Source organism: Streptomyces sp. NPDC059009, assembly GCF_042740175.1.
Taxonomy (GTDB): domain Bacteria; phylum Actinomycetota; class Actinomycetes; order Streptomycetales; family Streptomycetaceae; genus Streptomyces.
On record NZ_JBHYJB010000050.1, the window covers coordinates 1 to 54,053 of the forward strand.

Below are 54,053 nucleotides of genomic sequence, written 5' to 3' on the forward strand. Positions count from 1 at the left end.
TCGTGAACTCGTCCGGCGCCCCCGGCTTTTCGAGGACGGACATACCGCCGCGTCCCCACCCCGCCCCCACCACCGGCCCCGCCCCGCCCCGCCCCACTAGCGCCCGTCGGGCCCCAGCAGCACCTCGGCCCGCCACACCCCACCCAACTCCGCCCCCACCCAACTCCCGGCCCGCGCACGGAAGTCGGCGGCACCCAGCGCCCCCGCACCCTCAGGCACGGCACCCAGGAGCGGCGCCCCCGCGGCCACCGGCAGGTCAGCCACGTTGCAGCGGGACGCCAGGTCCGGCTCCGCGGGCCAGCTGCCCACGACCACGCCCAGCTGGCGCAGACCACGGCTACGCAGGGCCTCCCCGGTGAGAGCCGTCGTGTTCAGCGTGCCGAGCCCCGCCGAGGCCACCACCAGGACCGGGGCACCGAGAAGAGAAGCGACGTCGGCCAGCGTCGAGCCGCACTCGTCGAAGCGGACCAGGAGCCCACCCGCGCCCTCGACCAGGACCAGGTCGTGCTCCGCGGCCAGCTTCTCCGCGGCCTCGGCGATCTGCGGCGGCCGTACACAAGCCGCCCCGGCCCGCGCGGCCGCCCGCTCAGGGGCCAACGGCTCCGGGAACCGGGCGAGTTCCGCCGTCGTGAGGCCACCACCCACCAGCCGTACGACCTCGGCGGTGTCGCCCGGCTCACCCGGCGCGACACCGGTCTGCGCGGGCTTCAGCACCGCCACACTGCGCCCCGCGCCGAGCGCCACCGCGGCCACCGCCGCAGTGGTCACCGTCTTGCCCACCTCGGTGCCCGTCCCGGACACGATCACGATCGCCATGTCACGCCTCCCGCGCCACGGCGCACACCGCGCGCCCGATCCGCGCCACGTCGTCGTCGGAGGTGACGAACGGCGGCATCGTGTAGATCAGGTCCCGGAACGGCCGCAGCCACACGCCCTCGCGCACCGCCGTCCGGGTCGCCGCGGCCATCGCCGCCGCGTCCAGGGGCTGGTGGAGCTGGACCACGCCGATGGCCCCGAGCACCCGTACGTCACGGACGCGCGGCAACTCGGCGGCCTCGGCGAGGGTTTCGCCCAGCCCCGTCTCGATGCGCTTGACCTCGGCCTGCCAGTCCTGCCCGAGCAGCAGATCAAGAGAGGCGCCCGCGACGGCGGTGGCGAGGGGGTTGCCCATGAAGGTGGGCCCGTGGGCGAGGACGGGCACCTCGCCCCGCGAGATGCCGTCCGCGACCCGCGCCGTGCACAGCGTCGCCGCCAGGGTGAGATATCCGCCGGTCAGCGCCTTGCCCACGCACATCACATCGGGCGTGACCGCCGCGTGCTCGGCGGCGAACAGCGCCCCGGTGCGGCCGAAGCCCGTCGCGATCTCGTCGAAGACGAGCAGCACGTCATGGGCGTCGCACGCTTCCCGCAGCACCCGCAGATACGCGGGGGAGTGGAATCGCATCCCGCCCGCGCCCTGCACCACCGGCTCGACGATCACGGCGGCCAGCTCCTCGGCGTGCCGGGCGATCAGCTCACGCAGATGGTCCGCGTACGCCGCGTCGAAGTCGGCGTCGAAGCCGGCCGGCGGGGCGTCGGCGAAGATCTGCCGCGGCAGCACGCCCTGCCACAGCTCGTGCATCCCGCCGTCGGGGTCGCACACGGCCATCGGCTGCCAGGTGTCGCCGTGGTAGCCGCCCCGCCAGGTGAGCAGGCGCCGCTTCGCCGGGCGGCCGAGGGAACGCCAGTGCTGCAGGCACATCTTGACGGCGACCTCGACGGAGACCGAGCCGGAGTCCGCGAGGAACACATGCTCAAGTCCGTCCGGGGACATGTCGACAAGGCGCTTCGCCAGCCGGACGGCGGGCTCATGGGTGAGCCCGCCGAACATGACGTGGCTCATCCGGTCCAGCTGGCCGCGCGCCGCCTCGTTGAGCACCGGGTGGTTGTAGCCGTGGATCGCCGACCACCAGGACGACATGCCGTCGATCAGCTCGTACGTGCCGCCGCTGCCGTCCGCGACCCGCAGCCGCACCCCGCTCGCCGCCTCGACGACCAGCGGATCCTGCCGCCCGGGCATGGGCCCGTACGGATGCCACACATGACGGCGGTCAAGGTCAAGGATCTCGGTGACGGAGCCAGGAATCAGATCAGGCATTGGGAGCCAGATCCGTCCCCGCACCGCGCCGCCGCACCGCCACCAGGTCCGTGCGCGCCTCGGGCACCTCGGCCGGATCGGTGGCCTCCGCCGACGAGCCGCAGGGGCCGCACCCCCCGCCGTCGTGCGAACCACACCCCGCCCCGGCCGCATCCGCACGGTGCTTCGGCAGCGTCACCTGATCCGCGCCCTCGACCTCGAACCCGGCGTCCGCGATCATCTCCAGGTCCGCCTTGCCCGCCTGGCCCTCGCTGGTCAGGTAGTCGCCCAGGAAGATCGAGTTGGCGAGGTGCAGGGCCAGCGGCTGCATCGTGCGCAGATGCACCTCGCGGCCGCCCGCGATGCGCACCTCGACGTCCGGGCAGACGAAGCGGACCATCGCGAGGATCCGCAGACAGCGCTGCGGGGTGAGGTTCCACTCCTTGGCGAGCGGCGTGCCCTCGAAGGGGATCAGGAAGTTGACCGGCACCGAGTCCGGGTCGAGTTCGCGGAGCGAGTAGACGACGTCGACCAGGTCCTCGTCGCTCTCGCCCATGCCCGCGATCAGGCCCGAGCAGGCGGAGAGCCCGGCCGCGTGTGCCTTCTGCACGGTGTCGACCCGGTCCGCGTACGTGTGCGTCTTGGTGATCTGGCCGTACGTGGCCTCGGACGTGTTGAGGTTGTGGTTGTAGGCGTCCGCGCCCGCGCCGCGCAGCCGCTCGGCCTGGCCGTCGGAGAGCAGGCCGAGGCAGGCGCAGACCTCCACGCCCTCGTTCTGGTCCTTGATCGCCTTGATGGTCTCGGAGACCCGGTCCACGTCCCGGTCCGTGGGGCCGCGCCCGCTCGCCACCAGACAGACCCGCTTGGCGCCGCCCGCGAGCCCGGCGGCCGCGGCCTCGGACGCCTCGTCGGGCTTCAGCCAGGTGTACTTGAGGATCTCGGCCTTGGACCCGAGCCGCTGCGAGCAGTACGAGCAGTCCTCCGGGCACAGGCCGGACTTGAGGTTGACGAGGTAGTTGAGTTTCACCCGCCGCCCGAACCAGTGCCGCCGCACCTTGCCCGCGGCGGTGACCACGTCGAGCAGATCGTCGTCGGAGGTGGCCAGTACGGCCAGCGCCTCGTCGCGGGTCGGCAGTTCGCGCCGCAGACCCTTGTCCACCAGTGTGTTCAGGAGATCCATGGCGCTGATCCTTACGCACCCGCGGGCCCCTTGGCCATGGAGACTTCACACAAGAGCAGCGCTCTGGCGTGTGGCTCTTGCCACACCCTGGCCAGGGGAAATCGCGGCTATGGTCTGTGCACTGTCTACAAACACGGTTGCCTGTAAACATGCACGGCGCCCGTGTACACACGGCTCCGCCCCGGCCCGGCGGGCGACGACCCGGAGGCACCGGTGACGAGACCGATGAACGTGCAGGCCCCCTCGCACGCACCCTTCGACTGGATCGACACCCAGGCCCGCCGGCGCGAACAGGCCGGACTGGTCCGCACCCTGCGCCCGCGCCCCGCCCGGTCGCCGCTCCTCGACCTCGCGAGCAACGACTACCTGGGCCTGGCCCGCCACCCCGAGGTGACCGAGGGCGCGGCCGCGGCGGCCCGGCGCTGGGGCGGCGGCGCGACCGGTTCCCGCCTGGTGACGGGCTCGACCGAGCTGCATGCCCAACTGGAGCGGGAACTCGCCGAGTTCTGCGGCTTCGAGTCGGCCCTGGTGCTCTCCTCCGGGTACGCGGCGAACCTCGCTGCCGTCACGGCGCTCGCCCCGCACGGCTCCCTGATCGTGTCGGACGCGGACAACCACGCCTCGCTCATCGACGGCTGCCGGCTCGCCCGGGGCGCCACCCAGGTCGTGCCGCACGCGGACCCGGACGCGGCCCGCAAGGCGCTCGGCACCCACGCGGGCCCGGCCGTCGTCGTCTCCGACTCGGTGTTCTCCGTGGACGGCGACGCGGCACCGCTCGCTCAACTGGCCGCCGCCTGCCGGGAGTTCGGCGCCGGACTGATCGTCGACGACGCGCATGGCCTCGGGGTGCTCGGCGCGGGCGGGCGCGGCGCGGTGCAGGCGGCGGGGCTCGCCGGGGCGGCCGACACGGTCGCCACCGTCACCCTGTCGAAGTCCTTCGGCAGCCAGGGCGGCGCGGTCCTCGGCCCCGCGAAGGTCATCGACCACCTGGTCAACGCGGCCCGCACGTTCATCTTCGACACGGGTCTCGCCCCGGCGGCGGCGGGCGCCGCGCTCGCCGCGCTGCGCCTCCTGCGCCGGGAGCCCGAACGTGCCGCGCGGGCCCGCGCCGTCGCCGCCGAGCTGCATCAACGGCTCACGGCTGAAGGGCTGTCGGCGGTGCGACCGGACGCCGCCGTCGTCTCCGTACGGGCGCCGTCGCCGGAGGCGGCCGTGCGCTGGGCGGCTCAGTGCCGGGCCGAGGGGCTCGCCGTGGGGTGCTTCAGGCCCCCGTCGGTGCCGGACGGGATCTCGCGACTGCGGCTGACCGCCCGCGCCGACCTCGGCGAGACTCAGATCGCCGAGGCCGTACGGGTGATCAGCCGCAGTGCACCCTGAAGTACCTGTTCAACAGGTACCTGTCCCACAAGTATCTGATCAACCACCCCCCTACCCAAGGGAGTTGACGAACTCCTCCCAGCCGGCGGAGGTGAACAGCAGGGCGGGCCCCGCCGTGTCCTTCGAGTCGCGCACGGCGACCTGGCCCGTCAGCGCACCGGTGGTGAGCTGGGTGGTCTCGACACAGTTGTTCATGCCATTGCTGTGGCTGCTGCGCCGCCACAGCGCACCCCGGAGCGCCGTGCTGGAACGTACGTGCCGAGGCAGTGCGGTCATGGTGCCTCCTTACGCGCCGTCGCCTATCCCGGCGATGAAATCCGTTGATTCCTCGGGCGAAAGTGCTTGAGCGGTCACCGAGTTGAAGGCATCGGTGTATGCCTGGAGGTCTTCTTTCCGCTCGAGATAGAGGCTACTCGTCAAATGGTCGAGAACAACCACATCCAGATCAGCAATGTTCGGAAATGAGAAAATAACGAAAGGCCCGATGAGCCCACCGTGCTCTCCGGCGGCGAACGGAAGGACCTGAATCCGTACATGCGGCATTTCGGCCGCTTCCAGTAACCGCCTCAACTGCCCGTTCCGCACCCGCTCCCCGCCCACCGTGCGGCGCAGCACCGCCTCGTCCAGAACCACGCTCAGGCGCAGCGGCGCCGGCGCGCTCAGCACGTCCTGGCGCGCCATGCGCACCTCCACCAGCGCATCCACCTGCGCGTCCGGCAGCCCGTCGAGCGCCGCACGGGTCACCGCGCGGGCGTAGTCCTCGGTCTGCAGCAGGCCCGGCACCACCGAGGTCTCCAGCGTCCGCACCCAACTGGCCTGTGACTCAAGGCTGATGAAGTCCCGGTACGCGGGTGGCAGCAGCCCCCGGTAGGCGTGCCACCAGTGGTGGCGCCCGCCCTCGTCACCGGTGCCCGCGAGCGCCACGAGCAGCTCGCGCAGGTTCGGGTCCTTCACCTCGTACGCCTCGAGGAGCAGGCGCATGTCGTCCGGCTTCACGCCGCTGCGCCCGGTCTCGATGCGGCTCACCTTCGACTGGTGCCAGCCGACGCGGGTGGCGGCCTCGCCGCTGGTGAGCCCCGCTTCCTGGCGCAGTGCGCGCAGCTCGGCACCGAGCTTGCGGCGGCGCACCGCGGGTCCGTACTGCATGGCCGTCTCCTTCCGGCTCCATCCGGCTCATCATGGCTCCATTTCGGCCCGGACCGGCGGTACGGTCGAGTGTTCCCGGCGACCGTGGGGGAAGCGCCAGTCTGGTGCCCAAATACGGTCGGCCGTAGCAGAGTTCACCGCTTTGAGCGACAGATATATGCACATCTCGGTGGATCGCCACGCGTGAACGGCACGAGAGTGGCAGGCTGGCCGAAGCACCAGTCCGGGGCCGTCCTCGAAGCCATCCGTCATGCGTCGGCGTCCGGGCCCGGTTTGAAAGGGACAGCGACGCCATGGCAGACCATCAAGAAGCAACCGTCACTCTGCCGAGCGATCCTGCCTCGGTCTCCGCGGCCCGCAAACATGTCGCAAACGTTCTGACCGACTGGGGACTGCCGAGCGACGGCGAGACCGCGGACACGGTCCGCCTCATCGTCTCCGAACTCGCGACCAACGCCGTGCAGCACACCTTCGGCCAGTCACCCACCTTCACCGTCGACCTCGAGCTCGACCGGGACGAGCGCCTGCGCATCGGCGTCACCGACAGCCACCCCCGCTATCCCAAGCGGCTGCCCGCCGCCGTCCAGCAGGACAACGGCCGCGGCATGGTCATCATCCGCTGGCTCACCGCCGAGTGCGGCGGCAAGCTCACCGTCCAGCCCACCTCCGAGGGTGGCAAGACGGTCTGGATCAGCCTCCCTTGGACCCCGGCCCCGGTCCAGAGCTGAGCGCGCAGTCGACCACCGCCCTCTTCACCGGTCCCTCCACCCCCCTTCAGGGGCGCCCGAACGCACTCCGCAGCAGCGCCCGGAAGGTGTCCGCCGCGGGGCTCGGCTCGTCGGCGCGGTACACCACCGAGATGGTGCGCCGCAGATCGCCCGGCTCGAGGGCCCGCACCCCGACCGGCGCGGGCGCCGTCCGCGCCACCATCTCCGGTACGACGGCGACGCCGAGCCCCGCACTCACCAGGGCGCACACCAGCGCGTAGCCGGGAGTCTCGACGAGGACGGAGGGTGTGGCGCCCGCGCGGGCGAGGGCCGACTCCACCACCGTCCGGTACGGGTGCGAGGGCGCCATGCTGATCAGGGGCTGCCCGGCGAGCTCGGCCAGCGGCAGTCGCGCGGACCCGCTCGACAGCACCTGCCCCGGCGCGGTCACCAGGACCAACTCCTCGACCAGCACGGTCTCTTGGCCCACCGAAGCGGGCAACTGCGGTGGCTCCGCGGGCTGGTAGTAGTGGGTGAGGGCGAGGTCCACCTCGCCCTCCGCCACCGCCGCGATGCCGAGCGGCGGTTCATAGCCCGTGACGGTCAGCTCCACGTCCGGGTGGGCGCGCCGGAACGCGGTCAGGGCGGGCGGCAGCAGATGGATGCCCGCGGTCGTGAACGTGCCGAGCCGGAGCCGCCCGCCGGAGAGCCCCGCCACCTGCGCCAGCTCGTGCCGCGCCCGCTCCATCTCGTCGAGCACCCGCCGGGCCCGCGCGAGAAGGAGCTCGCCCGCACCCGTCAGCCGCGCCCCGCGGTGGTGGCGCACCAACAGGGCGGCGCCCGCCTCCCGCTCGAGCTTGGCGAGCTGCTGGGAGAGCGCGGGCACGGTGTAGCCGAGGCGCTCGGCGGCCCGGGTGATCGAACCGGCCTCGGAGACGGCGACGAGGGCGGCGAGGCGCGTCGGGTCGTACATGGGGAATTTCCTCGGCCGGGCTGAGCCTAAACGACTGCTTAAGTCAGACCCAGGATATTCCACATACCTGCTGAAGGCCCGGTCCAGGCACTCTGGGCCCCATGGACGCACAACTGCTCGCCTTCACCGGCCTCGCCGCCGCGCTCGTCGCCATGCCCGGCGCCGACTTCGCCGTCGTGGTGCGGCACGCCCTCGTCTCCCGCCGCTCCGGCGCCGTCTGCGCGCTCGGCATCGCGGCCGGGCTGCTCGTGCACACGGCGCTCGCGGTCGCGGGGGTCGCGGCGGTCCTCGCGTCCGTACCGGCGCTGTTCCGCGCGCTCCAACTGGTGGGCGGCGCCTATGTGCTGTACCTGGGGGTGCGGGCGCTCGAAGGGTGGGTGCGGACGCGCGGGACGGCGCGGGCACAGGCTCCGGACGCCGTGGCGGTGACGGATGTGCGGGGCGGGCTGCGCGAGGGCTTCCTCACCAACGCCCTGAACCCGAAGGCGTCGCTCACCTTCCTCAGCGTGCTGCCGCAGTTCGTGCCCGACGGCAGCCCGGCGATGCCCCGCACCCTGCTGCTCGCGGCGATCGTGGTGGCGCTCGCCGTGCTGTGGTTCCAGGCGGTGGCCCTCCTGGTGGACCGGCTCGGGGCCTGGCTGCGGCGGCCGCGCACCGCCCGCGCCATCGAGGGCCTCACCGGCACCGCGCTCGTCGCCCTCGGTCTGGCCCTGCTGTGCGAACCGCTCCTCGGCTGAGGCGCACCGATCCCCGGCGGACCGGCCGCGACGAGCGGCCCGCGCGCCGCACCAGCCGCGGCAGCACGCCCCACAGCGCGCCGCACATCAGGAGCGTCCCGGCGCCCGCGCCCACCCCGGCCGCCCGGCCCGCCGTCACGTCGACGACGAGCAGCACCGCCCCGCCGAGGGCGAGCACGAGCACGCCCATGCCGACCCCGGCGAGCCGGGAGGAGACCCGTACCACCAGCGGCTTGGCACCCTGGCGGAACAGCGCGCGGTGCAGGGCGGCGGGCGCCGTGAAGAGGGCGGCGGCCAGCACCGCGAGCAGCAGCGTGACGACGTACGTGCCGCGCTGCACGGTGTCGAGCGACGGGAAGCGCGGGGTGAACGCGAGCGACAGCAGGAACGCGAAGAGGATCTGGACGCCGGTCTGGGTGACCCTCAACTCCTGGAGCAGCTCGGAGAAATTGCGGTCGGCCCGCTGAAGTGGCGTCTCGTCGCGGGCCGTACAGAGGTGGCGGGCGGGCATGGCACACGAGTAGCCGCGCCCGCCCGCCTCAACCGTCCACGGGGACACGGGCTCCGCGGACGGGGGGGAGAACAGGGAGATCAGCGCACCCTGCCGTACCAGACGCTCTTGGTCCAGATCTTCTGCTTGCGCACCACGTCACCCGTCTTCGGCGAGTGCCAGATCTTGCCGCCGCCGGCGTAGATCCCGACGTGGTAGACGCTCCGGCCCGAGTGGAAGAACACGAGGTCGCCGGGGGCCCGCCGGGACTTCGAGATGTGGCGGGTCTTGTTGTACTGCTGCGCGGCGGTGCGCGGCAGCTTCTTGCCGGCCTTCTTGAACGAGTACAGCGTCAGGCCCGAGCAGTCGAACCGGTTCGGCCCGACCGCCCCATAGCGGTACGGAGAGCCCTTCTTGGAGGCCGCTACCTTGAGCGCTTTCGATGCGTGCGTGGCCGCTTGTGCGTCGCTTGCGAGGCCGGGAGCCACGATGGTCCCGCCCACCGCCGCGAGCGTCAGTGCCGACGCGGCGCCGGCCCTGGTGAGCAACGGAACACGATTCAGCGCAGTCATGCGCAACCCTTCGTCAACCGCCTGTGAAGGATGACCTGTCGGATTCGGGCTGGCGAAGTTGCCCGGCCGCGGTGTGCGGCTTCACCCCAAGGGCCGTCCGGATCAAGCCCGGTGGCCCGTCGTGCCTGGGTCCTCCACTCCTGCCGATGCATTCTTCGTCGACCGGTCATCCGGGCAGCGGCAGGACTCGGCGTCCGCCCGGACCGCCCCGCCGCGGTGGCGGGGGCTTGTCGTCGAAAGGGATCTTGACCCGTCAACCCCGAGAATTCCGAGCCGAATCGGCAGTTTGTGAGGCTCCTCACGACTGACCTGTTCGGGTGGACAGCGGTGAATGGGGGAAATCGGCGCGACGGCGGAGCATCGCTCGACCAGCACCGGAATCACGTATTCCGGTGTGCGCGTACAAACCTTGCGCAACTCTGGACCGCGTCCGGGCCGACGCCCGCCTACGCTGATCAGGGGACCACGTCTGGTCCGTTTCACGCCGCGACCGGACGGCGCGGCGCGGGGCGCGCGGCGCTCAATGGGCCGCGCGCCGACCGTCGACGGGCCCTCAACCCCCGTTCGGTGGCGGCACGGTGACGCGCTGTGACCGCCGTTCGCCGTCCAGCACCCGCAGGGCCTGGGCGAGCGTCGAGGCGTGCACCTCGCTCTCGCCGCGCTGGTGCATCAGGGCCAGCGCGTCCCGCAGTTGGGTCGCCTTGCCGACCAGCGCCTGGGCGGCGCGCAGTCCGCCGTACGTGGTGGTGGAGCGGGCCGGGTTGATGCGGCCGAGGAGGTCCACGGCCTCCAGGTAGCGGTCGATCAACTCGCCCTCGGCGCGCGTCAGCGCGGGCAGCGGCGGCAGTTCGGGCAGCATGCGCGGCTCACCTCGCGCCCGGCGTGGCGCCCTGCGCACCCCGGCGGCCCGGGACGACCCGGTCCACGAGTCCGTACGCGACGGCCTCGTGCGCGTCCAGGATCTTGTCCCGCTCGATGTCGGCGGCGACCCGCTCGGGGCTCTGCCCGGTGTGCCGGACGAGCAGCTCCTCCAAGAGGGCGCGGGTGCGCAGCAGTTCGTCGGCCTGGATCACCAGGTCCGAGGTCTGCCCCTGGATCGGCTCGGTGACCGTGGGCTGGTGGATCAGGACCCGGGAGCCGGGCAGCAGGGACCGCTTGCCCGGCGTGCCCGCGGCCAGCAGGACCGCGGCGGTGCCGGCGGCCTGGCCCAGGCAGACCGTCTCCACGTCGCAGGAGACGTACTGGAGCGTGTCGTAGATCGCGGTCATCGCGCTGAACGAGCCGCCGGGGGAGTTGATGTAGAGCGAGATGTCCCGGTCCGGCGTCTGGTGCTCCAGGTACATGAACTGCGCCATCACGTCGTTGGCCGAGGTGTCGTCGACGGGTGTCCCGAGGAAGACGATCCGCTCCTCGAGCAGCTTGGAGTACGGGTCCTGCGTGCGCACGCCCGAGCTGGTGCGCTCGGTGAACTCGGGCAGGACGTAGCGGGCGGTGGGGCGGTGTGCGGCGGTCATGAGTCCTCGTCTCCTCGGCGGCTGTCTGTACAAAATGTACAGGACGTACGTGACGTTATGATGGGGGTATGGCCTACGAGATTCCGGTGACGCAAGCCCGAGCAGAGTTCGCCGACCTGATCAACCGCGTCGTCTACGGCGGGGAGCGGGTCGTCGTCACCCGGCACGGCAAGCCGCTCGTCGCCCTGGTCTCAGCCGCCGACCTGCGGCGACTAGAAGAGCTCGGCGAGGCCGCGGAGCCGGCCGAGGAGCCGGTGATCAGCTCCGTGTCGACGGTGGGCACCTCGACGTCGGCCCGCCGCGAACAACAGCGCTTCGGCATCGCCGCCGAGCACCGGGGGCCGAACGCGTCCTAGCGAGAACGGAAGAGGCGGGGACGGAAGAGGCGAGAACGAAAAGGGGCCGTACGCCCCCGTCCGCTACAGCGGGGACGCACGGCCGTATCGAGGAGCCGGTGCCGCATCGAAGGGCCGGGCGATCAGCCGACCGGAGCCGCCTCCCGTGCCCCGGCGACGGCGGACTCCGCGCCCGCCGGACCGCCCCGCCCGCGCAACGCACCCAACAGCACGGCCAGCAGGCCGACCCCGGCCCACACCGCGAGGGTGAGCGCCGGGGTCATGGCCCGCGCGCCGTCGAAGTAGGAGACCGAGCGCAGCAGCGAGCCGCCCGCGCCCGGAGGCAGCAACTGGCCCAGGAAGCCCACGGGTTGAGGCAGCAGCTCGGGGGCGGAGGTCGCCCCCGAGAAGGGGTTGCCGAGCAGCACCATCAGGAAGGCGCCGACACCGATCCCGCGCGGCCCGAGCAGCGCCGCGCACCCGGCGACGGCGGCACCCACCGCGAGCGTGGAGAGGCCCAACACCCCTGCTTCCGCCCACCAGTTGCCGGTCAGCACGCCGAGCCAGCTGTGCGTGAGAGCCGCGCCGACCGCGCCGACTCCGGCGGCCGCCAGGACGAGGGCGAGGGCGGCCCGCGGGCCGCGCAGCTTCAGCAGCGTCACCAGGACCCCGGCCGCGACCCCCGCGATCGCCAGCGGCAGCACGCTCGCACCGAGCACGGAGCCGCGCGGGTCGGCCGCCGGCGCGGGCACCACATCCGTCACGGGTACCTCGGTCCCCTTCGGCGCCTGCCCGGCCACCGCGTGCTGGAGCAGCTGGGCGGCGACGGGACTCGCGGCGGACGCGGTGAGGAGCTTCGGCCCCTCGGCGGTGACGACGACCGCCCCGTACACGGTCCGGTCCTCGACGGCGGCGCGGGCCGCGGCCTCGTCGGCGTACCGGTGGACCTCGAACGCCCCGTCCTGCGCCTGGAGTTGGCGCTGCACGGGGGCGGTCGCGGCGGCGGGTCCCGCGAGCCCGAGCGGCAGGTCGCGCGGGGCGATCCGGGCGCCGGGCCAGGCGAAGGCCCAGAGGGCGAGGGCGGCCAGAACCGGGGCGAGGAGGGCCACCGCCACGATGCGGCGGGCCGGTGGGGGCGCGGCGGCGGGGGGCGTGGACATGGGTGTCTCCGGGAGGGAGTAGGAGGCGGCGGGCGAGGAGGGCCGGTCCCAACAGGCTCGGGAATCCTGGGAGTTGGCCCCGGAATTTAAAGAGAAGGATCGTTCGTTTTAGGTGGCCCACTGTGCTGGCGGTGGGCGCCGCTTGTCAAGAAGGAATGTTCGTTTTACGTTGGCGGCATGGCCCGCGTATCCCAGGAACACCTCGACGCGCGCCGCCGCCAGATCCTGGACGGCGCCGCCCGCTGCTTCGCCCACAACGGCTTCCATGCCACGTCGATGCAGGACGTCCTGAAGGAGGTCGGGCTCTCGGCGGGCGCCGTCTACCGCTACTTCGCGGGCAAGGACGAGCTGATCGAAGCCGTCGTGGCCGAGGTGCTCGAGGTCATACGGGGCATCTTCGAGGAGGCTGCCGGGCAGACCCCGCCTCCGCCGCCCGACGTCCTGGTGGGGGCGGGGTTCCGGGACGTGCTCGGCGGCGCTGCCTACTCCGTGGCGGGTGAACCGTCGTTCCTGCCGCGGCTGATGGTGCAGGTGTGGACGGAGACGCTGCGCAACGACGGGCTCTCGGCGCTCCTGCGCGAGGGGTATGCGCGCGTGTCCACGGCCTGGATCAAGATCGTCGAGGGCTACCAGGCGGCGGGCATGATGCGCGCCGACATCCCGGCCGAGCACGTCGCGCGGACCATGATCGCGACGGCGCAGGGGTTCGCCGCCCAATTGGCGCTTTTTGGCGAAGAAGTCACTGTTGAGGCACTGCAGGACGGACTGCGCGGGTTGATGAGCATGACGGAGCCCCGCTGACGGTCACGAGCCGCCGAGGATCATGGGCCGGTGACGATCGGCGGTGAGTATGGCGGAGACCTACTGCTGGTCATCGGCCGGTCAAGGGATGGTTAACCTCCCTGAAACTCCTTCCAACTACCCTCCCATCCCACGCCACCTGGGGTTTTTGTAGCCGGGGTGCGCATGATCGCACCCAATTCTTGTGTGTTACATCTATACCTGTCGCGGTGGCGCGGCGACCGGACCCCGCACGGTTCGGAGTGAGAGCTGTGAGGTGGGATACGTGCAACTGACCCCGCACGAACAGGAGAGGCTGCTCATCCATGTGGCCGCCGACGTGGCCGAGAAACGAAGGGCGCGGGGACTGCTGCTCAACCATCCCGAGGCCATCGCCCTGATCACCTCCCACATCCTCGAAGGCGCCCGAGACGGCCGGACGGTGGCCGAACTGATGTCGTCGGGACGGAAGCTGCTCACCCGTGACGACGTCATGGAGGGCATCCCCGAGATGATCCACGACGTCCAGGTCGAGGCCACCTTCCCGGACGGGACCAAGCTCGTCACCGTCCACGACCCCATCGTCTGACGGGAGTTCCTGCCATGCATCCCGTCACGCCCGCCACCCTGCACGGCCTCGTGCCCGGTGAGATCCTCTTCGCCGACGATCCCGTCGCCTTCAACGAGGGCCGCGAGGTCACCCGCCTCACCGTCCTCAACGCCGCCGACCGCCCCGTCCAGGTCGGCTCCCACTACCACTTCGCCGAGGCCAACCCGGGCCTCGACTTCGACCGCGGGGCCGCGCACGGCAAGCGGCTCAACATCGCCGCGGGCACCGCCGTGCGCTTCGAGCCCGGCATCCCCGTCGACGTCGAACTCGTCCCGCTGGGCGGGGCGCGCATCGTCCCGGGTCTGCGCGGCGAGACGGCCGGAGCCCTCGACGGGACCGCAGGGGCCCGCAAGCAGACCGGAGCCGCCCTCCACGAGACCGGAGGAGCCTCCGATGCCTGAGCTGTCCCGCGCCGCGTACGCCGATCTGTTCGGCCCCACCACCGGCGACCGGATCCGGCTCGCCGACACCGATCTGCTGATCGAGATCGAGGAGGACCGCTCCGGCGGCCCCGGGCGCTCCGGCGACGAGTCCGTCTTCGGCGGCGGCAAGGTCATCCGCGAGTCGATGGGCCAGTCCCGCACGACCCGCGCCGAGGGCGCCCCCGACACGGTCATCACCGGCGCCGTGATCGTCGACCACTGGGGGATCGTCAAGGCCGACATCGGCATCCGCGACGGCCGCATCACCGGCATCGGCAAGTCCGGCAACCCCGACACGATGGACGGCGTCCACCCGGACCTGGTCATCGGCCCGGAGACCGAAGTCATCGCGGGCAACGGCAAGATCGTGACCGCGGGCGGCATCGACACCCACATCCACTTCATCTCGCCGACCATCGTCGACGAGGCGCTCGCCTCCGGCGTCACCACCCTCATCGGCGGCGGCACCGGCCCGGCCGAGGGCAGCAAGGCGACCACGATCACGCCCGGTTCATGGCACCTGGCCCGCATGTTCGCGGCCCTGGAGAACAGCCCCGTCAACATCGGCTTCCTCGGCAAGGGCAACACGATGTCGAAGGACTCCATGCGCGACCAGCTGCGCGCCGGCGTCCTCGGCTTCAAGATCCACGAGGACTGGGGCGCCACCCCCGCCGTCATCTCCGCCTGCCTGGACATCTGCGAGGAGTCCGGCGGTCAACTCGCCGTCCACACCGACACGTTGAACGAGGCGGGCTTCGTCCAGGACACCTTCGACGCCGTCGCCGGACGCACCCTGCACGCCTTCCACGTGGAGGGCGCGGGCGGCGGCCACGCCCCCGACATGATCACGGCGGTGTCCCTGCCGAACATGCTCCCGGCGTCCACCAACCCGACGCGGCCGCACACCGTCAACACCGTCGAGGAGCACCTCGACATGCTGATGGTCTGTCACCACCTCAACCCGGCGGTGCCCGAGGACCTGGCCTTCGCCGAGTCCCGCATCCGCCCCACCACGATCGCGGCCGAGGACATCCTCCACGACCTCGGTGCCATCTCGATCATGTCGTCCGACTCCCAGGCGATGGGCCGCATCGGCGAGGTCGTGATGCGCACCTGGCAGACCGCACACGTCATGAAGCGCCGCCGCGGCCACCTGCCCGGAGACACCCGCGCCGACAACCACCGGGCCCGCCGCTACGTCGCCAAGTACACGATCAACGCGGCGATCGCCCAGGGCGTGGAACACGAGATCGGCTCGGTGGAACACGGCAAACTGGCCGACCTGGTCCTGTGGGACCCGAAATTCTTCGGCGTGAAACCCCAAGTGGTCCTGAAGGGCGGCCAGATCGCCTACGCGCAGATGGGCGACGCCAACGCGTCCATCCCCACCCCCCAGCCCATCCTCCCGCGCCCCATGTTCGGCGGCCACGGCAAGGCCCCGGCCCGGAACTCGTACGCCTTCGTGACCGAGACGGCACTGGCCGACGGCCTGCCCGAACGCCTCGGCCTGGAGCGGGAGTTGCTCCCCATCCGCTCGACCCGCGGCCGCACCAAGTCGGACATGCGCGAGAACGACGCACTGCCGCGCGTGGAGGTGGCCCCCGACAGCTTCGCGGTCACGATCGACGGCGAGCTGGTCGAGCCGTCACCGGCGTCGGAACTCCCGTTGGCGCAACGCTACTTCCTCTTCTGACGGTCAGTAGGGACGGCGAATCAACCATGTCCAGAGCCGCACTCCTGGTCCTGGCCGACGGCCGCTTCCCCGCCGGTGGGCACGCCCACTCCGGCGGGGCGGAGGCCGCGGTCAAGGCGGGCCGCATCACCGGGGCGGCGGACCTCGAGGAGTTCTGTCGGGGCCGGCTCCACACGACGGGCCTGGTGTCCGCGGCACTGGCCGCGGCCGCCGCGAGCGGCGCCGACCCCTTGGACCTCGACGAGGCCGCCGACGCCCGCACCCCGTCACCGGCCCTGCGCACTGCGGCACGCCGCCTGGGCCGCCAGCTGCTGCGCGCCGCCCGCTCGACCTGGCCGACCCCCGAACTCGACGCCCTGGCCCGCCAGTTCCCCAAGGGCACCCACCAACCGATCGTCCTCGGCCGCACCGCGAGAGCGGCGGGCCTCACCCCCGAGGACGCCGCGTACTGCTCCGCGTACGAGAACATCAGCGGCCCCGCGACGGCGACGGTGCGGCTGCTGAGCCTGGACCCGTTCGAGGCGACGGGGGTGCTGGCGCGGCTGGCACCGGAGGTGGACGCGGTGGCGGCGCGGGCGGGGGAGGCGGGGTGCCGCGCGGCGGCGTTCGGCGCGGACGAACTCCCGGCCGGGTCGGCGCCGTTGCTGGAGATCGGGGCGGAGGCGCATGCGGGCTGGCCGGTCCGCTTGTTCGCGTCGTAGGGGCCTCAAGGGGCGACGGGGGACACGACGCAGGCCCCCACCCCTCACCCTCCCCCCCCCACACACACAAACACGCCTACACATAGACATACACATACGGAGCACCCATCATGCACCTCGACCACACCCACAACCCCGCCAACGAGATCAGCGCGGACGCACACCGTGCGAACGGCACCCGCCGCGCCCTCCGCATAGGGCTGGGCGGCCCCGTGGGCTCCGGCAAGACGGCCACCGTCGCGGCGCTCTGCCACGCCCTCCGCGCAGAACTCTCGCTCGCTGTCGTCACGAACGACATCTACACCCGCGAGGACGCCGAGTTCCTGCTCCGCGAGGCGGTCCTGCCCCCCGAGCGGATCACCGCCGTCGAGACGGGCGCCTGCCCGCACACGGCGATCCGCGACGACATCTCCGCCAACCTCGAGGCGGTCGAGGACCTGGAGGACGAGGTCGGTCCGCTCGACCTGATCCTCGTGGAGTCCGGCGGCGACAACCTCACGGCCACCTTCTCCAAGGGCCTGATCGACGCGCAGATCTTCGTGATCGATGTGGCGGGCGGCGATGACATCCCGCGCAAGGGCGGCCCCGGCGTCACGACCGCCGACCTGCTGGTGGTCAACAAGACCGACCTCGCCCCGTACGTCGGCTCGGACCTGGCCAGGATGGCGGCAGACGCCAAGGCGGCACGCGCCGAACTGCCGGTCATCTTCCAGTCCTTGAGGTCGGACGAGGGCGTGACCCCGGTGGCGGAGTGGGTCCGCGCGCAGTACAGGTCCTGGACCACGGAACACAGGCACGCGTCGGCATGAGCACGAGCACAGTACAGAGCCCGCAGAGCCCACAGAGCCCGCTGAGTCCGCTGAGCCCACCCGGTCCGGCCGGTCCGGCCGGACCGCCGGGAAACGCGACGACGATCCCGCACGCCCACACCCCCTCGACTCCCCCCGCCGGGGTACAGGCAAGGGCCCGCATCATCGCCCGCCCCGACGCCCACGGCGGCACCGCACTCCCCGTACTGGAGGGACAGGCCCCACTGGCCCTGCGCCGCACCCGCTCGCACGGCCCGGGCGCGAGGGTCACGCTGGTGGGCGCGATGAGCGGCCCACTGGGCGGCGACCACCTCACGGTGGAGACGGAAGTGGCGGACGGCGCCAGCCTCTCGGTCGACTCGGCGGCGGCGACGATAGCCCTGCCGGGCCAGGGGACCGACAGCCAACCGGCCCGCTACGACGTACGCCTTCGGGTCGGCGAAGGAGCGGAACTCCGCTGGCTCCCCGAGCAGTTGATCTCCGTACGGGACAGCGACTTGCGGGTGACGACGCGCGCCGACCTGGCACCCGGCGCCCGACTGGTACTGCGAGAGGAACAGGTACTCGGCAGAACATCGGAGGACGCGGGCCGCCTCACCAGCCGCCTGACGGTACGCCGCGCCGGCCGCCTCCTGCTCGACCAGGAACTCTCCTGCGGCCCCGGCGCCCCGGGCGGCTGGGACGGCCCCGCGGTACTGTCCGGCCACCGCGCGGTGGGCCAACTCATCGTCGTATCCCCGGACTTCGAGACGACCCCACCACTCCCCGAACTCCTGGGCGAGTGGGCCGCGGCAACACCCCTGTCCGGCCCCGCGGTACTGGTCACGGCGGTGGCCCCGGACGCCCAGCAGGTACGCCGTGTCCTGGACGAGGCGCTCAGGAAGTGGGCCTGAACGCCTCAACCGCCGTCCATGGTTCGGGGGGGGGCAGCGCTGATCGCTGCGACCGTCACTGCCGCCGGCTGGATGGCCAATCACGTGCTGTCCGCCCGAAGCGATCGGAGGCGGAGGCAGGCTGAAGCGAGGCTCGCCCACGTAGAGAACCAACTGGAGCAGCTCTACGGACCACTCCTGTTCTTGGTCGAGGAGGGGCGGTCGGCCTTCCACGAATTCTGCGACACCCTCGGGCGCAACCACGTGTTTGCAACTGACACTCCGATCAGCCCGGAGGAACGAGACCTTTGGTTGTTCTGGGTTGATCACGAGTTCATGCCGCGCAACGAAGCGATCCAGAAGCTCCTTTCCCTAAACGCGCACCTCATCGTGGGTGACCGGATGCCCGGTTCCTTCATGGCGTTCATCGAGCACTACAACTCGTGGCGCGTGACCCATCTGCGGTGGAAGGAAGAGGGAGCGCCGTACTCGTGGCATTCCAAGGCCAACTGGCCGCGGTCGTTCGAGACTGAAGTGATCGAATCGTACGGACGGCTCAAGAGACTGCAGATCCAGATGGCCGGCCTGGTGAGGGGCATGGAAGCTTGATTGTGTCTTCGCCGGTGGAATGCGCGACATGAGGTGAGGAAGCGCGGTGATGGGCCGGGCTGTTGGCGAGTCCCGGCCGTGAGATCTTGTGGAGCGCGGCTTGTTCAGGGCCCTCAGCTTGGGCAGCTCGGGTGTCCTAACAGCTACTCGACCGCTGACCTGTGGTGAGGGGACTTGGCGATCTTCGGCCACGGCGATCGGCTATCCGGCGTTCCGGTGGCTCCCCGTTCTACTTGGTGGAGACACCCGTAAGGGGCGTGCTCGCGGCGGGCGCTGAGATCGCGCACGACGCGCGCCTCCACTCCGGCTGATCAACACCTTGTGACCCAGTCGACCTGCTGATGCCATATCAGCGGCAGCAGCGGGGACAGCTTCGACATGGGGGTGGACGTGAGCGATCTGAAGGTCGTCGCATGGAAGCGGTACGGACAAGATCGGCTCTACGTGAACCTGCCGGACGGCACGTCCGTCGCATGGGCCGACCGGCGCACGGGCAAGGTCACGTTCCTTGTGGAGCAGTACCGACATGAGGCTCTCGACCTGCTCCGCCCCCAGCTCACCCAAGACGTGAGCCCCACGCCCGTGGCAACTCCGGCACGACCCCCTCGCAAGCAAGAGGCCGTCATGCCAACGCAGTTACCCCCGCTGACCCCACAAGACGATCTCGCGTCGAACCGCCCAGGAACCGCGTTACGAGAGCTCCTCGACACAGAAGGCCCCACCCCCGGTCAGCGCATCCTCAACTGGCTGCTGCGACGGCAGACGAAGTGGGACTCCTACCGCAAAGGACTGGCCGGTGAACTCCGCGTCGGTGCCGAGCTGGAGCGGCTCACACGCCGAGGATGGCGCGTCCTGCATTCCATAGAGCTGCCCCGGAAAGTGGACATCGACCACCTGGTCATCGGCCCCGGCGGAGTCTTCTGCATCAACACCAAACACCACCTGGGCAAAGCCGTCTGGGTCGGCGACGAGATGGTGCGCATCAACCACGGCAAGCCACAGCCGTACGGCCGTAAGAGCAAGGCGGAGGCTCGCCGCGTACAGGATGTGCTTGAGCACCACCTCGGTATTCCGGTCCCAGTGGAGCCCGTGCTCGTGTTCGTCGGCGTCACACGCCTCGAAAAGGTCGCGACTCAGCTCGCCGTGCGCGTGTACCGCGAACGGGAGGTGTCCGCGCTCGGCCCGCTCTCAGGGGTACTCGATCCCGAGCAGATCGATGCCATCTACGCCGTGGCCCGGCATCGACGCGCATGGCTGATGGCCTGACCTCGGCGATACGCAGTTGCACCTCACGACTGGTCGGTCAATCCAGCAGAGCCCCGCGAGACGGAGCCCGAGGCCCGAGTCCATGGAGGACGGGGCCTCTGACTTGGGTGATCCGCTGACCGGTTGGAGCGACTCCGTTTATCGGATTGGCAAAGAACCCACGTCGCGTCTGTTCCCAGAGGGTCGACAGACGGAAAGATCCCCGTACTGCGTACTGATCGAAACGATGTGCGGGAGGCCCCACTTGAGACGGACCCAGAGGACACTTCGGAACCGGCGGACGGTGACGCTCGGTTCTGCCGGGGCGCTCGTCACGGCGACGCTGATAGCAGGTGCGATGGCGGCGCCCTCGGCCAGCGCCGACGCCCACGCGCGGGCCGGCAAGGACCGGGAGGCGCGCGGTGCCTCGATCGCCGCCGCGCGTGCGGCGAAGGCCGGGATCGACTGGAAGGACTGTCCCGCCGACTGGGGCATCGCCAAGCCCATCCAGTGCGGCTACGTCAGCGTGCCGCTCGATTACGCCAAGCCGTACGGCAAGCAGATCAAGCTCGCCGTCGACCGCATCGGCAGCACGGGGACCAAGAAGGAGCGGCAGGGCGCCCTCGTCTACAACCCCGGTGGCCCCGGCGGCTCCGGCATGCGCTTCCCCACCCGCGTCACCACCAAGAACCCGCTCTGGACGAAGGCTTCGAAGGCGTACGACTTCGTGGGCTTCGACCCGCGCGGTGTCGGGCACTCGACGCCGATCTCCTGCGTCGACCCGCAGGAGTACGTCAAGGCTCCCAAGGCTGATCCTGTGCCGGACTCCGTCGCCGACAAGAGCGCGCAGCGCAAGCTCGCCAAGGAGTACGCGGACGGCTGTGCCGAGCGCAGCGGCGAGATGCTTCCGCACATGACCACGCCGAACACCGCGCGCGACCTCGACGTCATCCGCGCCGCCCTCGGTGAGAAGAAGCTCAATTACTTGGGTGTGTCCTACGGGACCTATCTCGGTGCCGTGTACGGCACCCTCTTCCCGGGGCACGTCCGGCGCATGATCGTCGACAGCGTCGTCAACCCCTCGCGCGAGAAGGTCTGGTACCAGGCCAACCTCGACCAGGACGTCGCCTTCGAGGGGCGCTGGAAGGACTGGACGGCGTGGGTCGCGAAGAATGACGCGACGTTCCACCTCGGTGACAGCCAGGCCAAGGTGCAGCAGCAGTGGGAGAAGCTGCGGGCGAGTGCGAAGAAGAGCCCGATCGGCGGCCTTGTCGGGCCCGCCGAGCTGACCTCCTTCTTCCAGAACGCCCCGTACTACGACTCCTCGTGGGTGCCGACCGCCCAGACGTGGAGCAAGTACGTCGCCGGTGACACCAAGGCCCTGGTGGACGCGGCAGCCCCGGACATGTCCGACACCAAGGGCAACATCGCGTCCGAGAACGGCAACGCCGTCTACACCGCGGTCGAGTGCGCCGACGCCAAGTGGCCCACCAGCTGGAAGAAGTGGGACCGGGACAACACCCGGCTGCACAAGGACTATCCGTTCATGACCTGGGCCAACGCCTGGATGAACCTGCCCTGTGCCACCTGGCCCACCAAGCAGCAGACCCCGGTGAACGTGAAGACCGGCAAGGGGCTGCCGTCCGTGCTCATCGTGCAGTCCGAGCGCGACGCGGCCACGCCCTACGAAGGCGCCGTCGAGCTGCACAAGCGCTTCAAGGGCTCCCGTCTGATCACCGAGAAGGACGCGGGCTCGCACGGCGTCACCGGGCTCACCAACCCGTGCGTCAACGACCGCGTGGACACCTACCTGCTCACCGGCAAGACCGGCGCCAAGGACGTGACGTGCACCCCGCACGCCACGCCCAAGCCGTAGAAGTAGAAGTAGAAGTAGGAGTAGCAGTAGTCGTAGCAACAGCCGTTGACGGTGGTGCTATTGGGAGATCGCCTCGGTCCTTGGACCTGCGATCTCCCGGTAGTCCGCCGTGCGCAGCGCCAGCGAGCGGTCCAGGCGCGCCGCGTTGAAGAAGATCTCCTCCTGCCCCAACAGGGCCGGATCCACGACCAGTTCGAGCTCCGGGTCGAAGGAGAACGGCAGGATCGTGCCGCTCACGCTCCCCGCGAGTCGCTCCGCGACCTCCTGCGTCGCGAACCCGACGTACGTGCCCGCGTGCAGCGCCTTCACCGCGTTCAGGTCGACCCGCCGGTCGCCGGGCACCACCGCGAGGACGTACCGCTTCGACTTCTTGCCCGTCTTCACCATCACCACGATGCACTTGGCGGCCTGCGCGAGCGTGTTGCCGCGCAGCGCGCTCACCTCTTCCGTGGCGCCCTGCGGCGCGTGCTCGATGACCCGGTACGTGGCGCCGTGCTCATCGAGCAGCCCGATCAGCTTGGTGTAGTGACCGTGGTCGTGGTCGTGGTCGGGGTTGTGCTCCTCGGTCATTTTCTCTCCCGGTCCTCTCCCGCGGCGGCAGTTGGTCCTGGCCGGGATCGTACGCCGGGCTCGTACACCCGGCTCAACTCAGGGGCATCCGCGGGAACTTGCGCGGGGCCGCGGCCTTCTCGCCCTCCTGCGCGGCTTCCTCCGCCTTCACGACAGCCGCGTACTTGTCCACGTACTCCTGTCCGGACAGGCCCAGGATCGCGTACATGATCTCGTCCGTGACGGCCCGCAGGACGGCCTTCTCGTGGTCCATGCCCACGTAGCGGGAGAAGTCGAGCGGGGCGCCGAAGCGGATCGTGACGCGCCGGAAGTTCGGCACCACCTGGCCCGGCGGCTGGGCCTCGAACGTGCCGATCATCGCGCACGGGATCACCGGCACCTGCGCCCGCAGCGCCATCGCCGCGACCCCCACCTTGCCCTTGTAGAGCCGCCCGTCGTGCGAGCGCGTCCCCTCCGGGTAGATGCCGAGCAGTTCGCCCCTGCTCAGCACCCCGAGTCCCTTCCGGATGGCAGCCTGCCCCGCCTCCTTGCCGGAGCGGTCCACCGGGATCTGCCCGGCGCTGCGGAAGAACCCCGCGGTCAGGCGGCCCTTGATGCCGGGGCCCGTGAAGTACTCGGCCTTCGCGAGGAACGTGATGCGGCGCTTGATGATGGCGGGCATCAAGAAGTGGTCCGAGAACGACAGATGGTTGCCCGCGATGATCGCCGCGCCGGACTCCGGAATGTGTTCGAGCCCTTCGATGCGGGGCCGGAACATGAGGCGCAGCAGCGGTCCCAGGATCACGTACTTGAGCACGTAGTAGAACAAGGGGGCGCTCCTCCCTCGGGGCGGATGGCTCCACCGCAGCGTTCTAGCAGGTCAACCGGCCTGATGTGGGGGGCCAGTGTAAGTGCCCGCGCGGCTGCCCGGAACCGTGTCCGATCGGATTGGTGCGGTCCTTTCCGCGTCGCCGTTGGTCCCTGCCGCGTCGCCCTTGGCCCTTCCGCGTCGCCGCTGGTCCTTTCCACGTCGCCGCTCCCGGGCGCGGTACCACTGGTGCGCCACCACCAGCGCCAGCGCGATCTCCACCATGTCCCCGGCGTAGTACATGACGCGCCCGGCCAGGTGCAGGTCGGTCGTCGTGTACGCGGTTCCGGGCGGACCCTCCGCGTACAGCTGCTTGGCGAGGACCGTGTGGGCCGTTGCGGCGCCGAGCAGCGCGGCGGTGCGCAGGGGGAGGGCCGCCCGGTGCCGGAGCGGGTCCAGGGCGAGCACGGAGAACGTGAACAGGGTTCCGGCCGCGAAGAGATGGACGTGGAGGAGCGGGGTGTGGTGGATGCCCGGCGGCAGGGGAGCGCGGTAGAGCAGCCACAGCCCGCCGATGTCGACCGCCGCCGCGACCGGTGGGAACAGGAGGACGGTGAGCGGCCACGATCGCGTCACCGCCATGAGCCGGCGCCGCGCTCCCACGGGCAGGGCCCGCAGGGTCAGCGTCACCGGGCGGGCGAGCGCGAACAGCAGCGGTGCCACCATGCCCGCTGCCACGTGCGCCGCCATGTGGGCGGTGAACGGCGGCAGTTGGGAGCCCCATGGCACGGCCGCCGCACCGATCTGCTCCGTACCGGTCTGCTCCGCACCGGTCCGCTCCACACCCGTCGGTCCCGTATTCATCGGCATCGCGATCGGCATCGCGCCGCCGATCAGTACCGCCCCGATCAGCGCCGCCCCGATCAGCGCCGCCCCGGCCAGGACCGCCGCCGCCTCCCGCCGCCGCGGCCAGCGGTCGCCGCGCCGCCGCAGCCGCCGGGCGGCCAACGCGTACAGCCCGCAGCAGGCGAGGACCGCGACAACCGTCATACGCGGGGTATGCGGGGTACGCGGCGTGCACGGGGTATGCGGGGTACGCCTCGCGCGGCCAGGCGGCCGGCGCGTCGGCGGCGGACGCGTAGTCGGGGGTCACGCCGACGGCTGCTCCGGCGGACCCGCAGCCAGAGCAGCAGCCCGTACGCGAGGAAGCACCCGGCGATCAGGTTCCAGACCCAGTCGTACGGGGCCGGATCGACGCCGTAGCGGATCTGGTGGACGCGGAGCACCTTGTGCTGGAACGTCCCGTCGTACAGCTGGAAGCCGCCGAGACCCAGGAACGTCCCCGACCACCACGCGGCCCGCACCGGACCGCCCCGGCGCCGGAGTTCCGCGTACAGGACAAGGCCCGCCACGATCGCCAGCCAGCCCCCGGCGTGGAAGAGCCCGTCCGAGACGAGCCCGATACCCGGTGTCGACCTGTCGTAGAAGTGGTGCCAGTGCAGCAGCTGATGGAAGACGGTCTCGTCGACGAAGGCCGCGAAGCCGACCCCCACGAGCAGACCGCTGATCAGTGAGCGCCTCTCCATGCGCTCCGAGTGCCCCGGGCGGGCGCGCCGAAGCACACGCATGGGCGACCTGTCGGCGAGTCCCCTTGGGGAACGGGGGCCAGAAGGGTGGCCTGGCCCGCATGACACTCCGCACCCCGCGCGCCGGACTCCGCACGCCGCCCAGCACACTCCGTTCGCGCACCGCACTCCGTGGCTCACGTCGCACCGCACGTCGCACCGCACTCCGCGCCTCGCGCACCACGCTCCGCCCGGCCGTCGCCGTCGCACTCCTCGCCCTGACCGCCGTCACCGCCACCACGGCGGCCGTCTCGCCCGCCGCCGCGTCCGTCCCCACCCCGCCCCGCGGCGTCTTCCTCACTGTCTCCGGCGACGAGAACACCTGGATCCGCGGGGTCCTGCTCCGCTGCGCGCCCGAGCCCTCGGGCCATCACCCGCGCGCCGCCGCTGCCTGTGCCGCGCTCGACGAGGTGCACGGTGACTTCGACGCGCTGCGGGGCGAGCCGCGGATGTGCACCAAGGAGTTCGACCCGGTCACGGTCAGCGCCACCGGGACCCACCGCGGGCGGATGACGGGCTGGCACAAGACGTACCCCAACGCCTGCGTGCTGCTCGCGGAGACGGGCCCCGTCTTCGACTTCTGAGACCCCCTGAAACCCCCTGAACCCCCCTGACCTGAGACCTGCTGAGACTCCTGGGACTTCTCCGACTCACGGGTTGCCGCGCGACACCACCATCCCCAGCGTCAGCATCAGCAGCACGACCCAGCCGAACCACAGCCACCCACTGCTGCCGAGCGCGGTGGAGTAGGCCGTCACCACCACCAGACCCCCGATGGTGAGCACGCCCATCGTCTTCGTAGATCCAGGCACAGCAATGCCTCCTCCCAGGAGCCCGAGCGCATGGAGTGCGCCAGGGCCGAGGTCCGAAGAACATCGTGGACCGGGAGGAGGCATTGCCGCTAGAGCCTGATCGCCGGTTGACCGGTCACCGGTGGGTGCCGGGCCGGGCTAGCGGCCGCGTGACGCCAGCGAGGCCAGATACGCGTTGTACGCCTCCAGCTCCTTGTCGCCGTCCCGGTCCGCGGCGCGGTCCTTGCGCCGGGCCTCGCGGTCCTCGGACTTGCGCCACTGGAAGAGCAGAGCGACCAGGACCACCACGGACGGGATCTCGCTGAACGCCCAGGCGATGCCGCCCGCGGCCTCCTGGTCGGAGAGCGGGTCGATGCCGAGCGAGGCGGGCGGGTGCATATAGGTGCCGATCATCGGCTGGGTCGCCATCATCAGCGCGATGCCGAAGAACGCGTGGAACGGCATGCCCGCGAACAGCTCCAGCATCCGCATCACATAGCCGGGCCGGTGCGGGCCCGGGTCGACGCCCATGATCGGCCAGAAGAAGACCAGGCCGACCGCGAGGAAGTGCACCATCATCCCGATGTGGCCCGCCTTGGACTCCATCAGGGTGTCGAAGAGCGGTGTGAAGTAGAGCGCGTACAGGCTCGCGATGAACAGCGGGATGGTGAACGCGGGGTGCGTGATGATCCGCATGTAGCGGCTGTGCAGCAGCCAGAGCAGCCACTCGCGCGGCCCCTTGCGGCCCTTGCCCGCGACCGGCAGCGCCCGCAGGGCCAGCGTGATCGGGGCGCCGAGCAGCAGCAGGATCGGCGACAGCATGCTGATGATCATGTGCTGGATCATGTGCACGCTGAACATGACCATGCCGTAGTCATTGAGCTTGGTGCACATCACCAGGAGCACGGTCAGAATGCCGAGCACGAAGGAAATGGTGCGCCCCACCGGCCACTTGTCGCCGCGCCGCACCAGCCGCACGACGCCCCAGCCGTAGAGCCCGAGGGCCACGAGGCAGCCGATGAGGAAGAAGGGGTCGGCCGAGAGTTCGAGACCCCGGCTCAGCGTGAACGGCGGCAGATCCATGTTCATGCCGTGCATGCCCTGCATGCCGTGCCCGCCGTGATCCATCCGCTGGCTCCTGATTCGTGCCGGTTGTGCGTGGTTGTGCGTGCACCAGAGTAGAACCGCCCCCGGCCGTGACCACGACCGGGGGCGGTTGCTTGAGCCAAGAACTACATCGAGCCAAGAACTACATCCGGGCTCGCGCGTACACGGCGCGGATCACAGCACGCACTCCGCCTCCGCGTACCGCTCCTCGGGCACCGTCTTCAGGGTCTCCACCGCTTCGGCGAGCGGGACCATCACGATGTCCGTGCCGCGCAGCGCCGTCATCTGCCCGAACTCCCCGCGGTGCACGGCCTCCACGGCGTGCCAGCCGAAGCGGGTGGCGAGCACGCGGTCGTACGCGGTGGGGGTGCCGCCGCGCTGCACGTGGCCGAGGATCACCGGGCGGGCCTCCTTCTGGAGGCGCGCCTCCAGTTCGAGGGAGAGCTGGCGTGCGATGCCCGCGAACCGCTCATGGCCGTAGACGTCCTTGCCGCCCTCGTCGAACTCCATGGAGCCCGCGCGCGGCTTGGCGCCCTCGGCGGCGACGACGATCGCGAACTTCTTGCCCGCGGAGAAGCGCTCGCCGACCTTGCGGGCCAGCTCGTCGATGTCGAAGGGGCGCTCCGGCACGACGATGGCGTGCGCGCCCGCGGCCATGCCCGAGTGCAGCGCGATCCAGCCGGTGTGGCGGCCCATGACCTCGACGATCAGCACGCGCTGGTGGGACTCGGCGGTGGTCTTGAGGCGGTCTAGGGCCTCGGTGGCGACGCCGACCGCCGTGTCGAAGCCGAACGTCACGTCGGTGACGGCGATGTCGTTGTCGATGGTCTTCGGGACGCCGACGATCGGCAGGCCGCCGTCGGACAGCAGGCGGGCCGCCTTGAGCGTGCCCTCGCCGCCGATCGGGATGATCGCGTCGAGGCCGAGCTCGGCGACATGGCCCTTGGCGCGCTCCACGCCGTCCCGCAGATGCGCGGGCTGCACCCGGGAGGAGCCGAGGATGGTGCCGCCACGGGCGAGGATGCCGCCCACCGCGTCCAGGTCGAGCTTGCGGTAGTCGCACTCCAGCAGGCCCTTCCACCCGTCGTGGAAGCCGATGACCTCGTCGCCGTGGTCGGCGACGGCGCGGTGCACGACGGATCGGATGACGGCGTTCAGGCCGGGGCAGTCGCCGCCGGAGGTGAGGACACCAATGCGCATAGCCCGGAATACCTTTGCAACGTGGGCCGAGGACCGGACCACGTCGTCCGGTTTGATCCCCGCCACCCTACCGGCGGCAGGGGGCGGGGCCACAGGGTGTTCGACAGCTGGACGTCGCCGCTCAGATGTGCGGGCGGGGCGTCAAGCGGGCTGTCCCGCAAGGGAGTTGACCGACGGGCGGTGCCGGACGGTCACGCGGGCTGCTGCTGGGCGGCGGCGATGCGCTCGGCGCGCAGCGCCTCGTACCAGCGGTCGTCCGTCGGCGGCAGCGCGTTCACATCGAGGGCCAGCTTCAGGAGCAGGTCCGCGATGAGGGGGTTGCGGGCCAGGACCGGGCCGTGCATGTAGGTGCCGAACACCGTGCCGTTGTACGCGCCTTCGGTGCCGTCGCCCGTGCCGTTGCCCCGGCCGAGGCGGACCCGGGCGAAGGGGCGGGAGCCCGGACCGACGTGCGTGATGCCCTGGTGGTTCTCGAAGCCGGTCAGCTCCGGCAGGCCCAGCTGCGGGTCGATGTCGCCCAGGACGTCACCGACGCAGCGGTCGCCCTCGCCGCGCGTGGAGACCACGTCGAGCAGACCGAGGCCGGGCTCGCGCTGGCCGAGGTCGTTGATGAACTCGTTGCCGAGGATCTGGTAGCCGGCGCAGACGGAGAAGATGATCGCGCCGTTGCTGGCGGCGCGCTGCAGGCCGCCGTCGCGGCGCAGCCGCTCGGCCGCGAGCCGCTGCGGGCGGTCCTCGCCGCCGCCGATCAGATAGATGTCGCCGGAGGTGGGCACCGGCTGGTCGCTGCGGACGTCGTAACGCTCCACGTTGAGGCCGCGCTGGCGGGCGCGGCGCTCCACGACGAGGGCGTTGCCCTGGTCTCCGTACGTGGACAGCAGGTCGGGGTAGACCCACACCAGGCGCAGGCTGTTGTCGCTCATGCTCAATTCGTCCTTACGCGGGGTCAGTTGCCGACGCGGCGGCGCAGGTCCTGGAACGCGGTGTAGTTCGCGATGGTCTCGATGCGGCCGGGCGGCGCCAGCTGGGCCGCCTCGTCGAGGCTCTCGCAGACGCGGAAGTCGAGGCCCGCGACCTCGAGGCGGACGGCGAGGTCCAGCTTGCGGTCGCCGAGCACGAAGATCGGGTGACCGGCGAGGCGGGTGTAGTCGACGTCCCAGAGCCAGGAGGTGTCGGTGCCGTCGGCCCCGCGGGCGTTCACCGAAAGCACCACCGGGGTCGGCGGCGGGTCGATCAGCGAAAACGTTTCGAGCCAGCCCGCCGGGTTCTTCGCGAGCAGCAGGCGGAAGTCGCGGCCCTGGAACTGCACCACGTCGTACCGGCCGGCGACCGCCTGGACCTGGTACATGCGCTCCAGGGCGACCTGCGGGGGCACTCCGAAGACGGCGGCCACGGCGGCCGACGTCGCGGCGTTGGCCTTGTTGGCGCGGCCCGGGAGCTGGAGGTGGATCGGCCAGGCCGAGCCGTGCGGGTCCAGGACGTGGTCGCCGGAGAGCACCCAGCTGGGCGCGGGGCGGCGGAAGCCGCACTCGCCGCAGAACCAGTCGTCCCCGGGGCGCTGCATGACGCCGCCGCAGGAGGGGCACGACCAGGCGTCGTCCTTCCACTCCTGGCCCGCGGCCACCCAGACCACGTTCGGCGAGGAGGAGGCGGCCCAGACGACCAGTGGGTCGTCCGCGTTGGCGATGACGACGGCCTTCGAACCGGCCAGTCCCTCGCGCCACTTCTCGGCGAGCATGCGGGTCTCGCCCGCGCGGTCGAGCTGGTCGCGCGAGAGGTTGAGCAGCGCGATGGCCTTCGGGTCCACGTCACGGGCGACGCCCGCGAGGTACTTCTCGTCGACCTCGATGACGCCGAAGCGGGCGTCCGAGCCGCCGGCGAGGGCCGAGGTGATTCCGGCAGGCATGTTCGCCCCGAGGGCGTTGGACACGACCGGGCCGCTGGCGCGGAGGGCCTCGGCGATGAGGCGGGTGGTGGTCGTCTTGCCGTTCGTCGCCGAGACGAGCACCACGTCCAGGTGCGTCGCCAGCCGTCCGAGCAGCTCCGGGTCGAGCTTGAGCGCTACCTTGCCGCCGATCACCGATCCGCTGCCGCGGCCCGCGGCCCGCGACACCGCCGCGGCCGCCTTGCCCGCCGTCACGGCCAGCTTGGCCCGCGGCGACAGCGGGTCCGTGTTGCCTGACATCTGTCTGGATCCTCCTTGCGTACGGCGCCGCGCCTGCCCCCGGCATCGTTTCGACCTCAGCCTATCGAGATCCTCTGACAAGCCCGAACCGCGGCACCCGCCCCCACGCGGGGACGCTGCTCGACCGTACCCTTGCCGCCATGCGACACGGCTCGATCCCGGGCGCCTCAGGGCGCGTACGACCCCTGACCCTGCTCGGCGATCCGGTGCTGCACACCGCCTGCGCCGACGTCACCGACTTCGGCCCTGAACTGGCCCGACTCGTCGAGGACATGTTCGCCACGATGTACGCGGCCCGGGGCGTGGGCCTCGCCGCGAACCAGATCGGAGTGGGCCGACGGGTCTTCGTGTACGACTGCCCCGACGATGACGAGGTCCGCCATCTCGGGTACGTGGTCAACCCGAGGCTCGTCGAGGCGGACGGGGAGACGGTGCGCGGGCCCGAGGGCTGTCTGTCGCTGCCGGGCCTGGAGGCGGGCACGCCGCGGTTCGACCACGCGGTGGTGGAGGGCGTGGACCTGCTGGGGGAGCCGGTGACGGTGCACGGGACGGGCTGGTTCGCGCGCTGTCTGCAGCACGAGTGCGACCACCTGGAGGGCCGTGTGTACACGGACCGGGTCACGGGCTGGCGGCGGCGCAAGGTGCTGCGGCAGGCGGCGCGGGCGGAGTGGGCCCGCTGAGCCGAACCCCCCGCTGAGCCGCCTCCCCCCGCTGAGCCGAACCCCCCGCTGAGCCGCCTCCCCCCGCTGAGTCGTCGCCCGCCGAGCCGAACCCCCTGCTGACTCAGAACCCGGGGCCGTCCACCCGGTTGCCCGCGGCGGCGAGGCGGCCCCACAGCAGGTCCGCGAGGCTGCGCACCAACTGCGCGCGCGGGACGGGCCGTTCGCCGAGCCACCAGTCCCCGGCGGCGTGCATCATGCCGACGATCCCGTGGCCCCACACGCGCGCGAGCTCGGCGCTCTCCGGGCCGAGGTCGACGCGCTCCTCGATGACCTCGGCGAGTTCCTCGCCGAGCCGCCGGAGCAGCGGGGCGGAGTGCAGGCCCACGTCGAAGCCGCCCTCGCCCGCGGAGCCGCTCTCGGCCGGGTGCATCAGGAAGCGGTACACCTGCGGGCGGGCCTCGATGGCCGAGAGGTAGGTGTCGAGGGTCGCCTCGACCCGCTCCCTGCGCTCGGCGGGGGCGTCCAGCGCGGCGCGCAGCGCTTCCAGGAGGGCGTCGGTGTGCCGCTTGGCGAGCGCGGCGTAGAGCCCGCCCTTGTCGCCGAAGTGCCGGTAGAGGATCGGCTTGGTGATGCCCGCCTCGGCCGCGATGGCGTTCATGGAGGCGCCCGGGCCGTCGCGCAGCACGACCCGGTCGGCCGCCTCCAGCAGCTCCCGCCGCCGCTGCTCCGCGGACCGCTGTTGATCGGTCCGCTGCGTGGTCTCCATAAGCGTGTCTCTTCTCCCCGCCCGTGCGATTGCTTGACGCACGCGCAACGTAACACCCACAGTGCGGTGCGCATCGAACGGGCTGCCGGGAGTTGACAGGCGCTACTGGCGAGTAACAGACTGCGGTTACCGCAAGTAACGCAGGCAATGTACGCAGTCCTGGAGGGGTCATGGCCGAGTTCACCATGGAGCTCAACGACGAGCAGAAGGAGGTCCGGGACTGGCTCCACGGTTTCGCCGCGGATGTGATCCGTCCGGCGGCCGCCGAGTGGGACGAGCGCGAAGAGACTCCTTGGCCCGTGATCCAGGAGGCCGCGAAGGTCGGGATCTACTCCCTCGACTTCTACGCCCAGCAGTTCTTCGACCCGACCGGCCTCGGCATCCCGATGACCATGGAGGAGCTCTTCTGGGGCGACGCGGGCATCGCGCTCTCCATCGTCGGCACCGGGCTCGCCGCCGTGGGCGTCATCGCCAACGGCACCGAGGAGCAGATCGGCACCTGGATCCCGCAGATGTACGGCGACGCCAATGACGTGAAGGTCGCCGCCTTCTGCTCCTCCGAGCCGGACGCGGGCTCCGACGTGGCCTCCATGCGCACGCGTGCCGTCTACGACGAGGCCAAGGACGAGTGGGTCCTCAACGGCACCAAGACCTGGGCGACCAACGGCGGCATAGCCAACGTCCATGTGGTCGTGGCCGTCGTCGACGCGGAGCTCGGCTCCAAGGGGCACGCCTCCTTCATCGTCCCGGCGGGCACCCCGGGCCTCGCCCAGGGACAGAAGTTCAAGAAGCACGGCATTCGCGCCTCGCACACCGCCGAGGTCGTCCTCGACAACGTCCGCGTCCCCGGCTCCTGCCTCCTCGGCGGCAAGGAGAAGCTGGACGAGCGCCTTGCCCGCGCGCGGGAGCGCGCCAGGGCCGGTGGCGGCGAGCGCGTGAAGAACGCCGCGATGGCCACCTTCGAGGCGTCCCGGCCGGCCGTCGGCGCCATGGCCGTCGGCACCGCGCGCGCCGCCTACGAAGAGGCCCTCGAATACGCCAAGACGCGTACGCAGTTCGGTCGCCCGATCATCGACAACCAGGGCATCGCCTTCCAGCTGGCCGACATGCGTACGCAGATCGACGCGGCCCGTCTGCTCGTGTGGCGTGCCTCCTGGATGGCGACCGCGGGCAAGAAGTTCGAGTCCGCCGAGGGCTCGATGTCGAAGCTCTTCGCGAGCGAGACCGCCAAGAAGGTCACCGCCCAGGCGATCCAGATCCTCGGCGGCAACGGCTTCACGCGGGAGTACCCCGTGGAGCGCATGCACCGCGACGCCGCGATCTACACGATCTTCGAGGGCACCAGCGAGATCCAGCGCCTGGTGATCGCGCGCACGCTGTCGGGGCTGCCGATCCGCTGACGCGGCGCACGGCTCCTCCGGCGCAGCCCGGCCGTACGAGATAGACAGGCAAACTTGCAAGGCTGCCTGTTCACCTCGTACGGTCGAGGCATGCCCGAAAAGACCGGTGAACCCGGCGCACCCCGCGAACCCGCCCCCGAGCAGCTCGCGGACGACCTCGCCACCGCCGTCCGGCTCGTCGTGCGCCGGCTGCGCTCCGCCGCGCCCGACGCGGGGCTCAGCCCCTCGCAGCGCTCCGTCCTGTCCCGGCTCGACGCCGACGGGCCCGCCACCACGGCGGCCCTGGCCCGCGCCGAGCTGGTGCGCCCGCAGTCGATGCGCCTGACCGTCGGCGCGCTGGCGGAGCTCGGCCTGGTCGAGCGCGCCCCCGACCCGGACGACGGGCGGCAGTCCGTCGTCTCGCTGACCGGGCGGGGCCGCGGCACCCTCACCGACGGCCGGGCCGCCCGGCGCAGCTGGCTGGCGGCCGCCCTGGCCGAGGAGTACGACGCGGACGAGCGCCGCCGACTGGCCGACGCCGTCGCGCTGTTGGAGCGGCTGGTGCGGCCGTGACCGCCGTATCCGCCGCGCGCTCCACCGCGCCGGTGGACGGCGGCCGGCCGGGCTTCGGGGCCCGGCTGACCGCGCCCCTGCTGCTCGGCTCCCTGCTCAACCCGCTCAACACCACGATGATCTCGACGGGCCTCGTGGCCATCGGGCACGACCTCGGCGTCGGCGCCGCCGACACCGCCTGGCTCGTCTCCGTCCTCTACCTCGCCAGCGCCGTCGCCCAGCCCGTGCTCGGCAGGCTCGCCGACAGCATCGGGCCGCGCCGGGTCTTCCTCGGCGGACTCGTGGTCGTCGCCGCCTCCGGTCTTGTCGGCGCGTGCGCGCCCGGCTTCGGCTGGCTCCTCGTCTCCCGGCTGCTGCTCGGCGTCGGCACGTCCGCCGCCTACCCGGCGGCGATGGCGGTCCTGCGCGACGAGTCCCGCAGGCTCGGCACCCCGACCCCGCGCACCGTCCTCGGGCGGCTCTCCTTCGCGGCGCTCGGCAGCGCCGCGATCGGCCCCACCCTCGGCGGCCTGCTCGTCGCGACGGCGGGCTGGCGAGGGATCTTCGCGGTCAACGTGCCGGTCGCGGCGGTGGCGTTCGCGAGCGCGCTGCTGTGGATACCCGCCGACCGCCCCCGCCCCCGCGAGAACGGCTCGGCACAGCGGGCCCCCGCGCTCGACTCCCTCGGCATCCTCCTCTTCACCGGCGCCCTGACCTGCCTCGTCGTCTTCCTGCTCGACCTGCGGCACCCGATGTGGTGGCTGCTCGCCCCCACCGCCGTGCTCGCGGCCGCGCTCACCTGGTGGCAGCTGCGCCATCCGCACCCCTTCATCGACCTGCGCATGCTCGGCCGCAACCGCGCGCTCGCCCGCACCTATCTGCGGCACGGCCTCAGCTATCTCGTCGTGTACGTCGTCATGTACGGCTTCACACAGTGGCTCGAGGAGGCGCGGGGCTACACCTCGCTGCACACCGGGCTCGTGATGCTCCCCATGTCCGCGGCCGCCCTGGCGTGTTCACTGCTCGGCGCCCGTACGAAGGGAATCCGCGCCCCGCTGACCCTGGCGGCCGCGCTGCTCGCGGCCGGCGGCGGGCTGCTGTGCTTCGCCTCGGGCGGCACCCCGCTCGGCGTCCTGCTCCTGACCGGCGCCTGCTTCGGCATCCCGCAGGGGCTCATCGGCACCAGCAACCAGGCCGCCGTGCAGCAGTTCGCGCCCGCCGACGGCATCGGCGCGGCCGCCGGGCTGCAGCGCACCGCCCAGTACCTCGGGGCGATCACCGCGTCGGGGCTGATCGGCCTCGCCTACGGGCAGTCCGCCGACGACGGCGGACTGCACCTGATGGCGGCCGTGGCGCTCGTCCTCGCGGTGGCCCTGGTGGTCCTCACGGTGACCGACCGGGCCCTGCGCACCCCTCGTAACTGACCTGCTTCCCTGGCCCCTCGGGGCTCCGCACCACAGAAAGAAGGCCCCCATGACCGCCACCACCCTCGACCCGAGGACCGCCCTCGTCGTCATCGACCTCCAGCAGGGCATCACGGCCCTGCCCACCGTCCACCCCGCCGCCGAGGTCGTCGAGCGCACCGGGCGGCTCGCCGCGGCCTTCCGGGAGCGCGGCCTGCCCGTGGTCCTCGTGCGGGTGACCGGCGGCGCCCCAGGCCGCACCGATGCGCCCGCGCGCACCGGTGAACTGCCCGCCGACTGGGCCGAGTTGGCCGCCGGACTCGGCCGCGCGGACGGTGACGTCGTCGTCACCAAGCAGCAGTGGGGCGCCTTCTACGGCACCGACCTCGACCTTCAGCTGCGCCGCCGCGGCGTCACCCAGGTCGTGCTCACCGGGATCGCGACGAGCATCGGCGTGGAGTCGACGGCGCGCGCGGCGCACGAGCACGGCTACCACGTGACCGTGGCCGTCGACGCCGTGACCGACATGGACGCCGAGGCCCACCGCAACAGCGTGGAGCGGATCTTCCCGCGGCTCGGCGAGACGGACACGACGGAGGCGATCCTGAAGCTGGTCCAGAGCGCGTGACAGCCGCACGCGACGGGCGCCTCAGGGCGTGTACACGTACGGGGTGGTGACGCTGAGCGCGGCGAAGCCGAGGCGCTGCAGGATCGGGCGGCTGTCCTCGGTGGCGTCGACCTGGAGGTAGCGGATGCCGCGCTCGGCGGCGATGCTGGCGCGGTGGGCGACCAGGGCGCGGTAGATGCCCTTGCCGCGCCACTCGGGGGCGGTGCCGCCGCCCCACAGGCCCGCGAAGCCGGTGCCCGGCAGGACCTCCATCCGGGCCGAGCTCACCGCCTGGTCACCGGCCATGGCGACCACCGCGACGACGTCGTCCGGCGCCTCGGTGAGCTGGGCGAGGACCTGGCGGCCGATCCGCTCGCCGCGCGCGGCCTGGTCGGCGCCGAACGCCCGCTCGTGCGCCTCGACCATGAGCCGCACCCCGACCTCGTCCGTGACCGGGAGGAGGCGGACGCCGTCGGGCAGCACCGGTTCGGCGGACTGCCCCTCGACCTCGGCGAACAGCAGGGTCTCCGCCGGTTCGGCCGTGAACCCGGCGGCGAGCAGCCGCGCACCCAGGTCCGCCGGCCGGTCGTGGGAATACGTCTTCCACTCGAACTCCCGCCCGAGCGAGCCGAAGTACCGCACCTGCTCGGCGATCACTGCGTCCGCCGACCCCTCGTCGAGGCCGGACCAGAGCACAGCGTGCCAGTCGTGCTCGGCCCCGGCCTGCCGCACGACGGACCCGTCGCTCTCGACCCGCGCGGTGGGGCTGTCGGGGCGGGCGCCGCGGCGGACGGTGCGGTCGTACTCGGCGAGTACCGCTTGATGATCCATGCGGTCACTTCAGCAGTAAGGGCGAGAAAGTGCCACAGGATTTGTCCGGGGAGCGGCTGCGTCAGTGGCCGAGGCCCGCACCACCGCTGACGGGAAGAACGGCGCCATTGATGTAGGCCGCCTCGGGGGAGGCCAGGAAGTGCACCGCCGCCGCGATTTCGTGCGGCTGAGCCATGCGGCGGGCGGGGATCTGCGCGATCATGGACTCCCTTTGCTCCTCGGTGAGTTGCTGGACCATATCGGTATCGGTCAACCCGGGGGAGACGACATTGAACGTGATGTTCCTGCTCGCCAGTTCCTGCGTCATGGAGCGGGCGAATCCGATCAGTCCGGCCTTCGACGCCGCGTAGTTCGCCTGTCCCGCCTCTCCGCGCAGCGCGACGGCCGACGCGATGAATATCACGCGGCCATTCCGGGCCCGCAGCATCGCGCGGCTGGCGCGCTTGGCGACGCGGAAGGCGCCGGTGAGGTTGGTGTCGAGCACGGCGTAGAAGTCGTCCTCGGCCAGGCGGATCAGCAGCTGATCCCGGGTGATGCCCGCATTGGCGACGAGTACTTCGACGGGGCCGTGCTTCTCCTCTATCTGGCTGAAAGCAGCATCGACATCCTCGCTGCTGGTGATATCGCAGCGCACGCCGAAGTGGTCCGTCGGTGCCTGACCGGAACGGTAGGTGACCGCCACACGGTCCCCGTTCGCGGCGAACCGGTCGGCAATGGCAAGGCCGATCCCGCGGCTGCCTCCGGTCACCAGGACGGAACGGCTCATTTCTTTCTCCTTGACGGGCTGTCCGGTTGTGCCCTGCCGTCCCCTGTTCCGCAGGGAACACCCGAACAGCCCGCTGTTGATGGATAGTTGAAACCGTTGGATCGATGAATCCGCGGGCGAGTGACCACGTCGGCACATAGTGTGTGGTCACGGCTCTCGATCATGCTGGATGGTCCCGCCGGGGTCTAGGGGAAAGTTCTTGCACGTAACTCCGAGGCCCGCGGCGCCCTTTCCGTCTCCCTCCGGGAGCCGCGTCACGTCGTCCGGTGGGAAGGTCCGATGCAGCCCCGAGCACTGCAACAGATGCTGAAGTCCAGACGGGCCCAGCTGGACCGCGAGGAGATCCGTCGCGCCAACCCCGAAGCGGGACTTGAGCCACGGATAGCGGGGCGCCCCGGCCGGCCGGTGCAAGGTCTTTCGCAGGGGGACCTGGACAGACTGCTGTACTGCGCGCACGGCGACTACGGGCGGTTCGAGCGCAGCGCGCGCACGTTCAAGGACGACTTCCTGTACGCCGTCGGCGATGCCCTGCGCCTCGGCGAGGAGGAGTTCGCGGTCATGTGGGCCTTCGCGCGGGGTGGTCAGCCGCCGCACCCGCTGCACCCGCAGATCGGGCTGAGCAACCCCGAGGGGTGGCAGCGCATGCTGGACGGGCAGCGGGAGATCATGTACGTCACCGACTTCGCCTGGAACCTGTGGCTGTACAACGAGCCGTTCACGCAGGTCTTCGAGCACGGCTTGCCGAAGAACACGCTCGAGTGGATGCTCTTCACCGACGAGGCGCGGCACATCCTGCTGGACTGGGGCGAGGTCTGGGCACCGAGCGTCATCGCGCAGATGGAGGGGGCGTTCGCCCAGCACCCCGAGCACCCCACGCTGTCACGCATACGCCGGGACGTGATGGCCGACGAGCGGACGGGGCCGATCCTGGCGAACCTCAGTCAGGGAGCGCTGCACCCCGACGGCGCCCAGCGGCGCATCATGCACCCGAAGTACGGGCCCGGCGACGCGACCATGATTGCCGCGATGCCGTACAGCACGCCGCAAGGACGCTGCATCACGGTGCTCTACGACGCGGACTCGTCCCACCCGAGGGGTACGAAGTAGCCGGTGCCGTGGCGTAGTTGGGTCGCACATGTGGCGATCTTCATAGGGTGCGACGACGGGGCAGCCAGCAGAATGCGCGTATGCGCATACCTACTGAACTGGCCGAGGCGGCAGCGGGCCTGCATCTGTGGCTGCCGGAGGCCGTCGGTCTGTGGGGTCTGGCCAACTGTGCCGTCATCTCCTCGGAGGACCAGGCACTGTTGGTGGACACCCCTTACACCACCGGTCTGACGGCGACGCTGGCCGAGGCGGCGGGGCGTGTGCTGCCGTCGGGTGCGGCCATCACCCGGATCGTCAACACGCACCCCAACGGCGACCACACCTTCGGCAACGCGTACTTCACCGGGGCCGAGATCATCAGCACGGACACCAACCTCGAGCGGCTGTGCAGCGAACCGACACCGCGCCAGACGCACGCGTTGGTGCGCGAGAGCGATCCTGACGAGCCGATGGGCTGGTACGCGCGCAAGCACTTCGGCCGCTACGACTACACCGGGCTTGAAGTGGTCCCGCCTACAACGACGTTCAGCGGAACGCACACCCTGAAGGTCGGATCCACCGAGGTCCGGCTGATCGAGGCCGGTCCCGCGCACACCGCCGGGGATCTGATCGTCCACCTGCCGCAGCAGCGGGTCGTGCTGGCCGGCGACGTGCTCTTCGTGGACGACCACCCGGTGCACTGGCAGGGGCCGCTCGGCGGGGTGATCCGTGCCAGCGAGCGGATCCTCGCCCTGGACCCCGAGGTGGTCGTCCCCGGTCACGGCCCCGTGGTCGGACCCGCCGAGGTGCGCTCGTACATCGCGTATCTCCGCGAACTCGAAGGCATGGTGCACGAGCGGTACGCCAAGGGGATGGAGGCGTACGAGGCCGCGTCGGAGATCCTGGCCGCCGACTTCCATCCGCATCTCGGGATCCCCGAGCGGATCGTGATTCTCACGGCGATCGAGTACCGGCACCTCGACGGCGGCGGTGGCTCCGTGCCCGACACCATCGGGTTGCTGGGCGGGGCGGCACGGTGGGCTTTCGAACAGGACGCGCTGCTGGTTCCGCGGCCGCCGGAGGGAGCTGTCGACGCCGTCGCCCGGTCGAGGAGTTGAGGGCGCGGCTGCCGAGTGTTACGCGCGCCAGTGGCAGTTCAGCGCCGCGGTGGCGAAGCCGGGGCCGTACGCGACCATGGCGCCCCGGGTGCCGTCCTCGGGTGGTTCGGCATGGGTGCGCTCCAGGATGCGCAGGACGCTGACGCCGCCGAGGTTGCCTTCGTCGGCGAGCGTGGTGGTGGAGTGGCGGACGTCGTGGTCGTCGAGCCCCAGGGCGCGGGCGCTGTCCGCGATGATGCGTGGGCTGCCGGGGTGGACGACGCCGAAGTCGAGGGACCCGGGCCCGAGCCAGTCGACGACGGCGGGCAGCACGTCGTCGGCGGCGGCCAGGGCCTTCTTGGTGGAGTTGAAGTGGAACCCGTCGAGGGCCATCCGGCCGCGGTAGCGGTCGAGGCTGTCCGGCAGGACGTACTCGAAGCTGTCGTCGATGGCCAGCCCCTGCCCCAGCGGAGTGCTGGTGACGACCGCGGCGGCGGCGGAGTCCCCGAACAGCGCCTTGTAGATCATGGACTCGATGCTGGTGTCGCTGTGGTGGTAGACGCTGGAGATGACCTCCGCGGCCACCACGAGCACCTTGCTGCCGGGCCGTGCGGCGACGATGTCGGCGGCGCGGATGAGGGCTTGGACCCCGCCGGCGCAGGCGTAGGTGGTGAGGGCGATGTGCCGGGTCGTGGGGCGCAGCCCGAGCCGCTCCACGAGGCCGATGTCCAGGCTGGGGACGGCCCAGCCGGTGCAGTGGGCGGTGACGATCGCGTCGATGTCCGCGAGGGCCAGGCCCGCCGCGTCCAGTGCCGCGATCGAGGCGCGCTCGGCCATGGACAGCGAGTCCTCGAACGCGACGGTGGCCCGCTCGACGAGCTCCGCTCGCCCCGAGACCGTGGGGGCGGCGACGGGGCGGGTGAAGTAGCGGGTGACGACTCCACAGTTGCCGACGGCGCGCACGATCGCGCCGAGCCGGGGATGGTCCGCGTGGTGGAGGCGTATGTCGTCCGTGATCTCGGCGGTGGTGACCTTGTGGTCGCCGAAGACTGTTTGCGGTCTCGACACATAGGCAGGCACGGCGTGACTCCCACGAGGGTCGGGGCGGATGTTCAGGGTGCGGCAAACGTACTTCACCGCGCTGAACGAGTCTCCTCCGGATCATGAGTCTCGTGGGAGTGGGGCGTACCTTGCTCAGTGCGCGCGCAACATGGGCGCACGGAGATGGGCGCGCTGGGTGCCCGGGTGGAAAACGAGAATGATCAGCCGGGCTCCGGGTGCCGTCATGGGCTGTGCGGCGCACATCGTGACCCAGCCGGGGCCCATCTCGGCGTGGAGCAGCGGGCGTTCGTCGCCGTCGGGGTGCGGGAAGGAGTCGTGGCCCGCCTGATAGATCGGGGCGGCATCGGGATCGGCGAGGATCTCCTTCTCGATCTGGCGCAGGACGTCGTCCTCCGGGCGTGCGGCGAGTGCGGCGCGCAGCTGCGGCATGACCAGAGGGGCCCAGGCGGTGTGCCAGTCGGTCAGCACCCCGCGTCCGTCGAGCAGCATCCAGCGCATGGTGTTGCTCGGGACGGCCCGGTCGGGGAAGAGCGCGGCAAAGGGCTCGTTATAGGCGAGGAGATCCCAGGACGCGTCGGAGACATACGCGATGTGCCGTATGCCCGCCACCGCCTCCTGCCACACCCCCGGGATCTCCTTCCCCGACGTCGGATGCAGCGGCCCCGGCGGATCCTGCAGCAGCGCGTACCGGCACAGCGACACCCACTCCTGCTCATTGAGTCCGAACAGGCGGGCCACGTCACGAAGGAGACTGGTCGGCGGGTTGGGGTAGTTGCCGGACTCCAGGCGGTGGTACGTGCCGAGTGCCCGGTGCAGGAGCTGGTCGACCTGGTGCTGCGAGAGACCCCGGGCGCGCCTGCCCTGACCGGTGGGGCGGGTGAAGCCGTGTGACTCGGGGGCGATGAGGGCACGTCGTTCGCGGAGCAGAGCGCGGAGCGCCGACTTGTTCATGGTGAGTAATCCCTCGTGGTGCATGCCGAGTTGAGCATCAGCAGTCTAAATAGTCGCATCCTCTTTGGTAGTAAACATTGCCCGAAGAAAATGATCAGACGCTGCGGCATGATGGAGAGCGCGGGGCCGTCGACCTGCGAGGTTGCTCGTCGACGGGCGCGTGGGTACAGCAGTGGGGCATCTTGTTCGGGGAGCCGCAATTTGGCTGAAATTCCTCGACATCGGATACCCCCCAGGCCCAATGGGCCGTAGTGGGAAGAGTGCGGGACCACGTGAACGCATTCCGGTCGACGAGACCGGGGCGTCTCTGGTCGGTTCTGCACGGCTCTTCTTCCTGGAGCGGTTCTAGGGTCCACTGGATGCGGCCGGTGCCGTCACTCGCCATTACGTAGCGGCCACGGTACCGGCCGCCCGTGGTTCTTCGCCCCGGGCGGTCATATGCCGCTGGATTGCCTGCCGCACATGCCTCCTGAGCCCGTCGGGCCGTGACCTGCTCTCCACCCGACGTTGCCCGTGGCGGGCGACGTGAGCACGCTGTTGGCTGGTTCCTGACGACGGTACCGAGACCTCCGGATCGCCGTCGCCGAGCCCTGTGCCCGTTCGCGTGCGGGACGCCCGCAAGCGGGCCCGCGGACTCCTCTTGCCGTGGTCCGCCTCGGTCCCCATGGGAGTCCGCGCACCTCCTGAGCCACCGTCGAACACCGTATGACCGCACCTCCCGCCGCGGAAGCGGGTCGCAACGGCGCACCCGCCGCCGCCCGTTCGGGCACGCGGCCTTCGCATTCCTGTCAGGGTGAGTCGAGCGGCAGCAGTGGGCACAGGCCAGCTCCGACAAGGGGTGCCGACTGGTCGACGCGTCTCGGCGGGAGGTGCTGGGACGGATAGCAAATCCTCAACTCCCGGGTGTTGAATGCCCATTCACCCGCTATGGTGAATTCAAATTCACTCCACATGGGCGGGGGACGCCGATGAGGCCCGTGCCGATATCCGACGGTGCGCACGGTGTACGCCCGGCGCTGCGTGAGCGGCTGACCGTTCCGGCGCTCGCCTTCGGCGGGATCCTCATGGCCGTCATGCAGACGGTCGTCGTGCCGCTGCTGCCCGATTTGCCCCGCCTGACCGGGAGTTCGCCGGCGGCCGTCTCTTGGCTTGTTACCGCGACTCTGCTCGCGGGCGCCGTGCTCACGCCCGTGCTCGGGCGGGCCGGGGACATGTACGGGAAGCGGCGGGTGCTGCTCGGTGCGCTCGGGCTGATGACGGCCGGGTCGGTGCTCTGTGCGCTGACGTCGGACATCCGCGTGCTGATCGCGGCCCGCGCGCTGCAGGGGGCCGCCGCCGCGGTGGTGCCGCTGTCCATCAGCATCCTGCGCGACGAGCTGCCGCCCGAGCGCACCGGCTCCGCGGTCGCGCTGATGAGCTCCACCGTGGGGGTCGGGGCGGCGCTCGGGCTGCCGCTCGCCGCACTCGTCGTGCAGTACGCGAACTGGCACGTCATGTTCTGGGCCACCGCCGGGCTCGGCGGGTTCGGGCTCGCGCTCGCGTGGTGGGCGGTGCGGGAGTCGCCGGTGCGGTCGCCGGGGCGCTTCGACGTCGGGGGCGCGGTGGGGCTCGCGGCCGGGCTCGTCTGTCTGCTGCTCGCCGTGTCGCAGGGCGGGCAGTGGGGGTGGGGGAGCGGCCCCGTGCTCGGGCTCTTCGCCGGGGCCGTGGTCGTCCTGAGTGTGTGGTGGCGGGCCGAACTGCGGTCCCGCAGGCCCCTGGTGGACCTGCGGCTCGCGGTGGGGCGGCGGGTGGCGCTGCCCCATCTGGCGGCGCTGCTCGCCGGGTTCGCGTTCTACGCCAACTCGCTGGTGACCGCCCAGCTGGTGCAGGCGCCGGTCAGCAGCGGCTACGGGCTCGGGCTCTCCATCGTCGCGACGGGGCTCTGTCTGCTGCCCAACGGCATGATCATGCTGTTCCTTTCGCCGGTCTCGGCCAGGGTCTCGGCCGCGCGCGGGGCCCGGGTGACGCTGGCCGTCGGAGGTCTGCTGATGGCGCTCGGCTATGTCATCCGCATCGTCGACAGCCGTGACCTGTGGGTCATCATCGTGGGCGCCGCGGTGGTGTCGACCGGGACCACCTTCGCGTACTCGGCGCTGCCGACGCTGATCCTGCGGGCGGTGCCGGTGACCCAGACGGCGTCCGCGAACGGCGTGAACGTGCTGATGCGCACCATCGGCCAGAGCGTGAGCAGTGCCGCCGTCGCCGCCGTCCTCGTCCACCACACCGCGGCCGGCGGGCCGCCCGTGCCGAGCCTGCTCGGTTACCAGCTCGCCTTCGCCCTTGCGGGATCTGTCGCCCTCGTCGCCTGCGCGGTGGCGCTCGCCATACCCTCGGACGAGGCGGACGGCGCGGGTCCGCGCACCCGGCGCACCGGTCCCGCCCAGGAGACGGCTCTGGAAGGAACCTGACGCCCATGACCACCTCCCTCCCCGAGCCGGGCCCCACCGTGTCCTGTGGGGGGCCGGGGCGCCGTGACGCAGAGGCCACCAAGGCCGCGATCATCCGGGCCTGCCGCCATCTGCTCGCCCGGCACGCGCACGCCGACATCACGCTGAAGGCCGTGGCCGAACGGGCCGGGGTGAGCCCGCCGTTGATCCTGAAGTACTTCGGCAACAAGGACGCGCTGTTCGCCACGGTCATGTCCTTCGAGGCGGACGCGGACGCGTTCCTGGACGCTCCCCTCGGCGCGCTCGGCCGCCACATGGTCCGCCACCTCCTGACCGGCCAGGCCGAGCACGGCGCCGACCCCATCCTGCGGATCGTCTTCGCCCCGCTTCATGGCGCGCAGGGCGACATCCTGCGCGCCAACTTCCGTACGCAGGTGGCGGACCGCCTCGCCCACCGGCTCAGCGGGCCGGACGCGGGCCTGCGCGCCGAGCTCGCCGTGAGCATGCTGCTCGGGCTCGGCGTGATGTACGGCATCGCGCGCGGGCCGCGGCTGCGGGCGGCGGACATCGAAGACGTCACCGAGCGCTACGGGCCGTCGGTGCAGGCGCTGCTGACGCCGTGACGGGTGGGGCGGGGCAGCGGGCCTCGCCCCGGTGCACCACCACGACCGCCGCGAGCCCGAGGGCCAGGCCCAGCCCCGTCCGGACCCCGAAGAGCTCACCGAACATCAGGGCTCCCCACAGGGCGGTCACGGGGGCCATCAGGAACATGAGGGTGTTGACGCGGGTGACGCCGGAGCGGCGCAGGATCAGCCAGTACAGGCCGTAGCCACCGAAGGTGGACAGGACCACGAGCCAGCCGATCGAGAGCCAGAACGAGGACTCGGCCGGGGGCGTGGCCGTGCCCGTGGCGAGGGCAAGTCCCGTGAACACGACGGCACTTGTGGCGCAGTGCAGCGTCATCGAGACCGCGGGCCCGACCGGGGTGCGTGAGCGGCGGTCCAGGAAGGTCGCCGCCACGAGGGAGAGCATGCCGAGGAACGGCACCAGGTAGGCCCACCACGGGGTGTCGCCGCTGCCGCCGCTCGCGTCCGCCAGGGTCACAAGCACCACTCCGGCCACGCCGAGCGCGAGCCCGTACCACTGCGTCCGCGAGACGTACTGGCCGAGCAGCGGTCCGGCGAGGGCGCCCGCCACGAGGGGCTGGGTGCCGTCGATCAGGGCGGTCGTGCCGCTGGAGACGCCCAGTTGGATCGCGTAGTAGACGGTGAGCAGATAGCCGCTCTGGGAGAGCGCGCCGACGACGGCCTGCCGGGCCACGGCCCGCGCGGTCAGGCCCTGGAAGCGCCGGCGCGCCACCGTGACCGCCACCGCGGTGAGTGCCACGGCCAGGGGGAGGAAGCGCCACATCAGCACCGTCGTCGCGGGCGCGCTGCCCGCGCCGAGCTTGGCGCCGATGAATCCGGAGCTCCAGGTGAGCACGAAGGCGAGCGGGAGCAGGGCGTTCACGGTGGCACTTCCCTTCACGGGGCGCGCGGGGCGTGCGGGCGCGCGAGTAAACCGATCTGTATACCTCGCCTTCGACTATACAGATCGGTTTACTATGGGGGCATGGATGCGAACCCGGACCCCGGTGCTCCCCGCCGTGTCCCCATGACCCCCGGCGCCCGCCGCGCCCTGGATGCCGCCGCGGCCCTCTTCTACGAGCGCGGCATCCACGCCGTGGGCGTGGACCTCATCGCCGCCGAGGCCGGCGTCACGAAGAAGACGCTGTACGACCGGTTCGGCTCCAAGGAGCAGATCGTCGTGGAGTACCTCGCCGAACGGGACGAGCGGTGGCGGGAGTTCCTCGCGCCCCGCCTGGACGGCGCCGCCACGCCGCGCGAGCGGATCCTCGCCGTCTTCGACGCCTCCCGTGACTGGTCCGCCGCGCACGGCGCCCGCGGCTGCAGCATGGTCAACGCCCACGCCGAGATCGACGACCCCGCCCACCCCGCGTACGCGATCATCACCGGCCAGAAGGCGTGGATGCTCGACCTCTTCGCCGACCTCGCCCGCGCGCTGCTGCCCCGTGCGCCCCGCCGCGCACGGCGCCTGGCCGAGGCGCTGATGCTGCTGCACGAAGGCGCTCTGGTCGCACACGGGCTCGGGATCCTCCCGGACCCGTTCGGGCGGGCGCGGACCGAGGCCGAGGAGAAGTGCGTGGCCCTTACAAAGAGTTGAGGAAGTCTTTGCCGCTGGCCGGAATGTTTCGTTCCGGTGAGCGGGGCGGTGCGTGGAGGTGAGGTCGGAGGCGTCGGCTCCGCGCGTGCACCGCGCCGACCTGTGTCGGGGGCGGCCGAAAGTGGCGGGCCGGGGGTGGCTGCCGCGTCAGGGGTGCGTTGACCGTGTGCGATGCCAGAGTGACGATGGCCATGTAGATGCTAGATACAACTACTTCGGTCGACGGGGGGCCGAAGGCAGGAGGAAGCGCATGTGTGGCATCACCGGCTGGGTCTCGTACGACCGTGATCTGCGGACCGCCTCCGCCGCCGTGGACACGATGACGCAGACCATGTCGTGCCGCGGCCCCGACGACCACGGCACCTGGATCAGCGGCCCCGCCGCCCTCGGGCACCGCCGCCTCGCCATCATCGACCTGCCCGGCGGACGCCAGCCGATGACCGTGGAGACCCCGCAGGGCACCCTCGCCCTCGTCTACTCCGGCGAGGCGTACAACTACACCGAGCTGCGCAGTGAACTCACCGCGCGCGGACACCGGTTCACGACGAAGTCCGACACCGAAGTCGTGCTGCACGCCTACCTGGAGTGGGGCGCCGCGGCCGCCGAGCGGCTCAACGGGATGTACGCGTTCGCCGTGTGGGACGGGCGGCACGACAAGCTCGTCATGATCCGGGACCGCATGGGCATCAAGCCGTTCTACTACTACCCGACCCCGGACGGCGTCCTGTTCGGGTCCGAGCCCAAGGCCATCCTTGCCAATCCGCTGGCACGCGCGCGCGTGGGCATCGACGGGCTCAGGGAGATGTTCAGCACGGTCAAGACCCCCGGCCACGCCGTGTGGGACGGGATGCGCGAGGTCGAGCCCGGCACCGTCGTCACCGTCGACCGCAGCGGGCTGCGGCGGCATGTGTACTGGGCCCTGGAGACCAGGCCCCACACCGACGGGCGCGAGGAGAGCGTGGCCCATGTGCGTGCGCTCCTCGAGGACATCGTGCGCCGCCAGCTCGTCTCCGACGTGCCGCGCTGCACCCTGCTCTCCGGCGGCCTCGACTCCTCCGCCATGACCGCGCTCGCCGCCCGCCACCTGGCCGAGTCCGGCGAGACCGTGCGCAGCTTCGCCGTCGACTTCGTCGGCCAGACCGACAACTTCGTCGCCGACAGCCTGCGCGCGACGCCCGACACCCCCTACGTCCACGACGTCGCCAAGTCCGCGGGCACCGACCACCGCGACATCGTCCTCGACGCACAGGCGCTCGCCGACCCCGAGGTGCGCTCCCGCGTCATCCGGGCCCGCGACATCCCCGTGGGCTTCGGCGACATGGACGCCTCCCTGTACCTCCTCTTCCAGTCCATCAGGGAGCACTCCACGGTCGCCCTCTCCGGCGAGTCCGCGGACGAAGTCTTCGGCGGGTACAAGCAGTTCTTCGACGAGGAGGCGCGGCGGGCGCGGACCTTCCCCTGGCTGGTGCGGTTCGCCGAGCACTTCGGCGACGACGGTGACGTCCTGCGCGAGGACCTCCAGCAGGCGCTGGACCTGCCCGCGTACGTCCAGGACGGCTATGACACGGCGGTCGCCGGAGTCCAACGGCTGGACGGCGAGAGCGACTTCGAGTTCCGGATGCGCACCATCTCCCACCTCCACCTGACCCGCTTCGTGCGCGTCCTGCTCGACCGCAAGGACCGGGCGAGCATGGCCGTGGGGCTCGAGGTGCGCGTCCCGTTCTGCGACCACCGGCTCGTCGAGTACGTCTACAACGCCCCCTGGTCGCTCAAGTCCTTCGACGGCCGGGAGAAGAGCCTGCTGCGCGAGGCCACCGCCGACGTCCTGCCGCGCTCTGTGTACGACCGGGTCAAGAGCCCGTACCCGTCCACACAGGACCCCAAGTACGCCCTGGCCCTGCAGGAACACGCGAAGGACCTGCTGACCCGGCCGGGCCACCCCGTCTTCGACCTCGTCGACCGCGACCGGGTCGACCGCGCGGCCCGGCGCGACGTCCCGCAGATCACCCAGGCGTCGCGGCGCGGGCTTGAGCGCACCCTCGATCTCGCGCTCTGGTTCGACCTCTACTCGCCGGATATCTCGCTGTCCTGACCCGCGAGGGTGTCGAGGAAGCGCTGCAGGGCCGGGGTGCCGTCGCCGCCCAGGCCCCGCTGGACCGGGGGGACGGCCGCGCACTTGCGGGGCTCGTCCCCTTCCGTGTCCGCGCCGGAGCTCTCGGGGTGGACGGTCACCGCACGGCGGATGTACTCGTCGAGGGGGACCCCGAGGCGGTCCGCGTGCCGCAGGACCGCGGCGTACTCGTCAGACGTGAACAACACCTGTACACGCTTGGCACCGTCCATGAACCGCATGATGCCGCCAAGGCCCGCCCCACGCGGTGCGGTTGGCATATTCGCCCTCGAAGGCGTGAAACGGCCCGCGAAGACCTGAAAAAGGGGCGGGGGACCAGGGAAAGGGGGTGAGGCCCGGTCGCGACGGGGGAATCACTACCGGGCCTCTGCACTGTTAAACGGTAAACAAGTGCTGGGCGTTCCCTCTGCCGGCCGACGGCCGGTGTGAGCTGCGTTACGTCACAGGCGCACCCCGGGGGTGCACTCAACACCACCCCCTGCTCGGGCCGTACGCCCAATGTGCCCGCCCCTCGCTCTCCGTAGCTTCGTAACCGAGGCACAGGGCGTGCCGCGGGGAACCACGAAGGGACGGCAGGCCATGTTGCGTCTGGTCAAGGTCACCAAGGTGTACGGGGATCCGCGTGACCCCGAGAACGCGGCGAGCGCCGTGACCGCGCTCGACGGCGTGACGCTCAGCCTCCCGGCCGGGAGCTTCACCGCGGTCATGGGCCCCTCGGGCTCCGGCAAGTCCACGCTGCTGCAGTGCGCGGCCGGGCTCGACCGGCCCGACAGCGGGATCGTGATGGTCGACGGCGAGGAGCTGACCGGCGGGACCGAGGCCGAGCTGACGAAGTTCCGCAGGCGGCACATCGGCTTCGTGTTCCAGCAGTACAACCTCCTGGACACCCTCACCGTCGCGCAGAACACCACGCTGCCGCTGAAGCTCGCGGGCCGCCGCGTCGACCGGCGCCGGGCCCGCGAGATCCTCACCCAGGTCGGCCTGGGGGACCGCCTCGACCACCGGCCCGACCAGCTCTCCGGCGGCCAGCGCCAGCGCGTCGCCATCGCCCGCGCCCTGGTCGCCGAGCCCCGGGTGATCTTCGCGGACGAGCCCACCGGCGCCCTGGACACCCGCAGCGCCCGCGACGTGCTGCGGCTGCTCCAGGACGCGGTGCGGGTGCACGGCAGGACCGTCGTGATGGTGACGCACGACCCGGTCGCCGCCTCCTACGCCGACTCCGTGCTCTTCCTCGCCGACGGGCGCCTGGCCGGGGAGCTGCGTGCGCCCTCCGTCGACGCCGTCGCCGAGCGCCTCGCGCACCTGGGCGACGACCGGGACGACCGTGACCGGAGCGGCGCCGGCGCCGCGTACGCGGGGGTGTGAGCGATGTTCGCCCTCGCCCTGCGGTCCCTGCGCCAGCGCCCGGGACGGTCCGTGGCCACCCTGCTCGCCGCCTTCCTCGGTGCCGCGATCATCATGACCTTCAACTCGATGCACGACACCGCGGGCGCCCGGGGCGTGGACAGCGTCAGCTCCGAGTCGCTCACCACCGCGGCGGGCGTCGTCGGCGGCTACGGCACGCTCCTGGTGTTCTTCGCGGTCGCCTCCACGCTGACGGTCAACGTCCGCCAGCGGGAACGGGAGATCGGCCTGCTGCGCGCCACCGGGGCCACCCCCGCACAGATCAAGCGCATGATCGTCGGCGAGGCCGCGGTGCTCGCCCTCATCGGCTCGGCCCTGGCCGTAGGGCCCGCGATGCTGGGCGGCCGTGCGCTCCTCGGCGCCTTCCAGGACAGCGGCCAGGTCGCCGACGGCGTCGCCTACCACTTCGGGCCGATCGCCCTGATGTCGGGCATCGACGTGACGCTGCTCGCCTCGGTGGGCGCGGCGTTCCTCGCGGTGCGGCGGGCCACGCGGGCGGCGGCGGGCGTGCGTCAACCACGCTCCCGGGTAAGGGATTTCGCCGGGTACGCGGCCCTGATCGCCGGGGCGCTCGGGGTCTGCGCGACCTTTGCCTTCGACGCGACGGACGCCGCCCTGATGGCCGCCCCCGCGTACGGCGCGATCCTGCTCTCGGCCGGCTTCGCGGTGTTCTCGCCGCGGCTGCTGCGCGCCGTCCTGGGCGCCGTCGAGCGGCCGCTCGGAGCGATCGCCGGGGCGTCCGGTTACCTGGCGGTGCATCAGATGCGGCGCCGTGCCGACCAGTTGACCGGGATCCTGATGCCGCTGATCCTCTTCACCGGCATGGCGACGGCCACGCTGTGCATGCAGTCCGTCCAGAACGACGCGCTCAAGGCGTCCGGGCTCACCAGGTCCGTCGAGGACAAGAACCTGGAGACGCTGAACCTGGTGGTCGTCGGCGTCATCGTCGTCTTCGCCTGCGTCATGCTCGTCAACAGCCTGTACGCCGCCACGGCTTACCGGGGACGGGAGTTCGGGCAGCAGCGCCTCGCCGGGGCGACCCCGCGCCAGGTGCTCGCGGGGGTCGGCGTCGAGGGCGTGCTCCTGACGGCGACCGGGGTGTTCTTCGGCACGGTCGCCGCGCTCGCCGGGATCCTGCCGTTCACCATGGTCCGCACCGACGGGGTGCTGCCGGAGCGCGGGCTCGGGATCTGGCTCGGCGTGGTCGCGGTCGCGGCGGCGACGACGCTGGTCACCAGCGTGGCGACGGCGCGCAGGACACTGCGGGCGCCGGCGGTCGAGGCGGTGGCGCTGGCGGCCTGACGGCCCGTCAAGAGCCGGGCGGGGAAAGACCATCACGGGGGTATGGCGAAGGGGCGGCCGCGCGTGCAGCGGCCGCCTTCTTCGCGTGCGGCATCAGCCGGACGGGCTCGGCGGGGAAGGGCTCACGTCGCGATCATGACCGCCGACGCCGTCACGCCGACCACCACGATGAAGCCGCGCAGCACCAGCGGCGGCAGCTTCCGGCCGAGCCGGGCGCCGAGGAGGCCGCCCACCGTCGAACCGGCCGCGATCACCGCGGCCGCCGCCCAGTCGACGTGCGTGACCGAGATGAACACGATCGCCGCGACGCCGTTCACGATCGCAGCCAGGACGTTCTTCGCGGCGTTCAGGCGCTGCAGGTCGTCCAGGAGGAAGGCCCCGAACAGGCCCATGAGCAGCACCCCTTGGGCCGCCCCGAAGTATCCGCCGTACACACCCGTGGCCAGCACCCCCAGCCACAGCGGCACCCCGCCGTCCACGCGCCGCGACGTGGACTCGCGCCCCTTGAGCCAGCGGTTGAGGCGCGGCTGGAGCAGCACCAGGACACAGGCGGTCAGGATCAGGACGGGCACCACGGCCTGGAACGCGTCGGCGGGCAGGAGCAGCAGGAGCACCGCACCGATCAGGCCGCCGACGAGCGAGGCCGCGCCGAACCGCACCAGGCGCCGCGCCTGCCCCTTCATCTCGCGCCGGTAGCCGTACGCGGCGCTGAGCACGCCCGGCACCAGACCGATGTTGTTCGACACATTGGCGAGCACCGGCGGGAAGCCGAAGGCGAGCAGCGTGGGGAAGGTGATGAGGGTCCCGGACCCGACCACCGCGTTGATGCCGCCCGCGGCGATGCCCGCGGCCCCCACGGCCGCGATCTCCAGTGGATCCACAACACACCTTTCCCTGCCGTGCATCGGACCGGCGGGTCGGCACCCGCCGGGAGTTCACGAGGTTCCGGACCCGCGCGAACCCCCGGAGCGGGTTGCCGCCCTTGGGCCCGTACGAGATCTTGGTCCCGTCCCAGACCCAAGTCAATCCTCGGGTTTCCTTGCAACTACCCAAGCGATACCTTCAGCCCTTGTGACTCTCGACGACCTCCGTGTGTTCATAGCCGTGTGCCGGGCGGGCAGCCTCAGCGCCGTCGCCCGCGACCTGTCCTGCACGCAGTCGGCCGTGAGCCAGCACGTCAAACGCCTGGAGCGGGAGCTCGGCGTCAGCCTCGTGGAGCGGCACCCGCGCGGCGTCGTGCCCACGTCTGCGGGGCGGATCCTCCAGGAGGCGGCCGCCGACGGGATCGGCGGGATCGACCTGGCGCTGCGGCGTCTGCGCGACCTGGTCGCGGGGGACGGCGGGCAGCTGCGCATCACCACCGGAGCCACCACCGTGCGGCACTTCATGTCCGGCGCGATCGTCGACTTCAAGCGACGCCATCCCCAAGTGAGCCTGGAATTCCAGACGGTGAGCTCCAGCCGCAGCTGCTTCGACGCGCTCGCCGCCGACGACATCGACCTCGCCTGGATCACCATCGGCCCTGCTGTGCGCGGCATCGAGCAGCGGCCCGTCGTCGAGCTGCCCTGGGTCCTCGCCGTCGCGGCCGACGCCCCGCTCGCGGCCCGCACCCGCGCCGAGCCGCCCGACCTCGCCGCCGCCCGGCTCATCCGGCCGCCGCAGCGCTCCACCTCACGGGTCCAACTCGACGGCGCACTGGGGGAGTTGGGCATCACGCCCACCCCCGACGCGAGCGAGGCCGACTGGGACACCGCGATCCTGCTCGCCGAACTCGGCCTGGGCGAGGCCGTGGTGCCCGCGCTGCCCGGCTGGGACGCGGCCGCCCTGCCCGGCCTGCGCCTGCTTCCGATCCCCGCGCTGCCCACCCTGTCCGTGGGCTGGGCGGTGCGCCGCTGGGACGCGCTGAGCCCGCTGGCCCGCGCGTTCGCCGACACGGTGGCGCGCGCGTCGCGCGAGGGCGGCCTCGGCGGGACGGCCGCCGAAGGGGTGGCCTCGGCTACCGGCGCAGGCGCGCAGCCCGCATCTGCAGATAGCGGATCTCGGGGACGCTGAGCGTGCGGCTCGCCGCCAACTGATAGGCCGCGCGGGCGCCTTCGGTGTCGCCCGCCCGCTCCAGGAGGTGCCCGCGCACCGAGTCCAGGCGGTGGTGCCCCGCCAACGGCCCCTCCAGCGCGTCGAGTTCGGCGAGCCCCGCCGTCGGGCCGTGCACCATCGCGACGGCCACGACCCGGCCGAGCCGGGCCATCGGCTCCGGCGCCCGCTCCAGCAGCACGTCGTACAGGGCGAGGATCTGCGGCCAGTCCGTGTCCTCGGCGCGCTCTGCCTCGTCGTGCAGCGCCGCGATCGCCGCCTGCACCTGATAGGCGCCCACCGGAGCCTGCGCCAGCGCCTCCTCCACCAGGGCGGTGCCCTCGGCGATGGCGCCCCGGTCCCAGCGGCCGCGGTCCTGTTCGTCGAGCGGGACCAGCTCGCCGTGCGGCCCCGTGCGCGCCGCGCTGCGCGCCTCGGTGAGCAGCATCAGGGCCAGCAGCCCGGTCACCGCGCCCTCGCGGGGCAGCAGCCGGCGCACCGCCCGGGTCAGCCGGATCGCCTCGCGGGCGAGCTCGGCGCGGTGCAGGGCGGGGCCCGACGTCGCCGTGTACCCCTCGTTGAAGATCAGATACAGGACCTGAAGGACGGCCGTGAGCCGCTGGTCCCGGTCCTCGGGGCCGGGCTGCCGGAACGCCACGCCCTTCACCTTCTGCTTGGCCCGGCTCACCCGCTGCGCCATCGTCGCCTCGGGCACCAGATGGGCGCGGGCGATCTCGGCCGTGGTCAGGCCCCCGACGGCGCGCAGGGTCAGGGCGACCTGCGCGGCCGGGGTGAGCGTGGGGTGGCAGCACAGGAACAGCAGCGTGAGCGTGTCGTCCTCCGAGGGGGCGCGGCTCTCGCCGGGCGCGGGCGCCGTGAAGTCGTCCCGCGGGGTCAGCTGCGTGGCGGTCTCCTCGCGCCGCCGCCGCGCCTCGTCGGCGCGCAGCTGGTCCATGAGCCGCCGCGAGGCGACCCGGATCAGCCAGCCGCGCGGATTGTCCGGCACGCCCTCGCCGGGCCACTGCCGCACGGCGGCGAGCAGCGCCTCCTGTACGGCGTCCTCGGCGGCGCCGAAGTGCCCGTACCGCCGCACGAGCGCACCGAGGACCTGCGGCGCGAGCGGGCGCAGCAGGTCCTCGACGCGTG

At 71.5% G+C, this 54,053-nt stretch carries 58 protein-coding genes and 1 riboswitch (1 of these 59 running past the window's edge); of the genes, 29 read left to right on the forward strand and 29 right to left on the reverse strand.

Features of this window, described 5'->3' with window-relative positions; translation table 11 throughout:
• Positions 1-96 precede the first annotated feature (96 nt).
• From bioD to bioB, 3 genes are read right to left on the reverse strand one after another with little or no spacing between them, the layout of a single operon-like run.
• Positions 97-816: a dethiobiotin synthase gene (gene bioD / locus ACFWYM_RS37520; RefSeq protein WP_384847518.1), complete on the reverse strand. Its 720-nt coding sequence runs from the start codon at positions 814-816 to the stop codon at positions 97-99.
• Position 817: 1 nt separating this feature from the next.
• Complete coding sequence (locus ACFWYM_RS37525) at positions 818-2,137, reverse strand: adenosylmethionine--8-amino-7-oxononanoate transaminase (RefSeq protein ID WP_384847521.1); 1,320 nt, start codon at positions 2,135-2,137, stop codon at positions 818-820.
• A complete protein-coding gene (gene bioB / locus ACFWYM_RS37530; RefSeq protein WP_384847524.1) occupies positions 2,130-3,296 on the reverse strand; it encodes a biotin synthase BioB in 1,167 nt (388 codons plus the stop codon). The genes ACFWYM_RS37525 and bioB overlap by 8 nt, the downstream gene beginning before the upstream one ends.
• Positions 3,297-3,521: 225 nt before the next feature.
• On the opposite strand from bioB, the gene ACFWYM_RS37535 reads away from it, so the two are divergent.
• Complete coding sequence (locus tag ACFWYM_RS37535; protein WP_384847739.1) at positions 3,522-4,673, forward strand: 8-amino-7-oxononanoate synthase; 1,152 nt, start codon at positions 3,522-3,524, stop codon at positions 4,671-4,673.
• Between the two features lie 51 nt (positions 4,674-4,724).
• Here the strand turns inward: ACFWYM_RS37535 and ACFWYM_RS37540 are convergent, their stop codons facing one another.
• Both ACFWYM_RS37540 and ACFWYM_RS37545 read right to left on the reverse strand, forming a co-directional pair.
• Positions 4,725-4,949 (reverse strand): DUF397 domain-containing protein, encoded by a 225-nt coding sequence (locus tag ACFWYM_RS37540; RefSeq protein ID WP_384847529.1) that lies wholly within the window; start codon positions 4,947-4,949, stop codon positions 4,725-4,727.
• A gap of 9 nt (positions 4,950-4,958) precedes the next feature.
• On the reverse strand, positions 4,959-5,819 hold the full coding sequence (locus ACFWYM_RS37545) for a helix-turn-helix domain-containing protein (protein WP_384847532.1): 861 nt from the start codon (positions 5,817-5,819) through the stop codon (positions 4,959-4,961).
• Between the two features lie 293 nt (positions 5,820-6,112).
• On the opposite strand from ACFWYM_RS37545, the gene ACFWYM_RS37550 reads away from it, so the two are divergent.
• Entirely contained in the window at positions 6,113-6,547 is a 435-nt protein-coding gene (locus ACFWYM_RS37550; RefSeq protein WP_384847535.1) for an ATP-binding protein, read from the forward strand.
• 46 nt (positions 6,548-6,593) lie between these two features.
• Here ACFWYM_RS37550 and ACFWYM_RS37555 read toward each other — a convergent pair whose 3' ends face one another.
• Positions 6,594-7,499, reverse strand: a complete 906-nt coding sequence (locus ACFWYM_RS37555; RefSeq protein ID WP_384847538.1) for a LysR family transcriptional regulator — start codon at positions 7,497-7,499, stop codon at positions 6,594-6,596.
• Positions 7,500-7,600: 101 nt separating this feature from the next.
• Between ACFWYM_RS37555 and ACFWYM_RS37560 the strand changes: the two genes are divergently transcribed.
• Entirely contained in the window at positions 7,601-8,236 is a 636-nt protein-coding gene (locus ACFWYM_RS37560; RefSeq protein WP_384847541.1) for a LysE family translocator, read from the forward strand.
• Here ACFWYM_RS37560 and ACFWYM_RS37565 read toward each other — a convergent pair.
• The 4 genes from ACFWYM_RS37565 to ACFWYM_RS37580 form a co-directional block, all read right to left on the reverse strand.
• Positions 8,175-8,747 (reverse strand): DUF6328 family protein, encoded by a 573-nt coding sequence (locus ACFWYM_RS37565; protein WP_384847544.1) that lies wholly within the window; start codon positions 8,745-8,747, stop codon positions 8,175-8,177. The two genes, ACFWYM_RS37560 and ACFWYM_RS37565, sit on opposite strands and share 62 nt — an antisense overlap.
• A gap of 80 nt (positions 8,748-8,827) precedes the next feature.
• Positions 8,828-9,298, reverse strand: coding sequence for a C40 family peptidase (locus ACFWYM_RS37570; protein ID WP_384847547.1), 471 nt, complete (start codon positions 9,296-9,298; stop codon positions 8,828-8,830).
• Between the two features lie 3 nt (positions 9,299-9,301).
• A riboswitch (cyclic di-AMP (ydaO/yuaA leader) is annotated at positions 9,302-9,469 on the reverse strand.
• Positions 9,470-9,851: 382 nt separating this feature from the next.
• Complete coding sequence (locus ACFWYM_RS37575) at positions 9,852-10,157, reverse strand: hypothetical protein (RefSeq protein ID WP_384847550.1); 306 nt, start codon at positions 10,155-10,157, stop codon at positions 9,852-9,854.
• 7 nt (positions 10,158-10,164) lie between these two features.
• Positions 10,165-10,812 carry an ATP-dependent Clp protease proteolytic subunit gene (locus ACFWYM_RS37580; RefSeq protein WP_384847552.1) on the reverse strand — a complete coding sequence of 216 codons (648 nt, stop codon included), beginning with the start codon at positions 10,810-10,812 and terminating at the stop codon, positions 10,165-10,167.
• Positions 10,813-10,880: 68 nt separating this feature from the next.
• Here ACFWYM_RS37580 and ACFWYM_RS37585 point away from each other — a divergent pair, with 68 nt between their 5' ends.
• Positions 10,881-11,168, forward strand: a complete 288-nt coding sequence (locus ACFWYM_RS37585) for a type II toxin-antitoxin system Phd/YefM family antitoxin (RefSeq protein WP_384847555.1) — start codon at positions 10,881-10,883, stop codon at positions 11,166-11,168.
• A 122-nt stretch (positions 11,169-11,290) separates the two neighbouring features.
• Here the strand turns inward: ACFWYM_RS37585 and ACFWYM_RS37590 are convergent, their stop codons facing one another.
• The gene (locus ACFWYM_RS37590; protein WP_384847558.1) at positions 11,291-12,307 is read right to left on the reverse strand and encodes an ABC transporter permease; all 1,017 of its coding nucleotides are present in this window, start codon (positions 12,305-12,307) and stop codon (positions 11,291-11,293) included.
• 177 nt (positions 12,308-12,484) lie between these two features.
• On the opposite strand from ACFWYM_RS37590, the gene ACFWYM_RS37595 reads away from it, so the two are divergent.
• From ACFWYM_RS37595 to ACFWYM_RS37640, 10 genes are all read left to right on the forward strand, one after another.
• Positions 12,485-13,108: a TetR/AcrR family transcriptional regulator gene (locus ACFWYM_RS37595; protein ID WP_384847561.1), complete on the forward strand. Its 624-nt coding sequence runs from the start codon at positions 12,485-12,487 to the stop codon at positions 13,106-13,108.
• A 265-nt stretch (positions 13,109-13,373) separates the two neighbouring features.
• A complete protein-coding gene (locus ACFWYM_RS37600; RefSeq protein WP_384847564.1) occupies positions 13,374-13,676 on the forward strand; it encodes an urease subunit gamma in 303 nt (100 codons plus the stop codon).
• A gap of 14 nt (positions 13,677-13,690) precedes the next feature.
• On the forward strand, positions 13,691-14,098 hold the full coding sequence (locus ACFWYM_RS37605) for an urease subunit beta (protein ID WP_384847567.1): 408 nt from the start codon (positions 13,691-13,693) through the stop codon (positions 14,096-14,098).
• Entirely contained in the window at positions 14,091-15,812 is a 1,722-nt protein-coding gene (locus ACFWYM_RS37610; RefSeq protein ID WP_384847570.1) for an urease subunit alpha, read from the forward strand. The genes ACFWYM_RS37605 and ACFWYM_RS37610 overlap by 8 nt, the downstream gene beginning before the upstream one ends.
• A gap of 26 nt (positions 15,813-15,838) precedes the next feature.
• A complete protein-coding gene (locus tag ACFWYM_RS37615) occupies positions 15,839-16,513 on the forward strand; it encodes an urease accessory protein UreF (protein ID WP_384847573.1) in 675 nt (224 codons plus the stop codon).
• A 110-nt stretch (positions 16,514-16,623) separates the two neighbouring features.
• Positions 16,624-17,322, forward strand: coding sequence for an urease accessory protein UreG (ureG, locus tag ACFWYM_RS37620; RefSeq protein ID WP_384847577.1), 699 nt, complete (start codon positions 16,624-16,626; stop codon positions 17,320-17,322).
• The gene (locus ACFWYM_RS37625) at positions 17,319-18,215 is read left to right on the forward strand and encodes an urease accessory protein UreD (protein ID WP_384847579.1); all 897 of its coding nucleotides are present in this window, start codon (positions 17,319-17,321) and stop codon (positions 18,213-18,215) included. Before ureG ends, ACFWYM_RS37625 begins: the two co-directional genes overlap by 4 nt.
• 72 nt (positions 18,216-18,287) lie before the next feature.
• Positions 18,288-18,803 (forward strand): hypothetical protein, encoded by a 516-nt coding sequence (locus ACFWYM_RS37630; protein WP_384847582.1) that lies wholly within the window; start codon positions 18,288-18,290, stop codon positions 18,801-18,803.
• A gap of 390 nt (positions 18,804-19,193) precedes the next feature.
• The gene (locus ACFWYM_RS37635; RefSeq protein ID WP_384847585.1) at positions 19,194-20,069 is read left to right on the forward strand and encodes a nuclease-related domain-containing protein; all 876 of its coding nucleotides are present in this window, start codon (positions 19,194-19,196) and stop codon (positions 20,067-20,069) included.
• A 337-nt stretch (positions 20,070-20,406) separates the two neighbouring features.
• A complete protein-coding gene (locus ACFWYM_RS37640) occupies positions 20,407-21,924 on the forward strand; it encodes an alpha/beta hydrolase (protein ID WP_384847742.1) in 1,518 nt (505 codons plus the stop codon).
• Positions 21,925-21,981: 57 nt separating this feature from the next.
• On the opposite strand, the gene ACFWYM_RS37645 is transcribed toward ACFWYM_RS37640, so the two are convergent.
• The 4 genes from ACFWYM_RS37645 to ACFWYM_RS37660 form a co-directional block, all read right to left on the reverse strand.
• Positions 21,982-22,494, reverse strand: a complete 513-nt coding sequence (locus tag ACFWYM_RS37645; protein ID WP_384847588.1) for a YbaK/EbsC family protein — start codon at positions 22,492-22,494, stop codon at positions 21,982-21,984.
• A gap of 73 nt (positions 22,495-22,567) precedes the next feature.
• Positions 22,568-23,302: a lysophospholipid acyltransferase family protein gene (locus ACFWYM_RS37650; protein ID WP_384847591.1), complete on the reverse strand. Its 735-nt coding sequence runs from the start codon at positions 23,300-23,302 to the stop codon at positions 22,568-22,570.
• Between the two features lie 51 nt (positions 23,303-23,353).
• Positions 23,354-24,331: a cytochrome c oxidase assembly protein gene (locus ACFWYM_RS37655; RefSeq protein ID WP_384847594.1), complete on the reverse strand. Its 978-nt coding sequence runs from the start codon at positions 24,329-24,331 to the stop codon at positions 23,354-23,356.
• On the reverse strand, positions 24,328-24,867 hold the full coding sequence (locus ACFWYM_RS37660) for a DUF2243 domain-containing protein (protein WP_384847597.1): 540 nt from the start codon (positions 24,865-24,867) through the stop codon (positions 24,328-24,330). Before ACFWYM_RS37660 ends, ACFWYM_RS37655 begins: the two co-directional genes overlap by 4 nt.
• A 101-nt stretch (positions 24,868-24,968) precedes the next feature.
• Between ACFWYM_RS37660 and ACFWYM_RS37665 the strand changes: the two genes are divergently transcribed.
• Positions 24,969-25,490 (forward strand): SSI family serine proteinase inhibitor, encoded by a 522-nt coding sequence (locus ACFWYM_RS37665; RefSeq protein ID WP_384847600.1) that lies wholly within the window; start codon positions 24,969-24,971, stop codon positions 25,488-25,490.
• 66 nt (positions 25,491-25,556) lie between these two features.
• Here ACFWYM_RS37665 and ACFWYM_RS37670 read toward each other — a convergent pair whose 3' ends face one another.
• From ACFWYM_RS37670 to ACFWYM_RS37690, 5 genes are all read right to left on the reverse strand, one after another.
• Positions 25,557-25,718: a hypothetical protein gene (locus tag ACFWYM_RS37670; RefSeq protein ID WP_384847603.1), complete on the reverse strand. Its 162-nt coding sequence runs from the start codon at positions 25,716-25,718 to the stop codon at positions 25,557-25,559.
• A gap of 138 nt (positions 25,719-25,856) precedes the next feature.
• The gene (locus tag ACFWYM_RS37675) at positions 25,857-26,825 is read right to left on the reverse strand and encodes a cytochrome c oxidase assembly protein (RefSeq protein ID WP_384847606.1); all 969 of its coding nucleotides are present in this window, start codon (positions 26,823-26,825) and stop codon (positions 25,857-25,859) included.
• A 153-nt stretch (positions 26,826-26,978) separates the two neighbouring features.
• The gene (locus ACFWYM_RS37680) at positions 26,979-28,004 is read right to left on the reverse strand and encodes a 6-phosphofructokinase (protein ID WP_384847609.1); all 1,026 of its coding nucleotides are present in this window, start codon (positions 28,002-28,004) and stop codon (positions 26,979-26,981) included.
• A gap of 191 nt (positions 28,005-28,195) precedes the next feature.
• Entirely contained in the window at positions 28,196-28,927 is a 732-nt protein-coding gene (locus ACFWYM_RS37685) for a type 1 glutamine amidotransferase (protein ID WP_384847612.1), read from the reverse strand.
• Between the two features lie 23 nt (positions 28,928-28,950).
• On the reverse strand, positions 28,951-30,189 hold the full coding sequence (locus ACFWYM_RS37690) for a MurT ligase domain-containing protein (protein WP_384847615.1): 1,239 nt from the start codon (positions 30,187-30,189) through the stop codon (positions 28,951-28,953).
• Positions 30,190-30,329: 140 nt separating this feature from the next.
• Between ACFWYM_RS37690 and def the strand changes: the two genes are divergently transcribed.
• Positions 30,330-30,869: a peptide deformylase gene (gene def, locus ACFWYM_RS37695; RefSeq protein ID WP_384847618.1), complete on the forward strand. Its 540-nt coding sequence runs from the start codon at positions 30,330-30,332 to the stop codon at positions 30,867-30,869.
• Positions 30,870-30,972: 103 nt separating this feature from the next.
• Here the strand turns inward: def and ACFWYM_RS37700 are convergent, their stop codons facing one another.
• Entirely contained in the window at positions 30,973-31,617 is a 645-nt protein-coding gene (locus ACFWYM_RS37700) for a TetR family transcriptional regulator (RefSeq protein ID WP_384847621.1), read from the reverse strand.
• A 170-nt stretch (positions 31,618-31,787) separates the two neighbouring features.
• On the opposite strand from ACFWYM_RS37700, the gene ACFWYM_RS37705 reads away from it, so the two are divergent.
• The 4 genes from ACFWYM_RS37705 (at position 31,788) to ACFWYM_RS37720 (ending at position 35,579) form a co-directional block, all read left to right on the forward strand.
• The gene (locus ACFWYM_RS37705; protein ID WP_384847624.1) at positions 31,788-33,017 is read left to right on the forward strand and encodes an acyl-CoA dehydrogenase family protein; all 1,230 of its coding nucleotides are present in this window, start codon (positions 31,788-31,790) and stop codon (positions 33,015-33,017) included.
• Positions 33,018-33,107: 90 nt separating this feature from the next.
• Positions 33,108-33,569, forward strand: coding sequence for a MarR family winged helix-turn-helix transcriptional regulator (locus ACFWYM_RS37710; RefSeq protein WP_384847627.1), 462 nt, complete (start codon positions 33,108-33,110; stop codon positions 33,567-33,569).
• Positions 33,566-34,972 (forward strand): MFS transporter, encoded by a 1,407-nt coding sequence (locus tag ACFWYM_RS37715; protein ID WP_384847630.1) that lies wholly within the window; start codon positions 33,566-33,568, stop codon positions 34,970-34,972. The genes ACFWYM_RS37710 and ACFWYM_RS37715 overlap by 4 nt, the downstream gene beginning before the upstream one ends.
• 49 nt (positions 34,973-35,021) lie before the next feature.
• Positions 35,022-35,579, forward strand: a complete 558-nt coding sequence (locus ACFWYM_RS37720) for a hydrolase (protein ID WP_384847633.1) — start codon at positions 35,022-35,024, stop codon at positions 35,577-35,579.
• Positions 35,580-35,600: 21 nt separating this feature from the next.
• On the opposite strand, the gene ACFWYM_RS37725 is transcribed toward ACFWYM_RS37720, so the two are convergent.
• Both ACFWYM_RS37725 and fabG read right to left on the reverse strand, forming a co-directional pair.
• Positions 35,601-36,389, reverse strand: a complete 789-nt coding sequence (locus ACFWYM_RS37725; protein WP_384847636.1) for a GNAT family N-acetyltransferase — start codon at positions 36,387-36,389, stop codon at positions 35,601-35,603.
• A gap of 61 nt (positions 36,390-36,450) precedes the next feature.
• Entirely contained in the window at positions 36,451-37,155 is a 705-nt protein-coding gene (gene fabG, locus ACFWYM_RS37730; protein WP_384847639.1) for a 3-oxoacyl-ACP reductase FabG, read from the reverse strand.
• Positions 37,156-37,458: 303 nt separating this feature from the next.
• On the opposite strand from fabG, the gene ACFWYM_RS37735 reads away from it, so the two are divergent.
• On the forward strand, positions 37,459-38,262 hold the full coding sequence (locus ACFWYM_RS37735) for a hypothetical protein (protein WP_384847642.1): 804 nt from the start codon (positions 37,459-37,461) through the stop codon (positions 38,260-38,262).
• Between the two features lie 80 nt (positions 38,263-38,342).
• Complete coding sequence (locus tag ACFWYM_RS37740; RefSeq protein WP_384847643.1) at positions 38,343-39,359, forward strand: MBL fold metallo-hydrolase; 1,017 nt, start codon at positions 38,343-38,345, stop codon at positions 39,357-39,359.
• 18 nt (positions 39,360-39,377) lie between these two features.
• Here ACFWYM_RS37740 and ACFWYM_RS37745 read toward each other — a convergent pair whose 3' ends face one another.
• Together ACFWYM_RS37745 and ACFWYM_RS37750 are read right to left on the reverse strand one after the other, a co-directional pair.
• Positions 39,378-40,406, reverse strand: coding sequence for a PhlD (locus tag ACFWYM_RS37745; RefSeq protein ID WP_384847645.1), 1,029 nt, complete (start codon positions 40,404-40,406; stop codon positions 39,378-39,380).
• A 126-nt stretch (positions 40,407-40,532) separates the two neighbouring features.
• The gene (locus ACFWYM_RS37750) at positions 40,533-41,351 is read right to left on the reverse strand and encodes a helix-turn-helix domain-containing protein (RefSeq protein WP_384847647.1); all 819 of its coding nucleotides are present in this window, start codon (positions 41,349-41,351) and stop codon (positions 40,533-40,535) included.
• A 968-nt stretch (positions 41,352-42,319) separates the two neighbouring features.
• On the opposite strand from ACFWYM_RS37750, the gene ACFWYM_RS37755 reads away from it, so the two are divergent.
• The gene (locus ACFWYM_RS37755) at positions 42,320-43,798 is read left to right on the forward strand and encodes an MFS transporter (RefSeq protein WP_384847651.1); all 1,479 of its coding nucleotides are present in this window, start codon (positions 42,320-42,322) and stop codon (positions 43,796-43,798) included.
• 5 nt (positions 43,799-43,803) lie between these two features.
• Entirely contained in the window at positions 43,804-44,400 is a 597-nt protein-coding gene (locus ACFWYM_RS37760; protein WP_384847654.1) for a TetR family transcriptional regulator, read from the forward strand.
• Here the strand turns inward: ACFWYM_RS37760 and ACFWYM_RS37765 are convergent.
• Entirely contained in the window at positions 44,354-45,286 is a 933-nt protein-coding gene (locus tag ACFWYM_RS37765; RefSeq protein WP_384847657.1) for a DMT family transporter, read from the reverse strand. The two genes, ACFWYM_RS37760 and ACFWYM_RS37765, sit on opposite strands and share 47 nt — an antisense overlap.
• 102 nt (positions 45,287-45,388) lie before the next feature.
• On the opposite strand from ACFWYM_RS37765, the gene ACFWYM_RS37770 reads away from it, so the two are divergent.
• Together ACFWYM_RS37770 and asnB are read left to right on the forward strand one after the other, a co-directional pair.
• Positions 45,389-46,000, forward strand: coding sequence for a TetR/AcrR family transcriptional regulator (locus ACFWYM_RS37770; protein ID WP_384847661.1), 612 nt, complete (start codon positions 45,389-45,391; stop codon positions 45,998-46,000).
• Positions 46,001-46,250: 250 nt separating this feature from the next.
• Positions 46,251-48,092 (forward strand): asparagine synthase (glutamine-hydrolyzing), encoded by a 1,842-nt coding sequence (asnB, locus tag ACFWYM_RS37775; protein WP_384847663.1) that lies wholly within the window; start codon positions 46,251-46,253, stop codon positions 48,090-48,092.
• Here the strand turns inward: asnB and ACFWYM_RS37780 are convergent.
• Complete coding sequence (locus ACFWYM_RS37780) at positions 48,065-48,343, reverse strand: hypothetical protein (RefSeq protein WP_384847666.1); 279 nt, start codon at positions 48,341-48,343, stop codon at positions 48,065-48,067. The genes asnB and ACFWYM_RS37780 overlap by 28 nt on opposite strands.
• 367 nt (positions 48,344-48,710) lie before the next feature.
• Between ACFWYM_RS37780 and ACFWYM_RS37785 the strand changes: the two genes are divergently transcribed.
• Both ACFWYM_RS37785 and ACFWYM_RS37790 read left to right on the forward strand, forming a co-directional pair.
• Positions 48,711-49,496, forward strand: coding sequence for an ABC transporter ATP-binding protein (locus ACFWYM_RS37785; RefSeq protein ID WP_384847669.1), 786 nt, complete (start codon positions 48,711-48,713; stop codon positions 49,494-49,496).
• A gap of 3 nt (positions 49,497-49,499) precedes the next feature.
• Entirely contained in the window at positions 49,500-50,837 is a 1,338-nt protein-coding gene (locus ACFWYM_RS37790) for an FtsX-like permease family protein (protein ID WP_384847672.1), read from the forward strand.
• 122 nt (positions 50,838-50,959) lie between these two features.
• Here the strand turns inward: ACFWYM_RS37790 and ACFWYM_RS37795 are convergent, their stop codons facing one another.
• Positions 50,960-51,718 (reverse strand): sulfite exporter TauE/SafE family protein, encoded by a 759-nt coding sequence (locus tag ACFWYM_RS37795; protein ID WP_384847675.1) that lies wholly within the window; start codon positions 51,716-51,718, stop codon positions 50,960-50,962.
• Between the two features lie 190 nt (positions 51,719-51,908).
• On the opposite strand from ACFWYM_RS37795, the gene ACFWYM_RS37800 reads away from it, so the two are divergent.
• Positions 51,909-52,889 carry a LysR family transcriptional regulator gene (locus ACFWYM_RS37800; RefSeq protein ID WP_384847678.1) on the forward strand — a complete coding sequence of 327 codons (981 nt, stop codon included), beginning with the start codon at positions 51,909-51,911 and terminating at the stop codon, positions 52,887-52,889.
• Here the strand turns inward: ACFWYM_RS37800 and ACFWYM_RS37805 are convergent.
• Positions 52,834-54,053: the 3' portion of an RNA polymerase sigma factor gene (locus ACFWYM_RS37805; protein WP_384847681.1), read on the reverse strand. The gene runs 13 nt beyond the window's last position; the window shows 1,220 of its 1,233 coding nt (coding positions 14-1,233); its start codon lies beyond the right edge, outside the window; its stop codon occupies positions 52,834-52,836. The genes ACFWYM_RS37800 and ACFWYM_RS37805 overlap by 56 nt on opposite strands.

Excerpts from the sequence above, each read along its gene's own strand:
- ACFWYM_RS37525 (WP_384847521.1), bottom strand. The coding sequence starts at position 2,137 with ATGCCTGATCTGATTCCTGGCTCCGTCACCGAGATCCTTGACCTTGAC.
- ACFWYM_RS37565 (WP_384847544.1), bottom strand. The coding sequence starts at position 8,747 with ATGCCCGCCCGCCACCTCTGTACGGCCCGCGACGAGACGCCACTTCAG.
- ACFWYM_RS37550 (WP_384847535.1), top strand. The coding sequence starts at position 6,113 with ATGGCAGACCATCAAGAAGCAACCGTCACTCTGCCGAGCGATCCTGCC.
- ACFWYM_RS37615 (WP_384847573.1), top strand. The coding sequence starts at position 15,839 with ATGTCCAGAGCCGCACTCCTGGTCCTGGCCGACGGCCGCTTCCCCGCC.
- ACFWYM_RS37780 (WP_384847666.1), bottom strand. The coding sequence starts at position 48,343 with ATGGACGGTGCCAAGCGTGTACAGGTGTTGTTCACGTCTGACGAGTAC.
- ACFWYM_RS37700 (WP_384847621.1), bottom strand. The coding sequence starts at position 31,617 with ATGGAGACCACGCAGCGGACCGATCAACAGCGGTCCGCGGAGCAGCGG.
- ACFWYM_RS37535 (WP_384847739.1), top strand. The coding sequence starts at position 3,522 with ATGAACGTGCAGGCCCCCTCGCACGCACCCTTCGACTGGATCGACACC.
- ACFWYM_RS37705 (WP_384847624.1), top strand. The coding sequence starts at position 31,788 with ATGGCCGAGTTCACCATGGAGCTCAACGACGAGCAGAAGGAGGTCCGG.
- ACFWYM_RS37710 (WP_384847627.1), top strand. The coding sequence starts at position 33,108 with ATGCCCGAAAAGACCGGTGAACCCGGCGCACCCCGCGAACCCGCCCCC.
- ACFWYM_RS37760 (WP_384847654.1), top strand. The coding sequence starts at position 43,804 with ATGACCACCTCCCTCCCCGAGCCGGGCCCCACCGTGTCCTGTGGGGGG.
- ACFWYM_RS37720 (WP_384847633.1), top strand. The coding sequence starts at position 35,022 with ATGACCGCCACCACCCTCGACCCGAGGACCGCCCTCGTCGTCATCGAC.
- ACFWYM_RS37555 (WP_384847538.1), bottom strand. The coding sequence starts at position 7,499 with ATGTACGACCCGACGCGCCTCGCCGCCCTCGTCGCCGTCTCCGAGGCC.
- bioB (WP_384847524.1), bottom strand. The coding sequence starts at position 3,296 with ATGGATCTCCTGAACACACTGGTGGACAAGGGTCTGCGGCGCGAACTG.
- ACFWYM_RS37610 (WP_384847570.1), top strand. The coding sequence starts at position 14,091 with ATGCCTGAGCTGTCCCGCGCCGCGTACGCCGATCTGTTCGGCCCCACC.
- ACFWYM_RS37790 (WP_384847672.1), top strand. The coding sequence starts at position 49,500 with ATGTTCGCCCTCGCCCTGCGGTCCCTGCGCCAGCGCCCGGGACGGTCC.
- def (WP_384847618.1), top strand. The coding sequence starts at position 30,330 with ATGCGACACGGCTCGATCCCGGGCGCCTCAGGGCGCGTACGACCCCTG.
- ACFWYM_RS37690 (WP_384847615.1), bottom strand. The coding sequence starts at position 30,189 with ATGTCAGGCAACACGGACCCGCTGTCGCCGCGGGCCAAGCTGGCCGTG.
- ACFWYM_RS37660 (WP_384847597.1), bottom strand. The coding sequence starts at position 24,867 with ATGGAGAGGCGCTCACTGATCAGCGGTCTGCTCGTGGGGGTCGGCTTC.
- ACFWYM_RS37735 (WP_384847642.1), top strand. The coding sequence starts at position 37,459 with ATGCTGAAGTCCAGACGGGCCCAGCTGGACCGCGAGGAGATCCGTCGC.
- ACFWYM_RS37785 (WP_384847669.1), top strand. The coding sequence starts at position 48,711 with ATGTTGCGTCTGGTCAAGGTCACCAAGGTGTACGGGGATCCGCGTGAC.
- ACFWYM_RS37665 (WP_384847600.1), top strand. The coding sequence starts at position 24,969 with ATGACACTCCGCACCCCGCGCGCCGGACTCCGCACGCCGCCCAGCACA.
- ACFWYM_RS37770 (WP_384847661.1), top strand. The coding sequence starts at position 45,389 with ATGGATGCGAACCCGGACCCCGGTGCTCCCCGCCGTGTCCCCATGACC.
- ACFWYM_RS37740 (WP_384847643.1), top strand. The coding sequence starts at position 38,343 with ATGCGCATACCTACTGAACTGGCCGAGGCGGCAGCGGGCCTGCATCTG.
- ACFWYM_RS37545 (WP_384847532.1), bottom strand. The coding sequence starts at position 5,819 with ATGCAGTACGGACCCGCGGTGCGCCGCCGCAAGCTCGGTGCCGAGCTG.
- ACFWYM_RS37680 (WP_384847609.1), bottom strand. The coding sequence starts at position 28,004 with ATGCGCATTGGTGTCCTCACCTCCGGCGGCGACTGCCCCGGCCTGAAC.
- ACFWYM_RS37630 (WP_384847582.1), top strand. The coding sequence starts at position 18,288 with ATGGCCAATCACGTGCTGTCCGCCCGAAGCGATCGGAGGCGGAGGCAG.
- bioD (WP_384847518.1), bottom strand. The coding sequence starts at position 816 with ATGGCGATCGTGATCGTGTCCGGGACGGGCACCGAGGTGGGCAAGACG.
- ACFWYM_RS37625 (WP_384847579.1), top strand. The coding sequence starts at position 17,319 with ATGAGCACGAGCACAGTACAGAGCCCGCAGAGCCCACAGAGCCCGCTG.
- ACFWYM_RS37645 (WP_384847588.1), bottom strand. The coding sequence starts at position 22,494 with ATGACCGAGGAGCACAACCCCGACCACGACCACGACCACGGTCACTAC.
- ACFWYM_RS37575 (WP_384847550.1), bottom strand. The coding sequence starts at position 10,157 with ATGCTGCCCGAACTGCCGCCGCTGCCCGCGCTGACGCGCGCCGAGGGC.
- ACFWYM_RS37580 (WP_384847552.1), bottom strand. The coding sequence starts at position 10,812 with ATGACCGCCGCACACCGCCCCACCGCCCGCTACGTCCTGCCCGAGTTC.
- ACFWYM_RS37725 (WP_384847636.1), bottom strand. The coding sequence starts at position 36,389 with ATGGATCATCAAGCGGTACTCGCCGAGTACGACCGCACCGTCCGCCGC.
- ACFWYM_RS37585 (WP_384847555.1), top strand. The coding sequence starts at position 10,881 with ATGGCCTACGAGATTCCGGTGACGCAAGCCCGAGCAGAGTTCGCCGAC.
- ACFWYM_RS37755 (WP_384847651.1), top strand. The coding sequence starts at position 42,320 with ATGAGGCCCGTGCCGATATCCGACGGTGCGCACGGTGTACGCCCGGCG.
- ACFWYM_RS37675 (WP_384847606.1), bottom strand. The coding sequence starts at position 26,825 with ATGGATCACGGCGGGCACGGCATGCAGGGCATGCACGGCATGAACATG.
- fabG (WP_384847639.1), bottom strand. The coding sequence starts at position 37,155 with ATGAGCCGTTCCGTCCTGGTGACCGGAGGCAGCCGCGGGATCGGCCTT.
- ureG (WP_384847577.1), top strand. The coding sequence starts at position 16,624 with ATGCACCTCGACCACACCCACAACCCCGCCAACGAGATCAGCGCGGAC.
- ACFWYM_RS37540 (WP_384847529.1), bottom strand. The coding sequence starts at position 4,949 with ATGACCGCACTGCCTCGGCACGTACGTTCCAGCACGGCGCTCCGGGGT.
- ACFWYM_RS37595 (WP_384847561.1), top strand. The coding sequence starts at position 12,485 with ATGGCCCGCGTATCCCAGGAACACCTCGACGCGCGCCGCCGCCAGATC.
- ACFWYM_RS37605 (WP_384847567.1), top strand. The coding sequence starts at position 13,691 with ATGCATCCCGTCACGCCCGCCACCCTGCACGGCCTCGTGCCCGGTGAG.
- ACFWYM_RS37560 (WP_384847541.1), top strand. The coding sequence starts at position 7,601 with ATGGACGCACAACTGCTCGCCTTCACCGGCCTCGCCGCCGCGCTCGTC.
- asnB (WP_384847663.1), top strand. The coding sequence starts at position 46,251 with ATGTGTGGCATCACCGGCTGGGTCTCGTACGACCGTGATCTGCGGACC.
- ACFWYM_RS37640 (WP_384847742.1), top strand. The coding sequence starts at position 20,407 with ATGGCGGCGCCCTCGGCCAGCGCCGACGCCCACGCGCGGGCCGGCAAG.
- ACFWYM_RS37750 (WP_384847647.1), bottom strand. The coding sequence starts at position 41,351 with ATGAACAAGTCGGCGCTCCGCGCTCTGCTCCGCGAACGACGTGCCCTC.
- ACFWYM_RS37570 (WP_384847547.1), bottom strand. The coding sequence starts at position 9,298 with ATGACTGCGCTGAATCGTGTTCCGTTGCTCACCAGGGCCGGCGCCGCG.
- ACFWYM_RS37655 (WP_384847594.1), bottom strand. The coding sequence starts at position 24,331 with ATGACGGTTGTCGCGGTCCTCGCCTGCTGCGGGCTGTACGCGTTGGCC.
- ACFWYM_RS37685 (WP_384847612.1), bottom strand. The coding sequence starts at position 28,927 with ATGAGCGACAACAGCCTGCGCCTGGTGTGGGTCTACCCCGACCTGCTG.
- ACFWYM_RS37590 (WP_384847558.1), bottom strand. The coding sequence starts at position 12,307 with ATGTCCACGCCCCCCGCCGCCGCGCCCCCACCGGCCCGCCGCATCGTG.